This window comes from Companilactobacillus zhongbaensis (assembly GCF_003946515.1).
In the GTDB taxonomy this organism is placed as follows: Bacteria; Bacillota; Bacilli; order Lactobacillales; family Lactobacillaceae; genus Companilactobacillus; species Companilactobacillus zhongbaensis.
In genome coordinates this window covers 1-57,671 of sequence record NZ_RHOM01000006.1, presented here as the reverse complement: position 1 = coordinate 57,671, position 57,671 = coordinate 1, and the positions used below count along the sequence as shown (strand labels likewise).

The window sequence follows — 57,671 nt, the reverse complement described above, 5'->3', positions numbered from 1 at the left end:
ATACCAAACTTGGCCGTTAGCATCTGTAGTTGATTCGTATACAGTGTAACCAACTCCACCTTCAGCGGTTGTTCCTAAGAAGTAACCGTTGTTAGCTGAGCTATAAAGGTTTACTGAACCATCAGCAGTAACGTACATAGTCTTGTTAAGGCTGACTACTGGAGCAGTAAATGAAATTTCATTGTTACTTAGCCATTGGCCATCACCTACTTGGTAGTAAGTAACGTCGCCAACTTTAATAGCTTTAGTTGTTGCCCAAGCAGTATCTTTAGCAAGTGTGCTTGATGAAGCACCAACCTTACCGTCTGCTGAAGGTGTTGTGTAAATAGTAGCGCCTGAAGCACTCTTAACGTAAATAGTAGTTAATGGCAAATCAACAGTTGAAGTCGTTGCGGCTTGAACAGTGTTGTCAGAAGCGTTGATTGAAGCAGTAGCTGAAACTCCAACAAATGCAAGTGATGAAGCTGCGATCATAGTTGTAACGATTTTTTTGATTCTCATTATATATATATTCTCCTAGTTGTTCACGAATTTATCTTTAAAAAAAATAAGCGAAATTATCTAACGAGAAATACTATATAACGTATATCGGAAAAAATCTTGATTATAACTCAACTGTAAAGCCGATGTAATCTTATTGAAAAATTAATAACGCAAAATATACAAAATTATTTTATAAATATTTTTTAATTTCATCTAAAAGGGCATCAACGGTGTTGATAACACAACCGTTTAATTTGATCAAACCGATCGTATAGGTGTTAACGTATTGGAATGGATTTTCGCCGATAACCTTAACGGCATCAAGCTTTTCAGGGTTGTCAGCACCGTGTTGTCTCAAGTCAGTATAAAGTCCAACCACGGGGATCTCCTTACCAAAAGCCAGTCCGATTTCAGATGCGACACCGATATCGATGATTTCACCGTCTAAAACTGCGACGACTAAATCTGAAGATAATAATTCTTTGTTATCTTCTTCGGCGATTTTAACGGAATCAGCAAATTTTGTTTTGTCATTGATGTCGTCATTTTCTTGAGGAAGGTAAACTTCAATGTCTGAAGACATCTTTCTGATCTTGTCGACAACAAACGCATTGAACATACGGTCAGCTTCAGAAAAGAGACCATTAGCAAAATAAATTTTCATAGTAAAAAGCTCCTTTTTAAGTGTTGCTCTTATTTTAGCATTTAATTTGTAGTTAAAATTATGAATACGATACAATAAGAGAAATTGTGAAATCTATGGGGGATAGGGCGATGAAAAAAGCTTGGTACGTCGTGATTGCAGTTGTGGTCGTTGCAGTCTTAGGAATTATTTTTATTCCAAGAACTTTCCACAATAATAATATGATGTCAGACAATGGTCATATGGGAATGATGGACGGAGGAAATAGCTCCGATTCGAAGTCAGAAGGAAATTCTAGCCATATGATGTCGGAACCAGATGTGGAATTGAAAGATCCAGGTACGCCTTTGAAGCAACTGAATCTTCCACCGATCCTCAAACCCGATAAAAAGACCGATTCTGATGTTTATTACACGGTCACGGCCCAATCAGGGCAAACGAGTTTTAAAGACGGCACAACGACTAATACGCTAGGTTATAACGGAACTTACTTAGGACCAGTCATCCAACTGACTCGTGGTCAAAAAGTTCATATTAAAGAGGTCAATGACTTAGACGAAGAAACGACTTTCCACTGGCATGGAGCAATTATTTCGGGCAAAGCCGATGGCGGACCGCATGATCCGATCAAAGCCCACTCTAGTCGCAACATTTCTTTTACTGTTGACCAACCAGCAGCAACCTTGTGGTTCCATCCACATCCTAGTGGGAAAACAGCCGAACAAGTTTATGAAGGCTTAGCTGGCTTGATATATATTAATGATAAACAAAGCAAAAAAATCGCCTTACCTAAAAAATACGGGGTCGACGATTTTCCATTAGTAGTTCAGGACCGAACATTTGATAGTGATGATCAATTTAATTATCAACAAGATTACAACGCTGACGGTACCCAAGGACAAAACATCCTCGTCAACGGAACCTTGAATCCATATATCGACGTTTCGACTAGGTTTGTGAGATTACGTTTGTTAGATGGTTCCAACGCTCGTAATTTTACTTTTAAACTTTCAAACGGCCAGAAGATGTATCAAGTAGCCGGAGATGGCAGCTTTTTGGATAAACCAGTAGCACTGAACCAGCTCAAACTTTCAGCTGCTCAAAGAGCTGAAATCGTGATCGATACAAAGGACATTCCTGACGGAGATACCTTGAAATTAACTGCGGGTGGCCAAAACGTTTTGACGATGAAAATGGGTCAACGAAGTGAAAACTACTCGAAGTTGCTAAAGACTTTGAAGAAAATGTCAGCCGCAAAAATGCCAACTGGCGACGTTGCTAAACAAAAGTTAGTTCTAAGTGGGATGAGTAAGATGGTCCAGATCAATGGCAAGCAGTTTAATCCAGATCGAATCGATATTCATTCTAAAGTCGGCCAAAAACAAGTTTGGACGATTGAAAATAAAAAAGAAATGATGATGAACATGATCCATCCGTTCCACTTGCACGGAGTTCAATTTAGAGTTGTTTCTATTAATGGTAAGAAACCGCCGATGAACTTACGGGGGAATTTAGATACTATTCAGTTGAATCCTGGAGATGTTTATAAGATTGCTTTTACTTTTGAGAAGAAGGGACTTTATATGTATCACTGTCATATTTTGGAGCATGAAGAGAATGGTATGATGGGGCAGGTTTTAGTTGAATAAAAAAACCATACTGGATTGGCATTGTACTTTGGTGATTGCTTTTCTGGTATGGTTTTTTTGTTTTTGGAAATATTTTTTGTTGTTTTTTTATTTTGTGTGGAGTTACGCATTCTATTTTTATAGTGGAAATGGGTTTCAGGATACAGTAGGTTCTGACTTAACAACTGTCGATAGGTACTGTTATTGGGATATAGAACAGTGCTATCCAATTTTCCTGGCTAGACTTGCTGCAATTGGATAGTGCTTTCCATTTTAGTTAGCTAAACTTGCTGTGGTTTTGGGTAGTGCTTTTATGTTTTATCCTCAAGGATGCGAAAACGAGTTCCGAGACGCAGCGGCCTCCGGTTAACACAGGTGGTCGAGGCACGGCTTCGCCGCACCTTGTTCGACCACCCGCGTTAATCCTCAGCAGCTACCCGCGTCTCTCCACTCTCTGTTATTTCGTACTCTTCCTTCTAATCAACTTTGTATCCAACTCAATACGAGCAGGTGTGTGGTCTTTATTGGTTAGTTGGTCGATGAGTAGGTCTACTGCTGTTCCGCCCATCATTTTGGTTGATACTGCGACTGAGCTTAGTTCTGGATTTACGAAGCTGGCTAGGGAGGAGTTGTTGAAGCTGAAGATGCTTACTCGTTCCGGCACTTTTATCTTGGCTTCTTGTAAGGCTTGCAGTGCTCCTGCAGCCATGGGGTCGCTGGAAACGAAGAAGGCGTGGGGGAGGTTGTCTCCTCGTTGCTCGATGGCTTGCTTCATTTGATCGTAGCCGGAATCCTTGGTGAAGTCTCCCTTGAAACAATTAGCCACGTTGAATGTACCTTTTTTGGTCATGATATTTTTGAAAGCCGTAAATCTCGGGTCAGTGATAACGCGATTGTGGTCGGTGGTCTTTTCTTCGCCGTAGAGGATCCCAATGTCCTCGATGTGTTGCTTATTGAAAAAGTCGATCACGCGTTTAACGCCGAGTGAGAAGTCGGTCAAAACACAGTCGTAGCCGGATTCGAATTGGTTGTCATCGATGAAAACTATTTTGTTCGTGATATTAGTCAGCGACTTTACTTGTTGATCACTGAATTTACCAACAGCAATGATGCCGTTGATGTAGTTTTTGATGTCGGTGATGTTATTGTTAAAAATGCGAACGACATCAAATTTTTGTTGCTGGCTTCTTTGCTCGATGCCTTCTCTGATCATCATGTAGTACAAGTCGTCTTGTTCTTTTTCCTCAGAATACCATTGAACTAAGGCGAGACGTTTTTGAAAATTGTTGCTAACTTTTTTATTAGTTTTTTTGTAGTTTAATTGTTTAGCAATTAAGATGATCGTGTCACGGGTGTTTTTAGTCACTGATAAGCTCATGTCGTGATTCAAAACACGAGAGACTGTGGCGGTCGAAACGCCGGCTTTTTCAGCGATGTCTTTTAAAGTTGCTGCCATTAAGCTACTCCTCCTTTAATTTTTCTGCAAAACGGTCGAATGCTGCATCACCAGCGACATCACGTTTGAAGACTCCGGCATCTTCCAAGATCCGGGCAAAAACATTTCCCAGCTCGTGGCAGACTACTTCGTCTACGTTGGCAACGGTACAGTCATCGTTTTGTTTGATCTGGTCAGCCCAAGCGCGGTGATATTCAGCAATTTGATTAGGTTGATCTAAGACGTACTTTTCAACCTCTTTTAATTCTTGAGCAAGTCTACCAGGCAAAACAGCTCGTCCCATTACTTCGATCAAGCCGATACCTTCTTTTTTGATGTGTTGAACATCTTGATGTGGGTGGAAGATCCCATCAGGATATTTTGCTGATGTCTGATTGTCTCTTAAGACTAGTTCTAAGAAATATTGACCTTCATTTTGATAAGCGATAGGTGTGACGGTGTGGTGCTCATTGCCGTCAGTGTAGGCTCGAATGTCGACTGATTCATCGGTATAATTTTTCCAGAAATCTAATATCTTGCCAGCTACGGGAACGATTTTGTTCGGGTCATCGCTTTGGATCCGCAACGATGTCATTGGCCAATCGATCCGACCGACTTTTACCCCAGGGATGTTTAAGTCAATATCTTGCATGACTTTCGCATCCATCATTGGGAAGTGATGACGGCCACCTTGATAGTGCATGTGGGCGGTAATAGTGCCACCAATGATCGGCAAGCCGGCATTGCTACCGACAAAATATTCAGGGAAGTCTTCAACGATAGCCAATAAGTTAGCAAAGGTATGTTGATTCATTTCCATTGGTCTGTGGACATCAGGTGTAAAAATCACGTGTTCGTTAAAATATTGGAATGGTGAGAATTGGAAGCACCAAGTTTCACCACTTAGCTGCATGCGGATGATCCGTAAATTAGCCTTAGTAAAGAGGCCAACTTTTCCAGTATAGCCTTCATTTTCAATACAGAGAGGACACTTAGGATAGCCGTTGTTAAATTTTTTTTGCGTATGCATCAACATTTTTGGTTCGACTTCGGGTTTCAACATATTGATGTTGATCTCAAGGTCACCATACTTGGTCGGTGCATCAAAATTGATATTTTTAGCAATCGAACGAGTTTTAATGTAATTGTTTCGTTTGCACAATTGGAAAAAATAATTCGTAGCTTTACTAGGGCGACGTTGATATAAATTCCAAAAAATTTCGTTCACCGTCGAAGGTAGTGGAGTCGCTAGATCCATCAAGTAGTCACCAAGTTTTTCCCGAGAGTCTTCGTCACCAGAGATCTTGCCGTTTTCAATGGCAGTTTCGATCAAGCCATCCATCAAATTTAACAAGTCATTAGTGTGTGAATCAGAATCAGTCACGTCGCCGATCAAGCCTTTGATTCGATTATTCAAATAGATCCGGTCGATATCTTCGAAGCTAGTATTGTTGTCGATAATGTATTCAACAAACTTATCAATGTCATTCATGAACGCTTATCTCCATTTAGTAAATATTTAGTTAATTAAATGATAACGCTTTCGTTTTTCCTTCACAAGAAAATTACTAATAATATAGTAATTTCATTCATATTTATTGTTGGTAAATATTGATATTTAGTATGTTATTATTTAGACATTATTTATTTAATTTAAAGAATAGAGGACATCTATATGCCAACGGCAGTCGTTACAGATACAGCCGCATATTTAACACCTGAGCAAATCGAGGAGTATCACATCACTGTTTTGCCGATCACTGTTATTTTGGGGGACAAGCAATACAAGGAAACTGAAGAATTAGGCTTAAATACTTTTTATGATTATTTAAAAAACGAAAAAGAACTACCAACAACTTCACAAGTTTCAATGGGACAAATCAAAGAAGCCTACGACAACTTAGTAGACCAAGGCTACGACAACATCATCTCGATCCACTTATCAAGCGGGATCACATCGTTCATGGACAATTTAAGAATGTTTTGCAAAGAATACGACAAAGCCAAAGTTTATCCATTCGATTCCCTTGTAGCCAGCGCTGGGGAAGCCGACTTAGCGTTACTAGCAGGCTCAATGGTCCAAGCAGGAAAAAATCCTGAAGAAATCATAGAAAAAATGAAACAAATGCGCGCCTCCAGAGACGTATACTTTGCAGTAGATGACCTAAAACACCTAATGAGAACTGGCAGATTAAGCAACCGCTCAGCAGTAATAGGAAACCTACTAAACATCAAACCAATGCTAACCTTCGATCCAGAAGGAAAAATCATAGCAATAGGCAAAGAAAGAACCATGAAACGCTGCCTAAAAGCAGTAATAAACAAAATGGAACCAGAAATAAACCAATCAAAATACCCGATCCACGCCACAGTAATAGACGCCAACAATCAAGCAACATCAGACAACTGGACAAACGAACTACATGAAAAATTCCCAAAAATAAGAATAACCCAAAGCCACCTAGGCCCAGCAATCAGCGTCCACACAGGAGAAAAAACCATGGGAGTACTATGGGAAATAGATTGGCAGTACTTGAATAAGTAAAAAGCAATAACAAATAAAATAAATAATAGAGAAAAAAATGATAAGACCCCATAAACAGAAATCAATCAAATGTTTATGGGGTTTTTACGTGTGTAAAAAATAAAAAGTGAACTTAAGTTATAAGGCTTCTTGGGGTTTACCAACCAAGAATAAGACCGAGATAGACCGAAAAAACTAGGGCAGCAAAAAGCGCCAATTTAACCAGAAAAACTCGGTCACCATAAAAAAAGAGAGGGGTTATGTATTCAACCAAATCTAGGTGGAGGGGCGGGGCGCTATATGGGTTCAGCTGTGAAATTATTGTTATCGATTTATCGCTTACAATAAGACTCGTATTGGAGATGTCCGGGTGAACTTCCCGGATAGCTTCAATCGACGTCCACAGCGTTCCAATCCCATATAGCGCCCCGCCCCGGAACCGGCAATCAACGCACAACACAATCTACCACCACCAATTCCACCAACAAAACAAAAAAGGATCCCGCAAAAAAAGCGAGATCCAGTAAAATACAATTAACCACGAACACGTCCAGCCCGCTTAAATCCAATCCACTTAGCAAACTCGGCAATCAAGAACACTGCCACTCCGCCAACTAAAGCAACTAACCACTCGAACCACCCAATAGCAGCAGTATGGAAAACCGACTGCATAAATGGCACATAAGTAAGGATCAATTGCAGGATCATCATTAAAGCGATGAAAATGTAAGATTTTTTATTAACGAGCATTTCTTTCGACATAGCATAATTCTTAGTTCTGATATTGAACAAGTAGAAGATCTTACCAACGATCAAGACGTTGATCATCGTAGTACTTGTCACAGCTGCTGAAACTCCAGCACGGGTGAACCATTCATCAACGATCATACCGATGATAGCCATCAAGATCGAAATGTAGATGACTTGGTTGACGTCACTCTTGTTCATTAGACCACTTCCGGTCTTTCGTGGCGCCCGTTTCATGATACCTTTTTCAGCCGGCTCAAAAATCAGGGCAAATTGGATCGTTGTGGCTGAGACCATGTTGATCCAAAGTAATTGCGTTGGGTGAAGGGGAATGTCATCACGAGCCAAGATAGCAAAGGCGATGATCAAACCTTCAGCAAACGAAATTGGTAATAAGTAGAGAATACTTTTCTTAATGTTATCGAAGATCCGACGACCTTCTTTAATAGCTTTGGAAATTGTTGCAAAGTTATCGTCGGTCAAGATCATATCGGCCGAGTCCTTAGCAACGTCAGTACCCTTGATACCCATGGCAATACCGATATCGGCCCGTTTTAAAGCAGGGGCATCGTTGACACCGTCACCAGTCATGGCAGTAACTTTGTTGTCTTGCTGCAAGGCTTTGATGATCTCAATCTTGTTTCCTGGTGTAGTTCTAGCAAAAACTTGATTTCTGTTAGCAGCGAGAACTTTATCTTCGTCACTCAATTGATCCCATTCAGGACCAGTGATTGCGTGGATTTCATTAGCTAAACCTAGTTTTTCACCGATAGCAGTCGCAGTAGCTGCACTATCACCTGTGATCATTTTGACTTCAACACTGGCAGAGCGAATTTCTTTCAGTGCTTGAATAACTTCCTCACGAGGAGGGTCAATGATGGCCGCAAGTCCTAAGAAATGCAAACCAGTCTTGATCAAGTCGTGGGTAACGTCGTCAACGTTTCCATCAACCTCACGATAACCAACGGCAATGACACGTTTACCTTGGCGCGAGTAGTCTTCGACAGTTTGAGTCCATTTCGGAATATCGAAGCTTTCGTCGAGCGTTTTGAACATAGCAAATAATTTATCAGGTGAACCTTTAACGAATAAAGTTTGTTGATCATCTTTTTTAACTAATTGACCCATGTAACGATAATCGGAGTCAAAAGGTAAGATGTCGACTTTTTGATAATGGTCTTTGGTGCCAACGGGGTAGACCTTGTTGTAAAGCGATAAGAAAGCACCATCAGTTGGTTCACCGTTGATGTTCCATTTGTTGTCTTCGTGCGTTAAAACTGTATCGTTAGCGTAGTAACCAGCTTGAACGAAGAGATCTAGTTGTCGATCAAGGTCGACTTTTTGACCATCTTGGGTAATTTCGCCGACCGGTTCATAACCAGTTCCGCTAACTTGATAAGTTTTATCAGCGAAGATCAAGTCGGTCACGGTCATTTCGTTTTTAGTCAAAGTACCAGTTTTGTCGGTCGCAATGACGTCAACTGAACCTAGAGTTTCAACAGAAGGTAAAGTTTTGATGATCGTATTTTGGTTTTTAGCCATGTCAGAAACACCTTTGGCTAAAATTACTGAAGTCGTTGCGGGCAATCCTTCAGGGATAGTACCAACGACTACAGAGATCACGGCCATAGCTAAGACAGGCAGTGAATAAATATCAAACATAAATCCGATGATAAAGATCACAACGGCGGCAATCAAGATCACGTAAGAAACACCAGTACCTAATTTGTCGATGACTTGCATCAATGGTGTCTTACGAGTCTTAACGGCACTAACTTCGTCAGAGATCTTACCGATCTCAGTAGCGTTACCAGTAGCGACAACGATACCAATACCACTACCGTTAGTTACCGCGGTAGAAGCAAAGGCCATGTTCTTCTGGTCAGCTAAAGCAACGTTGTCTTCAGGAATAGCTTCTTCGATTTTTTCAACGGAGTCAGCTTCACCAGTTAAAGCAGATTCTTGGATACTCAAGTTATCCGCTACGACGATCCGCAAGTCAGCGGGGACGTTGTCACCAGCTTCTAGATAGACATAATCGCCAACGACGATTTTTTCAGCGGGGATGTCGATCCTTCGACCGTCACGATAGACCGTCGCATCGGTCGAAAGCATCTCTTTGATCTTTTCAACGGCATTTGAGGCACTTGTTTCTTGGAAATAGCCGATCAATGTATTGATGATCACTACGATGGCAATGATGACGGCATCAGAATACTCTTGCAAGGCCACAGTCAAGACGACGGCAGCTAGTAAGATGTAAATAACCATGTTGTTGAACTGACGCAAGAAAATCAGCCATTTCGGAGTTTGTTGCGACTCCAGTTTATTAGGACCGTCTTCACGCAGCTTTTTCTCAGCCGCATGAGCTGAAAGTCCTTGTTCAAAATCCTTAGTATTATTATTCCTCTGTATTTCAGACAGGTCCGTTTGATAGTTTAGGGGGTCCATTTTCATATCCTCTTTAATTTGAATTTGTTTGGAAAAAAAGAGAACTTTGGTAAACACGAATTACCGGAAATAACGGAATTTATCTATAGTGATAGATTCGACCAATAAAACGGATTTTGCATTTGAATAAACGCTTACCAAAGTTCTCCTAAACAGGATTCACTTTTAATATGAAAAAAGTTATTTGTGTCTTCAGTTGAGAAGGCTCCTCGTTTCTAAATTTAGTAATAATATCTTATCAAGATTATTATGTTTGGTCAAACTTATCTTCTCGAAAACTTAACGATCGTCTCCACGTGTGGTGTTTGTGGGAACATGTCGACTGGTTGTAAATAGTCAACTCGGTATTTACGAGTAAGTAAAGTTAGGTCTTTAGCCAAGGTTGATGGATTGCAAGAAATGTAAACGAGTTTTTCAGGGCGGTTATTCAAAATCGTTTGGATCAATTTATCATCTAAGCCAACTCTAGGTGGATCAACGATCAAAGCTGTCGGATCAATGTCTTGTTCCAATAGCTTTGGATAAACTTCATCGACTGATCCGACAAAGTATTCCGCGTTATCAACATCATTTAATTCGGCATTTTTCTTAGCATCCTCGATAGCTTCAGGGATGATCTCGATGCCGTAAACCTTTTTAACTTGGTCGGCAAGATTAATACCGATCGTTCCTACACCACAGTAGGCGTCGAGTAAAATATCATCTTTTGAAGGATTCAAGGCTTCAGTAGCCAAGTCGTACAACTTGTCAGTTTGTAACGAGTTCAGCTGCAAGAAAGCACGAGGCGACAAGTCGAAGATCGAGCCATTGATATCTTCCTTCAAATATTGATCGCCCCAAAGCAACTTAGTTTCATCGCCCCAGACTGGTCCTTGGTCTTTCAAGTTGATATTTTGCGAGATCGAACAAACTTCAGGTATCTCTTTGTTGATGGCTTCGATCACTTGACGCTCTTTCAAAAATTTAGGCGAACGAGTGACAAAGGTTACTTGTAATTGGTTGAACTCAACTGATTGACGAATGATGATCATGCTGAGAATACCAGATTTAGCTTGAGGATCATAAACTGGTAATCCCAAGTCTTCAATGATCTTGACGATTTTTCTCATGGCTGACATCGTCAGATCCATTTGCGTTGGCATCTCAGTCAGATCAACTAATTCCTGGGTGCCATTTTTGTACAAACCACATTTGATTTTGCCGTCAACCATTTGAATAGGAAATTGGGCTTTATTCCGATACTTCTCTTGTTGAGGCGAAGCAATCGTTGGTTTGATCGTATAATGTTCGTATGCATGAGGCTTATATTTTTCCAATGATTCACGCAAAATATCAGCTTTAAATTTCAACTGATCCTCATATTTAATGTGAGCAAACTCCAGACCACCCACTTCACTTGCTAAAGGAGTCACATCTTCGTTACGATAAGGACTGCGAGTTCTAATTTTGTGGATCTTTCCGTTAATAAAGCGGGGATGTAGGTCAACCACTTCACAAACGATGACATCTTCGGGTACAGCACTAGGGACAAAGACAATAACGTGCTTGAAAAAGCCGATTCCTTCGCCGTTGATGCCGATCCGTTTGATTGTCAGTGGAAAACGATCTCCTACTTTAAGTTCTTCTGTTATATTATTATTCATGAATTCTTCCTTTATTTAGGCTCTAAACTACATTTGAGTATAACACGCGAGGTAAGTCAATTGACAAAAGTTACAAAAATACAAGCTCAAAAAAGAAAAGGCCGTTACAACGTTTATTTAGACGGTGAATACGCCTTTCCAGTCGGTGAAAGTACCTTGATCGAATTTCGATTAATGAAAGATCTAGAATTGACTGATGCCCAAGTTACTTTGATCAAAAACAAAGAAAATACTAACAAAGCTTACGGTGATGCCGTCAATTATTTAAGCTACGAATTACGAACTGAAAAAGAGATCAAAGACTACTTATATAAAAAAGAGTACACAACTCCGACCATCATGGATGTCTTAGATCGATTGAAGGAGCTCAATTACGTCGATGATGCCACCTACGCCCAAAGTTTCATCAATACGCAATTAAGGCTTTCCGCCAACGGTCCGAAGATCATCGAACAAAAGATGTTCAAAAAAGGCGTTCCCGATTCGATCATCAAAGAGAAAATGTCTGAGATCGACCAAGACATTTTGCTAGAAAATGCGACCGATTTTGCCAAGAAGCAACTGCGCAAAACTAATCACGGATCATTTAAACAACAAATGATCAAGCTCAAACAAAGTTTGTACTCGAAAGGTTACAGCGGAGACATTACTAACCAAGCAATCGAGTCCTTAGACCTAGAAAAAGATGAGGATGAGGAATTAGACAATCTTCGTAAAATGATCAACAAAGTTTCTCATCGCTACGATAACACCTCGAAATTGATCAATTATTTGATGGGTAAAGGTTTTTCTTACTCAGAAATAAAACGAGCGCTTGAAGAAGATTGAGTATGATTATTCTTTTAATAGTTTCACGGCTCTGTTATAATTTTTTTGAACAAGATTTTGAAAGCTGGTTACGTTATGCAAATACCCAGAGAAGGGGATTACGTAGCAATCCAGAGTTATAAACATGATGGTCACTTGCATCGGACGTGGCGTGAAACAATGGTATTGAAGACCAGTGAAAATGAGATCATCGGCTGTAACGAGAATACTCTAGTTACCGAGTCTGACGGTCGTCGTTGGGTCACAAGAGAACCAGCGATAGTTTATTTTCATAAGCATTATTGGTTCAATATCATCGCAATGATTCGTGACACAGGCGTGTCTTATTATTGCAATTTGGCAACACCATTCGTTCTCGACAAAGAGGCCATCAAGTATATAGATTATGATTTAGATGTCAAAGTATTTCCTGATGGAGAAAAACGGCTACTCGATGTTGATGAGTATGCTGCCCACAGTAGAATGTGGAGATATCCACCTGAAATAGATAAGATTCTACATTATAATGTGGATGTTTTGATTGATTGGATAGACCAGGGAAAGGGACCATTTTCCCCGGAATATATAGATCTCTGGATGAAGAGATACAATGAGTTGTCTCACCATTAAATGGATTGCACGATCCTTTGACTGCCATGTTTTATTGGCAGTCATTTTTTTATTTTTTGAGGTTGTAGTTTGGTTGGTGGTTCACTGCCGGTTCGGTGGAGGGTTCCGGGAATTTCGCCGTGGAACGCTGCGGGCCAACTTTGAGCTATCCAAGGAAACCCGCCTTGGACATCTCAAAGCTTGACCTTTTCGTAAGCACGGCCCATGCCGTGCAAACAAAAATTTCGCGGCTGACGGCGAATTCCCTCCACCCTCCACCGAACCTAGGTTTGTCAAAAATCGATTTTGGGGTGGGAATTGTGGTCCCTAGGTTTGGTGTGATTTGATTGCTATTTTTCTTCCCCTTATCTGGTCCATTTATTTTTGATCATTTCATCGGTTCTTTTGTCATTCCATGTTTTTCTTGCTCTTTTCTCGCTCCTTCGTCGCTTGAAACTCGCAATTTTTGCGATAAGGGTCTGAGGGGGTATCTCAAAAATCAATTACTGTATGAGATAAATGATTTCTTCACTAACAAAGTAAAAACCGATGATTTTTCAAAAATAAATCAACAAGATAGAAATAAGATGTCAAAATCCTAGGAGAGGATAAAAATAAGTACATCAATATAAACCCAAACAACTACCACTATAAAGGTAAGTACCGTGCCCCCACACAAAAAAGATATTATTGTACCCCTAGGTCCTGGAGGGTGGAGGAAAATCGCTGTCAGCCATGAAATTTCACTTAGCGGTTCACCGCTTAGTGAAAGACCCAGCTTTGAAACAAGCGAGTGGTCTTCTCGATTGGTTCAAAGTGGGTCCATGGCGTTCCACAGCGCATTTTCCGGAACCCTCCAGGACCGGCAGTGAACCGCCACCAATCAAAACATACCTCAATAAAAAAGTAGCTCAGACGATATCTGAGCTACTTTTTTTATTTGTTAATTTTATTTGGATCCAATGAGATCCCAGCGAGAAAGTCTTTGATTCTTGGTGTTGGGTTTTCGAAGAAGTCGTTTGTGGCTCCGTCGTAGACTTTTTCACCATCTTCAATGAAGACTATTTTGTCTGATACTAGTCTGGCAAATTCCATGTTGTGGGTTACGATGATCATTGATTGTCCATCTTTTGCCATTTCTTCTAGGATCTTGAGTACTTGTGTTTCTAGCTCGGGATCTAGGGCACTGGTTGGTTCGTCTAGTAAGATGTAGTCTGGGTCCATTGCTAGAGCTCTACAGATGGAGATTCTTTGTTGTTGTCCTCCGGATAGTTGACTTGGATATCTGTCTTCGTATTCGGCTAGGCCAACTTTGTCTAAGAGATCTCTGGCTACTTTGTTGGCTTCATCTTGTGACATTTTCAAAACGTTGACTGGTGCTTCGGTAATGTTCTTTAGCACTGTCAAGTTTGGGAACAAGTTCCAGTTTTGGAAAACCATGCTCGTCTTTTGACGGATCCTCATGCTATCTTTTTTGGATAGTGATTCAGCGTAGTTGTAAGAAAAATCTGAGAAGTTTAAGACTCCTGATTCTGGTCTTACTAGTAAGTCGATCGAACGTAGTAAGGTCGATTTTCCTGATCCTGATGGCCCTAAGATCACTGAGGTTTTTCCTTCAGGGAAGTCAACGGAGATGTCTTTTAAGACTTCTTTACCGTCGTACTTCTTGATGATGTTTTTCATTGAGATCATTAAGCTTCACTTCCTTTAACGTATCTTGAAGTTCTCTTTTCGAGGTAGTGTTGTAACCAAGTTAAGAGACTGCAGATGATGGCGTAGAGTGCTGCTGCTAATGTGTACATTAGTAGTGGCTGGAAGTTCTTAGCGGTGATCTGTTGACTGACTTGAAACATTTCCAAAATGGTGATCGAACTGGCCAGGGAAGTGTCCTTTACCAAACTAATGAATGAGTTCGATAGTGGTGGTAAAGCAATTCTGACAGCTTGTGGCAAGATGATCTTCATTAATGTTTGTTTCGTTGAAAAACCTAAGGTAAAAGCTGCGTCCCATTGATCTTGTGGGACTGATAATAAAGCTGAACGGATCGTTTCTGAGGCATAAGCACCAGTGTTAAGTGAGAATCCGATCACTGCAGCGATAAATGGATCTAATTGCACACCGATATTTGGCAATCCAAAGAAAATGATGAACAGCTGAACTAGGAGTGGCGTTGAACGAAAGACCCAAACATAAAAATTGGCGATCGCTCTTAAAACTAACCATGGATACTTGATGGCTTTGTTTTCACTCGGTTCAATAAATTTGATTAAAGCTGTTAGGACTGCAAGTATCAATCCAAATATAAATGCGATTATCGCTAACGGAATGGTGTATTGCACCATTGCGACTAACATTTCTGGCAATGATGTAATAATTATATGCCACATAAAATCCGCCCCTCTCGAAAATTAAAAATGATTATTTACTAATGTCTTCACCGAAGTACTTGATCGATAGACGCTTGAGTGTGCCATCTTCTCTAAGTTCTTGTTCGGCTTTGTTGACCTTGTCGCGTAAAGCTGTGCTATCTTTGTTGAAAATTGGAGCAATCTTAGTATTTGGAATCTTGTTAGTTGGGATAACTTGATACTTCAATCCGCTGTTCTTGTTATCTTTTTGCCAAGTTAAGAAAGCTTCACGTGAATTGATAGTAGCTTTGACACGTCCTTGTTTGATCATAGACATTGTAGTAGCAAAATCAGATGATGGGACGATATTAGCTCCGAATTTCTTAGCTTTGTTGTAGTTGTCGGTACCAGTACCTTCAGCCACTTTGACACCCTTTAAATCGTCGACTGATTTGATAGAAGGATCGTCTTCTTTAGTAATTAAAACTGATTTTGATTGAACGTAAGGTTTAGCAAAGATGTAATGCTTTTCTCTGTCTTTAGTTTCACCAACGTTGTTGATCACGATATCGAAAGTCTTTGAATTTAGACCGGCGATCAATGAGTCCCATTTAGTTGGAACAAACTTAGCTTTAAGGTCCATCTTTTTAGCTAAAGCTTTAGCAAAATCAACTTCAAAACCAGTTAATTTACCATTTTCACGGTATGAATAAGGAGCATAAGTTCCTTCAAGTCCGATCGTAAGAGTCCCCGCGGTCTTAGTCTCGCTTGACTTGTTGGATGAGCAACCTGTAAGCACTAAGGCGATAGTTGCTACTAATGAAAGTAGTACTAGAATTCGTTTCTTCATATTCTGAATTTCCCCCAATAGAATTAATGTTTTTTATTCTCTCACAAATTGCTATTAATTAAAAAGATTTGAATTTAATTTCTAGAAATTAAATAAATCAGTTGATAAGTATCTTTCGCCGTTGTCAGGTGAGACTGTAACGACCTTTTTGCCTTTGCCTAACTTCTTGGCGATTTCAATAGCACCAAAGATATTAGCACCAGCAGAAATTCCTGGTAAAAAGCCTTCTTTACGGCTGACTTCTTGAGCCATGTTGATAGCTTGGTCAGAAGTAACTTCGACGATGTCTGAGTATGAGTCTTGATCTAAGGTATCTGGGATCATACCAGCACTGATTCCTTGGATCTTGTGCTTACCAGTTTTTCCTTCTTTAAGTAGAGGAGATTCGGCAGCTTCAAGAGCATAGATTTTAACGTCTGGGAATTTCTTAGTCAAAGCGTGGCTGACACCTGATAAAGTACCACCAGTACCAACACCGGCTACGAAAGCATCAACTGTTTCACCTGCAAAGGCATCGATGATTTCTTTACCAGTTGTTTTTTCATGGATCTCAGGGTTAGCTGGATTTGAGAATTGCATAGGTAGGAAGTAACCTTTTTCTTCAGATAATTCTTTAGCACGTTTGATGGCACCACCCATACCTTCGCTTCCTGGTGTAAGGACTAGTTCAGTACCATAACCTTGCATGATCTTACGACGTTCAACACTCATTGTGTCTGGCATCATGATGATCAAGTGATAGCCTTTGGCAGATGCTACAAGTGAAAGACCGATTCCTGTGTTACCTGAAGTAGGTTCAACGATAGTGTCACCAGGTTTTAACTTGCCGGCTTTTTCGGCAGATTCGATCATTGATAGGGCAATACGGTCTTTAATGGAACTTCCTGGGTTAAAGAACTCCAATTTTACATACACGTCAGCAGCGTCTTCTGGTACAACGTTGTTCAACTTAACGATAGGTGTGTTACCAATTAATTCTGTGATATTGTTTGCAATTTTTGTCATGATATTCCTCCAATGAATTCCTTAATATTCTTATTGTATAACATTCAGTAGATCTTTACGCCTGAGACCACCTCCATCAGCTACACGCTTGCTCCTTAGCAGCCATGACTTGTTCGACCCAGTTACCAAAGAACTTTTCTTGGATCTCTTTCCAAGCAAACATAGGCTGGTCGTTGATCGGTGAATAGTAGTTTTCTGGCTGGACCGGATCAAGCTCTGGATGGGCGTTGTATTCTCTCTCGTATTCCTTCTTCAAATCGTCTCGTTGATATTCCAGATGTGAAAATAGGAAAGCTTGAGGTTTGCCTTTTGCCTCGGCTAAAAATAGTAAGCCTTTGTCATTTAAAACGTTCAAGACTAGTTGAGAATTGTCATTGATCTGTTGTTGATTCATTTCCGCATATCTAGCATGTGGAGCAGGGAAATTGTCGCTAATGTTTTGCAAAAGTTTTGACGAGTGCAAGACGTTATTTTGGAAAACGCCAAAAGTTTTATGCGGTAGGATCTTTTTGTCGATGCCGTACAAATGATGTAAGGCTGCCATCGCACCCCAGCAGACGTACAGCTGGGGGATCCTCATTTCATTTAAAGTATTTAATAATTCGTTGATCTCATCTTCATAGGTGACTTCGGAAAAATCCAATTGTTCGATCGGACTGCCGGTGATAATAAAGCCATCTAAGTTGGGAAGGTCATTCAGATCCAAAGGTTTCATCGTATTGGTGATCGATGGATCTAGTTTCCGGTCAACATAACGAGTGGCTGAATAATAGTAAACTAATTCAACGTTGTTATGTGCCCGGGTCAGTGACTTATAAAAGTTTTGATTCGTTTCGAGTTTGTTATACATCAAATTCAAAACACCAATTTTTACAGTGTCCACGATGTTGCTCCTTTCCATTCCATAAAAAAAGGGAACTGACTAATTGTCAGCTCCCTTGAATAAAGTATTCGCTACTAGTTATCAATTGAGTGGAATTAGACATGCTGAAAAAGTATAATGATCTTTCATCATTACACAGCAACATGCATCCATTTTTGTGTTGTATGATTGCTTCATGTCAAATTCTCCTCTGATAGTTATGCATTTAGAATATGATTAGTATTTCATTAAGTCAAGTATTTAATCTTTTATTTTCTTTTTTTCGGTATAAATCGATAGTGAGTCGAATTCGAGGTATGAGGCTAAGGTCACGGATACCATCACGATCAAGACGAGCCAACCGATGGTCGATCCTAAGATTTGTGATAGGGGAAATACTTTAGCCACGAGATAAATACTACCGATGCTCAAGAAAAAGTCGATCAATAAGTTTAAACCGATGATGACTTTGTCGCGTTCCAGGATAAAAAAGTGAATGAAACGTTTGAGTGGTTTTCTAGTGGAATTACGATACATGATCAGAATCGGCCGTTGTGCGATCACCTTGATGGCGAAGATCCCTAAGGAACCGACGATCCCACCAACCACGATTCGCCAAGTCAAAGCGTGTAAGACTAGAGCATTGTAGGCCATGCCTGCGATCAGAAGGCTTACTATGTAAGGGATGAAGAAGAAAAATAAATAAATAACGATGATTTTTTTGTTAGACAATTTCAATTACTCCTTATATAGTATTAAATTTATTTTATCATTAATGGCAGTAATATTGTTGAATTGTTTTACACCTGCTATAATTGTTACATCATTTTTATTTAATATGAAAGAGAGTGAAAAAATTAATGAGTGATGACCCTGTCGCGTTAAGCGTACAATTATTGATTATTGTCGTATTAACGCTCCTAGATGCTATTTACGCTGCTGGCGAGATGGCAATCGTTTCGGTAAATAAGGCGGAAGTCGAGAAAAAGGCCGAACAAGGCGGTCGTAAGGACAACCGCATTTTACGCGAAATCAATCATCCTACTAATTTTTTATCAACGATCCAAGTAGCAGTGACCTTAGCTGGGTTTTTATCTTCAGCAATTGCTGCCACAAGTTTAAGTACAAAATTAGAAGGTGTGATCGGTAATTTTCCAGGAAGCATGGAACTTTCAATCGTTATTATTACGATCGTCCTATCTTTTCTGATTTTGATCTTTGGCGAACTATTTCCCAAACAGATCGCCGTTCACCGGTCATATCAAGTATTAAGATTTACCGAACCTATTATTAATGCTACTAGCAAGATCTTGAAACCATTCGTTTGGTTCATGACTGCTTGCTTGCACGGTTTGATGAAAATCACACCGATCGATTTTTCTCAAAAGAAAGACAAGGTATCTCGTAATGAGATGCTTTCAACGATTCAAAAGTCGCGTGAAAGCGGCACGATCAATGCTGACGAGTATCAAATGCTTCAAGGTATTATCAAGTTCAGTGATAAGACGGTCCGTGAAGTCATGGTCCCTAGAACTGACGCTTTCATGATCGATATTAACGACTCGTTAGATGATAATATCGATGCAATTTTAGCACAGCCTTATTCACGTGTCCCTGTTTACGGCGGTGATAAGGATACTATTATCGGAATCGTTCATATTAAGAACTTGTTGAAGCAAGCTCGTATTTCTGGTTTTGAGAATGTTAACTTGAAGAAGTTAATGATTGAACCACTATTCGTTCCTGAATCTACTAGTATCGATTCCTTACTATTGAAGATGCAGTCGACACAGACACAAATCGCCATGATCATGGATGATTACGGTGGTGTGGTTGGATTGGCTACGATCGAAGATATTTTGGAAGAGATAGTTGGTGAGATCGATGACGAATATGATCAAACTACTACTAATTATCACCGAATCTCTTCAACTAAATACTCTGTAGTTGGTAAGCTCTCAATCGAAGATTTCAACGATTTATTCGATGAAGATATTGACGAAGAGCAAGAAGACGCCGATACTATTGCAGGATATTTAATTATGAATTTAAATGAGATCCCTGATGTTAACCACCCTAAGAGCATTACTTTAAAGAGTGGCGTGAAGTTGACTTCAGGTAAGGTCGATGGCGCTAGGATCCAAAATGTGATCGTTAAGATCCCTAAAAATAAAGTAAAAGTCGTAACGACAAATATGTTTGAAAAGAAATACTAATGTATTTCTTTTTTTATGAGTTAGGAGCAAGTTATGGAACAAAACGAATTAGAAAATGAGGTAAGCAAGCGTCGCACGTTTGCCATTATCTCTCACCCGGATGCTGGTAAGACTACTATTACCGAACAAATGCTTTACTTCGGTGGTGTGATCCGTTCAGCAGGTACCGTTAAAGCTAAGAAGTCAGGTCAATTCGCCACATCTGACTGGATGGAGATCGAAAAGAAACGTGGTATCTCCGTTACTTCATCAGTTATGCAATTCCACTATCAAGGAAAAGACGTTAACATCTTGGATACTCCAGGACACGAAGATTTTTCTGAAGATACTTACCGAACTTTGATGGCCGTTGATGCTGCTGTCATGGTTATCGACTCAGCTAAAGGTATCGAGCCACAAACGAAAAAGCTTTTTAAAGTTGTTAAAAAACGTGGAATTCCTATCTTTACATTTATGAACAAGTTGGACCGTGATGGTCGTGATCCACTTGACTTGATCGCTGAACTAGAAGAACTACTCAATATCGAAGGCTGTGCTATGAACTGGCCTATCGGTATGGGTAAGGAATTAAAAGGTTTATATGACATCAAAAATAGTCGTCTCGAATTGTATCGTAAAGAGGGCGACGACAGATTTTTGCCATTGGGTGAAGATGGACAGCTCAAAGAACACAATCCGATCGAAGAGGATAGTGTTTATGAACAAGCTTTAGGCGAAGTTGATTTGATCAAAGAAGCTGGTAACAAGTTTGACCTAGATAAGATCATGAAAGGTGATCAAACTCCTGTCTTCTTCGGTTCTGCTTTGACTAACTTTGGTGTTCAAGTGTTCTTGGATACATTCTTAGACATGGCTCCAGCTCCTGCAGGACATCCGGTTAAGGATAGCGAAGAAGTAGTTAAGCCAGATGATCCAGAATTTTCAGCATTTGTCTTCAAGATCCAAGCTAACATGAATCCTAATCACCGTGACCGGATCGCGTTCGTCAGAATTTGTTCCGGCGAATTTGAAAAAGGCATGGACGTTACCTTGAGTAGAACAGGCAAGTCAATGCGTTTAAACAACGCCACCGAATTCATGTCTGATCAAAGAGAACAAGTCAAAACAGCCGTAGCGGGTGACATCGTCGGATTGTACGATACAGGAAACTTCCAAATCGGCGACACGATTTATACAGGTAAGAAAAACATTCAATTCGAAGACTTACCACAATTTACCCCTGAAATGTTCATGGAAGTTCAAGCTAAAAACGTCATGAAACAAAAGTCTTTCCACAAAGGAATGCAACAACTAGTCCAAGAAGGTGCCGTTCAGTTGTATCAAAAATACACTACTAACGACTACATCTTAGGAGCAGTTGGACAACTACAATTCGAAGTCTTCCAATTCAGAATGAAAAACGAATACAACTGTGACGTAGTAATGAATCCAATCGGCTCAAGAATAGCCCGCTGGATCGACCCAGAACAACTAGACCAAAACATGTCTTCAACCAGAAACATGCTAGTAAAAGACCTGGATGGAAATCCACTATTCCTATTCGAAAACAAATTCGCAGAGAACTGGTTCGCTAATAAGTATCCTGACGTTAAATTAACAGCAAAGCTCTAAAGAATCAGAGAGCGCAGCGAGGTTGGTCAGCTGCTGAGGATTAACGCGTGTAGTCGCACAAGGTACGGCGAATCCGTGCCTGCCGACAGTTTCTAAACCGGAGGTCGCTGTCGCCTGGAACTCGTTTTCGCATTCTTGAGGACAAAGAAAAACAGAACAATTAAAATCACTGCAAGCAGAGCTATCAAAAATTGATAGCTCTACTTTATTACTGAGACTTTAATACGACCACTTTTGTGAATAAAAAACGCTACTTTGTGGATTACGTTTCAGCATTATTGAGGATAAAAAGGTTGAAAGCACTGACCAGTGCTGCAATTTTATCCAAATTACCAAATAACCGTTATCCCACAAACAAAAGTTTAGTCACTAACCTAGGTTCTGTGGAGGGTGGAGGGAATTTGCCGTCAGCCGCGAAATTTTCGTTTGCACGGCATGGGCCGTGCTTACGAAAAGGTCAAGCTTTGAGATGTCCAAGGCGGTTTCCCTTGGATAGCTCAAAGTTGGCCCGCAGCGTTCCACGGCGCAATTCCCGGAACCCTCCACAGAACCGGCAGTGAACCACCAACCAACCAATCTAACAAAAATAATAAAGGTGCACTATGACGAAAAAACTAACAAGAAGAGAATTACTTTTCATCGGTTCGATGCTCTTCGGACTGTTCTTTGGTGCTGGAAACCTGATCTTTCCAGTCTTCTTAGGACAACAATCAGGAGGAAACGTTGGCCTTGCCATCATCGGTCTCTTAATCACCGGTATCGGATTACCGCTACTAGGTGTCGCGGGATTAGGGATGACTGAAAGCGCCAGCGTCTTTGATCTATCGAGTAAGATCCACAAAGGATATGCCTACGTCTTCACGATTTTACTTTATTTGATCATCGGTCCTTTTTTTGCCACACCACGTTTAGCAACGACATCATTTCAAATGGGGATCGTCCCGTTTGTCAGTTCCGATATGCAAAAAACCGTCTTGATGATTTTTTCAATTTTGTTTTTTGCTGCTTCATGGTGGTTTGCTCGAAGACCTAGCAAGATCATGACTTACGTTGGGAAATGGCTGACACCGATTTTCTTGATTTTATTAGGTATTTTGATAATTGTGGCTTTAGTGAAACCAATGGGATCATTGAACTACACTCCCCAAGGTTCGTATGCCAAAAGTCCGGTGCTAGCTGGATTTACCGAGGGATACAATACGATGGATGCTTTAGCTTCATTGGCATTCGGCGTAGTTGTTATCGATGGTATTAAGACTTTAGGTGTGACTGACCCACGAGAAATCGCCAAGGATACGATCAAAGCTGGTACGATCAGTGTTGTTTTGATGGGGATCATTTACGCCTTGCTAGCAATTTTAGGAACGATGAGTCTTGGCCAATTCCAGTTAGCTGCCAATGGTGGTGTCACTTTGGCTCAAACTTTCAACTATTACTTCGGAAGTTTCGGGAACGTCTTGCTTGCCTTGATCGTTATTATTGCCTGCTTGAAAACTTCGATCGGCTTGATAACTGCGTTTGGAGAAGCAATGCATGAAATGTTTCCTAAGATCTCATATCAAGTTTTGATCTTGATTGCTAGTGTCTTGCCTTGTGTTTTCGCTAATGTTGGTCTGACAAACTTGATCCAATATTCAACACCAGCTTTGATGTTCATTTATCCTTTGGCGATAACTTTGATCATCTTGGCAGTTTTGACGCCGATCATCGGTTCATCGCGGTACGTTTACGTGATCACGACCATCTTTACTTTTGTACCAGCTGTTTTGGCTGGACTTGAGTCGATGGATTTCATGTTCCACGGTCAAAGTTGGTTCGTGAACTTGATGAACTTCAATCGTATTTTACCGCTGTCAGACCTAGGTCTCGGTTGGGTCGTCCCAGCCTTGATCGGTTTGTTCATTGGATATTTTGTCGGATTATTCTTCAAAGAACGTACTGCAAAAAAATAAAATTAACTTACATCTTCCTTTTGTGGAAGGTGTATTTTTTTGCTTGAAATATTTATATTTTTATTTTGCTATTTATTAGTTGATTCTGCACTCATCGAACTTGATAATAAGTTCAACTGTTTCTAAAAAAGGGAGGGATTATTTTGGATATAGGACAACTTTCTAGTCAGATCATCTTACTATTCGGGTTGATGCTAGTCGGCTTTTTAATTGGGAAGCTGAATTTCTTGAGAGCTCAATCTTCGAGTGATCTGACTAATATTTTGATTTACATTATTTCTCCCTGTTTGATTATTGGGGCTTTCGAGCAGGAGTATTCGGCCGCTCGGATCAAGTTTTTCTTGTTGGCTTTTGTAGCCGTTGTGATCTTGTATTTTATTGAAATTATTATTTCACGACTTTTATTTGGACGGGTAGCTGATGAAAACGTTGCGCGGATTGCCATTTATGGCAGTGTTTATTCGAATGCTGGCTTCATGGGTATCCCGCTGATTTCAGCTTTATTTGGTTCTTCTGGAGTGTTTTTTGGCGTAGTTTCCTTAGCTTGTTTTAATATATTCAACTGGACTCACGGAATTAGTTTGTTTTCGCACCATGGTGAAAAAGATGAAACTATTAATTGGGGCAAGATTTTGCTCAATCCTAATATTATTGCGATTGTTTTAGGCTTATTGATGTTCCTCTTTTCACTGCGACTACCAGGCACAGTCGATCAAGTCGTCAAGTCGGTTGGATCAATGAACACGCCACTTTCGATGATCGTGATCGGTAATAGTTTGACGAAAATTAAATTTAGTCGGGAAATGTTGGAAAAAAATCTCTGGATCAGTATTTTTTTGCGTAATTTATTTTATCCACTAATTGCGATCGTGATTTTACGTCTGCTGGGTGTTTCTGGCGTAGCTTTTTATACAACGGTCATCATGGCAGCTTGTCCCGTTGCCGGATTGGTGGTCTTGTTTACCTTGCAAGCTGAAAAAAATCCCGCACCGGCAATTTCGATCATGAGTTTGTCGACGTTGTTCAGTTTGGTGACGATCCCGTTAATTTTTAGCTTGAGTAATCTGCATTTTTAGTCCACGATGGTTAAAAAGGAGTGATCACATGTTAATGGACGGACATACCCATACAGAACTTTGCCCTCACGGAAGTGGCGAACCTGTCGAAAAGATGATCCAACGAGCAATCGATCTCGGTATGGAAAAATATTGCATTACCGAACACGCACCTTTACCACCAAATTTTAAGGACAGTTATCAAGGCAGTGTTGATGGACTTTCGGAAGCGTCATTGGAAATGGATCAGTTGCCAGAGTATTTTGAATTAGCTGAAAAAATGCAGGCTAAGTTTAAAGACCAAGTCGAAATAACCGTGGGCTTTGAAGTTGACTATTTAGAAGGCTTTGAAGACTTCACTCGTGATTTTTTGAATAAATACGGTCCACGCACGCAAGAAAATATTTTATCGGTTCACTTCATGAAGGGAACGAATGACAAGTTTTGGTGTGTTGATAATGGTTTTGATGACTTTCAACAAGGATTTGCAGACTATTTAGATGATCCTCAAAAGATTTTTGCTCATTATTATCAAACCGTTCAAAAGTCGGTTGAAGCAGATCTCGGCAAATATTCACCGCAACGGATTGGCCACATGAGTTTAGTCCGGAAATATCAAGATCATTTCCACATTAGCGATGATCTTGATGAGGATAACCTGAATTTGGTGAACGATATCTTACAAAAAATTAAAAAACAAAACCGACAATTAGATTTAAATTTTGCCGGTCTTTATAAACCTTACTGCAATGATTTTTATCCAGGTAAGCAGATCCTACGAATGGCTGAAGGCCTTTATATTCCTTTGGTGTACGGCTCTGATGCGCACGACATTGACTCGGTCGGTCACGGGATTCATTTGATAAATTCTTTGACTAGCTATTGACATTCTTAAAATTCACGGCTATTATTACAGTTAAATTAAATAAATGATTAATTTTACTAATCAAATTCTAATAAAAGTCATGAATAGGAAAAGTAAACGCTAGTCCCTCCAAAAGAGAGTTTCAGTTGCTGGAAATGAAACGGAAACTATTGTTGAACACACACCTACGAATAACTTCAAAGCTGAATTTAGTAAGCTTTGACGAAATGGTTCGTTATCCCAGTTGACTCAGCCAACATGAGGTTTGATCCGCAAGGGTTAGACAAAGGTGAGGTGGAACCGCGTTATTTACGTCCTCTTAGCATTTATTTGCTAAGGGGCTTTTTTTGTGGTTTAGGTTTTGTTGATGTTCACTGCCGGTTCTGGGAGGGTTCCGGAAATTACGCCGTGGAACGCCATGGGCATCGATTGAAGCTATCCGAAGAAAACCACTTCGGACATCTCCAATACGAGCCTTTCACTAGGCAATAAATTGCCAAGTGAAATATCATGGCTGACGGCGAATTTCCTCCACCCTCCCAGAACCTAGGTTGGAATAAACCTCATCTTTTTGGTGGGGGGTACCGTACTTAGCTTTATGGAGATCGTATTTTTGGTTTTTATTGAGTCAGCCATTAATTTTCCTCAAATAGTTTTTCTTGAGGGATTTATCTATTTGATGAATGTTGGAACATTTCATCGGTTCATTTTGAGATTTGTTTTGTGAATCGGGTTTATGACTTTGATTTTTGATTGGTAGGAATTTGGAGGCGTTGATATGAATAATAATTTGTTGCCACTTGGGACTCGTGATGAGTTTGGGCGTAGAGCTGTGGTTAAGCAGCATGTTTCTTCTGTTATTGGGGATACTTTTTCTGATCGTGGTTTTGCTAAGATCTCAACGCCACTTTTGGAGAAGCAGTCGGTTTTTGAACCTTATAAACTTGGTAATTATCAGATGTATCGCTTGTTGGATCAGGAGGGTGATACTATTGTACTTCGGCCGGATATGACTTTACCTATTGCTCGATTTTTGAGCTCTACTAATATTTCTCTTCCCCAAAAATTTTGGTATGTCGGAGATATTTTTCGGATCAGTCGTCGGCTTTCTGGTTCTTACAATGAACTTACCCAAGCTGGTATCGAGTTGGTTGGTTATTCTTCGATCAAGGCTGAATTTGAATGTTTGGTTTTGATCAACTTACTTAGTCAAAAATTATTGGATGAGCCGGTTGAAATCGAGTTGGGGGTTGCTGATTTTGCTGAAGTTGTTTTGTCAGAGTTGACTGATGATGAAGAATTGAAGCAAAAAATTGCTCAGGCTTTGTACGATAAACAAGTTCCCCTATATGAAGAATTGATCAGCCAATTTAAAGATCGTTCCGGATATCAATTTTTGTTGAAGTGGCCCAGACTTTTTGGGAAACCAGATAAAATTTTTGATCAACTGGCTAATTTCAGTTTATCTAAGCCAATGCAAAATCGGATCGATGAGTTGAAAGAAGTTATCGCCTGGATGAAGCAGACTTTGCCAGAACAAGTAGTTTCCATCGACCTTAGTAGTAAAGCGCCTCAGCAATATTACACGGGCTTAACGTTTAAAGGTTTTTCTAAAGCTGGTTCAGGTTATTTGTTCAGTGGTGGCCGTTACGATAAATTGCTCGCTAACTTCCAAGATGTGAGTGAATCGGCCGTGGGGATGGGGATCGACATCGATCTCATTACCGACCTCTTAGTTGACCAACGTCAGCATAAACAAAAGAAGCTGATCTACTTTAAAGAAGATCAGTGGTGCGAAGCTGAAAAGTTACTAGAGGAAACAACAGATGGAATCCTCTCCTTATCTGATAACTTAGAAAACGCCAAATTAGAAGCAGAAAAATTAGATGCACAATTAATTGATATGACGGAAGGTGAATATATTGAATGAGAATCGTATAAAGATAGCCTTAACTAAAGGGCGCGTTGAAAAACAAGTTATTCCGCTCTTGGAAGAAGCAGGGATCAATTGTGATCAGATCCGCAACAAGCAACGGCGTTTGATCTTCAATTCAGAGTCCCAACCATATCAATTCATTCTCGCCAAAGGTCCAGATGTAACGACCTTCTTGGAACGAGGAGCTGCTGATATCGGGATCGTTGGGAGTGACATTTTAACTGAGCATCAAAACTCCCAATACGAACTACTCGATCTAAATATCGGTAAGTGCCAATTCGTCTTAGCATCGACTCAAGACTTTGATCCAGAAGCTCCAAAGCGGAAGATCATCGGCACGAAATATCCCTTGATCACGAAGCGCTACTTCGATTCATTGGGACAAGATGTTGAGATCATCAAGATCGAAGGTTCCGTTGAACTAGCACCGTTGACCGGTCTAGCCGATGCCATCGTCGATATTACTGAAACAGGAACGACCATTCGAGAAAATCACCTAAAGATCTTTGACTACTTAGACAAAGTTTCCACACGGATAGTCGTCAATCGGATGGCTTTGAAACAACATCCGGAAGAAATTTTTGATTTTGTAGATCGTTTAAAAACCGTCATCGAAAAAAATAAAGTGGGGCAAGCATAATGAAAATCGTTCAAAAAAGTTTAGCAGAATTAGAAAAAATGGTGCAGTTGAAGACGCGTCAATTGACTGACCCAAAAGTTGAGCAAGCCGTTAGTGACATTATTAATAACGTTATTGAAAATGGCGATGCTGCATTAAAAGAATATGGTAAGAAATTTGATAAAGTCGATGTTGACACATTCAAACTTGATCAAAAAGTAATCGATGAAGCATACGAAACACTCGACCCAGACGTCAAAGATGCTTTGTTATTAGCTAAGAAAAATATTTCAAGTTTCCACAAAAAGGAATTGGAAAAGGGCTTCATCGACAGTGAACAACCAGGGGTCTTGCGTGGACAAAAATTGTTGCCACTACAAAAAGTTGGACTCTACGTTCCCGGTGGTACAGCAGCTTATCCTTCAACTATCATGATGAGTGCCATGCCCGCTAAGATTGCCGGAGTAGAACAAGTCGTGATCGTGACACCTCCACAAAAAGACGGAATTTCAAAAGCTGTTTTAGCAGCTGCAAAAATTGCTGGCGTTGATGCCATTTATCAAGTCGGAGGAGCCCAAGCAATTGCTGCTTTAGCTTACGGAACAGAATCGATACCACGCGTTGATAAGATCGTCGGACCAGGTAACATTTTTGTTGCGACAGCTAAGAAACAAGTATTCGGTCAAGTAGCCATCGATATGGTCGCTGGACCTTCAGAAATTGGTGTTATCGCCGACGACTCAGCCGATCCTAGACAACTAGCTGCTGACTTATTGTCACAAGCAGAACACGACAAGTTGGCACGTCCAATTCTGGTAACCGACAGCCTCAAGTTGGCTAAAGCAGTCAGTGACAAAGTCGATTCACAATTAAAAGTCTTACCACGTGAAGAAATTGCCTCAGCCTCAGTTAATGAAAAAGGCTTCATCGCCGTAGTTGACAAGATCGATGACATGTTCACCTTGATGAATACCGTCGCACCAGAGCACTTGGAGATCCAACTGGAAGATCCAACACAATATCTCAACCAGATCAAAAATGCCGGTTCAGTCTTCTTAGGCAAATATGCCTCTGAACCACTCGGTGACTACGTCGCCGGTCCGAACCACATCTTGCCAACTGGGGGGACAGCTAGATTTTCATCACCACTCGGTGTTTATGATTTCGTCAAGCGGACATCATTTATCCAATATACTAAGCCAGCACTTGAAAAAGAAGCTAAGGCCATTACGACACTTGCTCGAGTAGAAGGACTAGAAGGTCACGCCAGAGCTATCGAATCAAGATTTGATAAATATTACGACTAAGGAGAACCTCATGAGAACAGCTACTATCGAAAGAAAAACGCAAGAAACACAAATCAAAATCACCTTAAATCTTGATGAACAGACAGGTATCAAGATCGACACAGGAATCGGCTTTTTGAACCATATGTTGACCTTGTTTGCTAAACACGGCCGTTTCGGTTTAGAAGTCGTTGCTCACGGAGACTTGGATGTTGACCCACACCACACAACGGAAGATACTGGGATCGTTCTCGGGGAATGCTTTAAAAAAGCTTTGGGTGATAAAGCTGGTATCGAGCGTTACGGAACTGAGTTCGTGCCCATGGATGAGACGCTAGGCCAAGTCAGTGTTGACCTTTCTGGCCGTTCTTACTTAGTTTTTGACGCCGAATTGTTGAACCCTAGACTCGGTGGTCTCGATACAGAAACGGTTGAAGACTTCTTCCAAGCTGTCGCTTTTGCGGCCGAGATGAACTTGCACGCTCGCATTCTTTACGGAAGAAATACTCACCACAAAGTCGAAAGTTTGTTTAAAGCTTTCGGAAGGGCAATGCGTGATGCCGTAACTATCAACCCTGATATCATCGGTGTCAATTCAACGAAAGGTGTGATCTAATGTTTGCAATCGTCGATTACGATACTGGTAATACATTAAATTTAAAAAAAGCACTGAACTATTTAAATATCGAAAATAAATTGACTGCTGACCCAGACGAGATCCTGAACGCAGATGCAGTGATCTTGCCGGGTGTTGGAGCTTTTGAAGCTGCAGTTGATGCTTTGAAAGAACGCAATTTGATCGAAGTCTTAAAAAAAGCTGCCCAAGAAAAACATCCTTTTTTAGGAATTTGTTTAGGGATGCAATTATTGTTCGAAGACAGCGAAGAATATGGTTTGAACAAGGGACTCGATTTGATCCCCGGTCACGTGAAGGCAATCCCCGAAAATGGTGAGCTGAAAGTCCCTCAAATGGGCTGGAATGAAAATCAAGTCGCTGCTGATAGCCCCTTTAAAGTAGCGAATGAAGAATACACTTATTTCGTGCACTCATACTATGCCAGTTGTGCTCCTAAATACGTGGTAGCGGACGTGGACTACGGCATTAAGATCCCAAGTATCGTCCAAAACGAAAACGTTGTCGGCATGCAATTTCACCCGGAAAAGAGTGGGCAAGTCGGCTTAAACTTATTAAATCAATTTCAAGAGATGGTGAAGACAAATGATTTTTCCCGCAATTGATCTACACGAAGGACAAAGTGTCAGATTGTATCAAGGCGACTACAATAAAGTGACTTTGATCAACAAAGACCCAGTTGCCCAAGCAAAAGATATTATTGGCCAAGGCGTCAAACAGTTGCACTTAGTCGACCTCGATGGCGCTAAAACTGGACGTCCCGAAAACTATACAGTCATTTCTGACATCCGGAAAAACTTCGACGGCTTTTTAGAACTCGGTGGCGGTATTCGTGATGAAAAAATCGCCCGGATGTATCTTGATCTAGGTATTGACCGTATCATCATTGGTTCAGCTGCCTTGGAAAGTCCCGATTTTGTCAAAAATCTATTGAAAAAATACGGTGGCGATCGCATCGTTATCGGAGTCGATGGCGCCAATGGAAAAGTCGCCGTTAACGGTTGGCTCGAACAGTCAAACGTTAAAATGTCGGACTTGATCAAGGAAATGATGGATAATGATGCTAAATCATTCATCGTAACTGACGTTGCTCGTGATGGAACAATGCAGGGACCAAATCTTGATCTACTAATGAAATTATCTCAAGAATTACCTAAAGCTAACTTAGTGGCCAGTGGCGGGATCAGAGATCTCAAAGACCTCCACAATTTGAAGGCTTTAGGCATCAAGGATGTGATCATCGGAAAAGCTCTTTACGAAAAGACAATCACATTAAAAGATATTGCGGAGGTGGAAGCAGGTGCTAGCTAAAAGAATAATTCCTTGTTTAGACGTGGCCGATGGACGTGTCAAAAAAGGTGTCAACTTCGTTAACTTAACTGACGTCGGAGACCCCGTGGAAATTGCTGCCGAGTACCAAAAACAAGGTGCAGATGAACTAGTTTTCTTAGACATATCAGCCACTAATGAAAAAAGAAAAACGATGATCGATGTCGTTGAACAAGTTTCCAAGCAAGTCTTCATGCCATTGACAATCGGTGGTGGAGTTACTTCAGTCGAAGACATTCAAAAACTCCTCAAAGCAGGAGCTGACAAGGTGGCGATTAATTCAGCCGCCGTTAACGATCCTGATTTGATCACAGAAGGTGCTAAGAAATTCGGTAACCAATGTATCGTCGTTGCTATCGATGTCAAGTATGACCCCGAGTCTAAACAGTATTTTGTATACACTCACGGTGGGCAACAAAAGACTGACATTGAGGCGATATCTTGGGCTAAAGAGGTCGTAAAAAAAGGTGCCGGTGAACTACTAGTCACGGGGATGGATCAAGATGGAACTAAAGATGGTTTCAACATCTCCTTGTATCAACAACTAGGTGAAGCAGTCAAAGTGCCGATTATTGCATCCGGTGGTGCGGGAAAATTGTCCGACTTCAGTGACGTCTTTTTACAAGCCAATGTCGATGGAGCACTAGCAGCTTCAGTTTTCCATTATGGAGAATTGACTATTGACGACGTTAAATCATATTTGAAGCAAAAAGGAGTGGTCGTACGATGATCGAACCAGATTTTTCCAAGGGTTTATTGACGACGGTCGTCCAAGATGCCAAAACTAAAGACGTCTTGATGGTCGCTTGGATGAACCAGGAAAGTTATCAAAAGACTTTGGAAAGTGGTCAAACGTGGTTTTGGTCACGTTCCAGACAAGAGTTGTGGCATAAAGGCGAAACTAGTGGCAACTTCCAAAATGTGGTCGATCTGACTTTAGACTGTGATGAGGATACTTTACTAGTCAAAGTCGATCCCGTCGGTCCAGCTTGCCACACCGGCCATCGTAGCTGCTTTTTCCAACCAGTTAGTCAATCAAAGGAGTAATAACATGCAAAATTTAGATGAATTATATGAAATGATCGTTGACCGGAAAAAGAATCCTAAAGAAGGGTCATACACTGATTACTTGTTCACCAAAGGCTTGGACAAGATCTTGAAAAAAGTCGGTGAAGAATCAACAGAAGTAGTCGTCGCAGCTAAGAACCCAGATAAACCAAGAGGTGATGGCGAATTAGTCTACGAATCTGCCGATCTGCTTTACCACCTCTGTGTCCTTTGGGTCGAACAAGGCGTAACTTTCGACCAGATCAAAACAGAACTAGCTAAACGGGAAGGCTTGATGAGCGAATACAAAGACCGTCCTGAAATCAAAGATCTCTAGGAGGCAGCATGAAAAAAGTAATCAAAGAACTAAAGCCATACGTCCCGGAAAAAACTTTAGATGAAATGAAATCTGAATTAGGTTTATCCAAACTAGTTCGTCTGTCCGCTAACGAAAATCCTTATGGAACTTCTAAAACGGTCAAAGATGCTGTCGTAAACTGGGCTTATTCTCAAAGCAATCGTTACCCTGATAGTGATGCCACCGAATTACGCCAACTAATTTGTCAAAAATTTGACTTAGATCCCAAACAAATCGTCTTCGGTGTGGGACTCGATGAAGTCATCGTCATGTTGTCACGAGTTTTCTTGGAACCAGGGGATGTTGAATTGATCTCCAGTCCGACTTTTTCAGAGTATGCGTTACACGCCGAGATCGAAGAAGCTAAAGTTGAAAAAGTTCCTGTCTTAGCAAATGGCGGCATCGATTTTTCCGGCATGCTCCAGGCGATAACTCCTAAGACGAAACTAGTTTGGATCTGTAACCCGAACAACCCAACAGCAACTTTTGAAACAGTTGATGACATCGAAAACTTCGTCAAACAAGTGCCAAAGGAGACTTTAGTCTTGATCGACGAAGCTTACATCGATTTTGTGACTGAAAAAAATCCTTCAGCCATGGATCTGACGAAAAAATATTCCAACATCGTTGTCATGCGGACATTCTCCAAAGCATACGGCTTAGCCAATTTCCGAGTAGGATATGCCGTTTTCTCCAAAGAAGTAGCTGAACAAGTCCAAAAGACGCGTTTGCCATACAACGTCAACTCCGTCGCTCAAGTAGCAGCGACTGCTGCCTTCAAGGACCAAGCTTTTGTAGCAGACGTTGTGGAGAAGAACGCAGTTGAACGGGAAAAGCTTCAAAAATTCTTCGATAAGGTCGGTTTCAAATATTATCAAAGCCAAGCCAACTTTATCTTCTTCCAATACGAAGATGCATCAGGTTTAGCGCAATACTTATTGGAAAATGGTTATTTGATCAGGACGGGATTACTGCCAAACTGGCTCCGGATCACGGTGGGCACGAGTGAGGATAATCAAACCATTATCAAATTGATCGAAAAATATTTAGGTTAAAGATGAGCAGCTGAGGCTGCTTTTTTTATGCAATAAAACGCTGTCGACAAGAGTATTCAAGTCGGCAGCGTGATTAAAAATTACTAATCTTTTTTCTTGCGCAGGATCCAAAATCCCCAGACTGCAGAAATTATCGCTAAGATCATCGAGATGATCCCGGAGACGATCAGGAGACTCTTGGGAACGAAAGTATTGCTGAAAAGTCTTGCTAAAACTAATAGAGCAAATGACAAGACCAAAAAAATTACTGGTAACATTTTCATTTTCTCACCTCCTATATTTTTCAATTTACGATGTACAAAAACACCCCAAATTGAGTATATAGTTTTATTGCGAAACAAATGTTTTTTTGTTTCAACAAATTAAAAATATTATAAATAAATTCCAAGGATTTTTTTGATGAAATCAAGCAACATCAGTCAATTATGAATACTTTGACGATTTTTGACCCTTTGACTTTCCTAATTTTTCCAAATGAATTACATTAATGGTATATATACAAATAAATTAATGGAGGGATAGTATGAGTTCAAAGTTTGATTTTGATGTATTTTACATTGGCGCGGGTCACGCGACTTTTGACGGAGCTGCACCTTTGGCAGAAACGGGCGTCAAAGTTGGTGTAGTCGAAAGTGGTTTAGTCGGCGGGACTTGTCCAAATCGTGGTTGTAACGCCAAAATTGCTTTAGACGAACCAGTCAAAATGGCCCGTGAAAACGAGCGTTTAGGCGACATTTTGGATGGTGACATCAAGGTAAATTGGACCAAGAATGTCGAGCACAAACAAGAAATCATCGATCCACTTCCTGAAGGATTGACCGCTCGGCTAGAAAATGCTGGTGCCACGGTATTTCATGGCCATGCACAATTTGTAGATGAGCATACTTTGATCATTGATAATAAACAGCAAGTCACAGCTGAAAAAATCGTTATTGCTATTGGTTTGAGGCCACATCGCTTGGAAATCGAAGGTAGCGATTTGGCACACGACAGTGAAGCATTCATGAACCTCAAGACCTTACCAAAAAACATCGTCATCGTCGGTTCTGGATACATTGGCATGGAATTTGCGACAATCGCCAATGCCAGTGGTGCCGATGTGACGGTAATGTTGCATTCGGACACTGTTCTCCGGAAATTTTATCAACCTTACGTCAAGCAAGTAGTCGACGATTTGAAAGAGCGCGGCGTGAAATTTATCGAAAATGCTCAAGTAGCTTCATTTACTAAAAAAGCCGACAAGTTGGAAGTAGCTTATGGAAACGATCAAACGCTGGAAACAGATTGGATTTTAGACGCTACCGGACGGATCCCTAATTTGGATGGCCTCGGACTAGAGAAAGTCGGTGTCAAATTCGACAAAACTGGGGTCTTCGTTAACGACCATCTCCAAACTAATGTTGATAACATTTACGCTGCCGGAGATGTCATTTCAAGTGACCAACCAAAGGTAACCCCAGCAGCATACTTCATGTCAAAATATTTAATGAAACTATTCTCAGGACAAACTACAGATCCAATCGATTTTCCTGTAATTCCATCGGTCGTTTTCACCTCACCAAGGATCGCAAAAGCTGGAGTTTCGATCGAAGAAGCTGAAGAAAAGGGCTATGAGATCAGTGAAAATGACTTGGCAAATTACTGGTATTACCAGGTAGATAAGGAGCCAATCGCATCTAGCAAACAAGTTCACGATAAACAAGGTCGCTTAGTCGGTGTGACCGAAATCAGTGACCAAGCTGAAGATGCTGTCAACGCCTTGTTACCAGCAATCGAGTTCAAAATGGATCGCAAGCAAGTCAGCCGTTTGATCGGGATCTTCCCATCCATCGGTTATGCAGCATGGCACAGAGCGTAAAATTTTTTAAAAAGAGGAGAAACACATGAAATTACAATTAGCAATCGATTTAGAAGATATCGATGGAGCAATCAAATTAATTGATAAAACTAAGGACTACGTCGACGTATTCGAATACGGCACACCACTAGTCATCAACTTTGGTCTAGAGGGACTAAAAAAGATCCGCGATAAGTTCCCTGATATCACATTGTTTGCTGACTTAAAGATCATGGATGTGGCCCCATATGAAGTTGCACAAGCCTACAAATACGGAGCAGATATGACTAGTATCTTAGGCCAAGCCGAAGATCAATCGATCAAAGACGCCGTCAAAGGAGCTCGTGAAGCCGGTAAGAAAATCTTAGTAGACATGATTGCCGTCAGAGACATCGAAAAGAGAACCAAAGAAGTAGATGAAATGGGAGCTGATTACGTCTGCACCCACACAGGTTACGACCTCCAAGATCTAGGCGAAACACCATTTGAAACCTTCCACAAGATGAAAGCTAACACTACAAAAACCAAAACAGCCGTGGCCGGTGGTATTAAGATCGACACAGCAGATAAGATCATCTCGGAAAACCCTGACTTATTGATCGTAGGTGGAGGAATCGCCACAGTAGACGATCCAACAGCCGCAGCCAAAACAATCAAAGACAAAATCATCAAAGCAGGAAAAGCCGATGAATAACTTCCAAACCATTGCAAAAGAACTGACCGAAGCCAGCGAAACATTCCCAGATAGTGAAAACTTCATGAACTTGATCGATAACGCAAACAAAATTTTTATATACGGCTTAGGAAGATCAGGTCTAGCCATCAAAATGTTCGCCATGAGACTCTCGCAAATGGACTATCAAGTAAACGTAGTAGGAGAGATAACCAATGATCCGATTGGCGAAAAAGACCTTCTGATCATAGCATCAGGCTCAGGGGAAACTAGCCAAGCAGTACTAATGGCCAGAAAAGCCAAACAATTCAAAGCCAAAGTAGCCCTAATAACCACCAAACCAGATTCAACAATAGCCAACCAAGCCGACGAAGTCCTACAACTAGCCGGCAAAGTAAAAGGCGAAATGCAAGAAACTCAAACCATCCAACCAATGGGAGCATTATTCGAGCAAGCATTATTAATCTACACAGACGGAATCATCTTAGACCTAATGAAAAAAGATGACCGCAGCGAAAAAGCAATGTTTGCCCATCATGCGAATTTAGAGTAAAAAATAGCCGTCGAAAAAATAAATTTCGACGGCTATTTTTGAATATCCTTTTTGAACTTGCTTTTGAATTTGATCTTGAACTTACCAACATAGATAGAAATTGAGATAGACCGCAAAATCTAGGACGAGCAAAGAGTGCCAACTTGTACTATAAAACTCGGTCCCCACCCCCAAAAAAGGGGATTGATGCACTATCTAGACGGAGGGGACCGGGGATACGGACCTCAGCCGCCAGATTTCACTTGGCAATTTATTGCCTAGTGAAAGGCTCGTATTGGAGATGTCCGGGTGAACTTCCCGGATAGCTTCAATCGATTGCTGGCAGCGTTCCAGCGTCTGTATCCCCGGGCCCCGGAGTCGGCAGTGAACCACCTCACCAAACTATCACCTCTATCCCACCAAACAAACATCAAAACACCAACCAAGCAAAACGCTTCTCGTCTGCCAAAAACTCTCACACCTCTAGCACACCTACACCAAAGTAAAACGCAACTGTCCGCAGTACTCTCTCACATCCATAACCGCTCAAAAAAAGACAGCCTCACCGTCTGCCTCATCTAACTACAAATTCAAATACTTACTCTCAATATAATTCCCATTATCCAACTGAGCCCAAACACTATCATTGTCCAGCTGCAACAGTTTTTTTACATAAACCGACTGGCCACCTTGATAACGAGTACTAATAATAGTCCCGTAGGGAGTCTCCCAAGTAGTAATATCCTGATTATCATAATACAAAATCTTAACCTCACGATTAACATCCATACTATTAATAACCGAATAAGTAAAACTAATATTATCAACCACTGCATTCAATGGGCTATCCAACAGCTTTTGCTCCTCAGAAAAATGATTGATCGTGAAAGTTTTAATATCTTCATTACCTGAGATCCAAATATCGCCTCCAAGGTTGTACCAAACGGTCTCATTGTAATGTTCCTGCACAGCTTTAAAAACTCGCCAAGTAGTGTCGTAAGGCAGTGGCTGTGACAACGGAGATGAACTAGCAGGTTGCTCGTAAACGGGCACATTGTTATTCGTTTGGATAAACAAGTTGTCTGCTACTTCATAGTCATCCATTTGCATCGTATCGTAAATGAATTCATATTCTTGTACTTTATCTGAAAAACGTCCCGTCACATCTTTAGGATAATCTACTAAAAAATTTCTAGCTTCTTCAAGCGGTTGTGCTTGATAGCTCTTATTGAGATCTCCCGTCAAATATTGTGGATCAGCAATCAGTTCCCCTTGAGTATTACGATGATAAACGATCACCGGTGCGGCGATCTGTGTGAAGTAGATCAAGTAAATACCTTCTGAATTAGGAATGAAAGTTTGTTGGAAATTTTGGATCGAAGATAAAACGTAACCTGGAATAGTCTTCCAAGGCATCTTCAAATTGTCCAAATAGTGACCAGTTAAAACTGTTGAATCAGCCAATTTATTTCCATTTGAGTCAATATAATGAACTTCGATCTCGATATCATCTCGAGAAATTTTTTTAACGTTACTTTTAACTAAGTTATTTTCCATAGATTTTTTCCTATTATGAGATTGGAACAATTTATGTGTATGTTTTCCCATAATAATCCCTTCTATAGCAATTAGATTAGGGTAAGTTTAACACATTGAAAAAGCCGAACTGGTAGTTTCAAAGGGAATATAATTAACATTAAGAAATCATAAAAAAAGCTGAAGAAATATTTAATTTCTTCAGCTTCTATTTTATTAAAAACGAGTTCTAGTAGATAGCGGCCTCCGGTTTAGAAACTATCAGCGAGCACTGCTTCGCAGCACTCTCGAGCTGATAGTCCTTAAATCCTCAGCAGCTGACCATCTCCTTGCGCTCTCTTTTTTTTGGAAACGAGTTCCAGGAGATAGCGGCCTCCGGTTTAGAAACTTTCAGCGAGCACTGCTCCGCAGCACTCCAGTGCTGATAGTCCCTAAATCCTCAGCAGCTGGGCATCTCCTTGCACTCTCTTAATTTTTACTCAGTTGGTTTTGTAGTAGTAGCAGGTTCTGTGGCTGCTTTACCGATGACGATTTCGCCTTTTGAAAGTTTAGCTTCTAGTTGAGTATCTTTAGGATTGTTCAAGTAGTAGTCGGCAACTTTATCTTCAATTTGCTCTTCGATAACTCTTCTGAGTGGACGAGCACCCATCTTAGGGTTGTAACCAAGATCAACTAGTTTTTCTTTAGCATCTTTAGTTACGTGAATTGAGAGGCCTTGATCAGCAATCATGGCATTAGTGTCTTCAAGCATCAAGTCAACGATCTTAACTAAGTTTGCCTTAGTTAATGGGTTGAACTCGACGATACCGTCGAATCTGTTCAAGAATTCAGGTTTGAAGTAGTCTGACAACTTATCCAAGATTGAATGAGTATTACCAGATGTTTCAGCACCAAATCCAACACTAGCTTCAGATGTATCACCTTGACCCGCATTAGAAGTCATGATAATGATAGTATCTTTAAAGCTGACGGTTCTTCCTTGTGAATCAGTCAAACGACCATCATCAAGGATCTGCAAGAACATGTGCATAACATCAGGGTGAGCTTTTTCAACCTCGTCTAGTAGGATCAAGCTGTATGGATTACGACGAACTTTTTCAGTCAATTGACCAGCTTCTTCGTAACCAACATACCCTGGAGGTGAACCGATCAATTTAGAAACTGAATACTTTTCCATGTACTCAGACATATCGAATCTGATCATTGAATCTTCTGTTCCGAAGAGTTCCTTAGCTAATTGCTTAGCCAATTCAGTCTTACCAACACCGGTAGGTCCTACGAATAGGAATGAACCGATTGGACGTCCAGATTTGTTGAAACCAACTCTATTACGACGAATGGCTCTAGCTACTTCGCCAACTGCTTGGTCTTGTCCGATCAAATGAGCTTTAAGATCGGGTTCAAGATTCTTCAATTGTGCTTGTTCGTTAGACTTCAATTCGCCGACAGGGATGTTAGTTTTTTCTTCAACGATCTTTTCAATATCTTTTTCAGTAACGGTTGAATTCGTTTCTGGTTCTTTCTTAGCGTTATCTTTCATATCTTGAAACTTAGTTACTTGATCACGGTAGTAAGCGGCTTTTTCATAATCTTCGTTACGAAGGGCAGCTTGCTTTTGAACTTCGGCATCAGAGATCTTGTTTTCAAGGTCTGACATGTCAACGTGATTGATTTGTAAGTTCTTCTTTGAACCAGCTTCATCGATCAAATCGATAGCCTTATCAGGAAGGAATCTATCTTGGATGTATCTAGCTGATAATTCAGCAGCACCACGAATAGCTTCTTCAGAGAATTTAACGTGATGATAATCTTCGTACTTAGGTTGTAAACCTTTTAAGATTTGGATTGTTTCATCGACTGAAGGCTCACTAACTTGAACTGGTTGTAAACGACGTTCAAGTGCTGAATCTTTTTCGATTGTCCGATACTCATTTAAGGTAGTTGCACCAACCAATTGAAGATCACCACGGGCTAGGGCAGGCTTCAAAACGTTTCCGGCATCCATTCCACCTTCAGCGTTACCAGCCCCCACGATCTCGTGAATTTCATCAATGAATAAGATGATGTTTTGATTCTTTTGCAATTCTTGGATCAATTGTTGCATACGTTGTTCGAATTGACCTCTAACGCCAGTTCCTTGAACTAGTGATACAACATCTAAACGGATAACATGTTTTTTAGTTAATTTTTCAGGGACATCGCCGTCGACGATCTTTTGTGCTAATCCTTCAACGACAGCTGTCTTACCAACACCAGCTTCACCGATCAATACTGGGTTGTTCTTAGTTCTTCTATTTAATATTTCGATTACACGGTTGATTTCTTTATCACGGCCGATGACTGGGTCGATCTGACCCTTTTTAGCTTGTTCAGTTAAATCGACACCGTATTGGTCAAGCACGCCATTTCCTTCGCGACGACCACCACGGTTGCCATCGCCACCTAAACCGGACTGTGTTTGGGGACCTTGTTGTTCAAAACCATTAGGTTGGCCTTGGCCACCATTCATCGCATTGAAGAGGTCTTCAAAACTAGAAAAGCCGTATGGATTTCCTGCCATATTATTATTACCCTCACTTGCTTGATTTCTTAATTTCTGATAGCAGTCTTGGCAAAGATTTACTTCGGTACGTTTGCCGTTGACGCTCGTATATAAGTGAATAGTTGCCTCATTCTTGTGGCAATTCTGACAGAGCATTCGCACCCCACCTTTCCTTATTTCAGAATACAACGATAGTATACGATTAGCACTCTGGCTATGCAAGTGCTAAGCCTTGGAATTTCAAAAAAATTTATTTCTACTATAATAATGTCTTTCAAAAAAAATAATAATCCGTTATTTTCATTACAAGCCTGAAAGCGTTGTACAGCCAATGATATTAGGCTCTAGCGCCGTTAAAACGATAGAAAATACTTGAGAACAATGGTATATAATGGTAAATTAAAGGATGAAGATTGTAGAATATCTACATAATTTTTAGAATATGAAGAGGTATTAACTATGGAAAACAAAGACTTTCACATTATCGCAGAAACAGGAATCCACGCACGTCCAGCAACAATGTTGGTTCAAACAGCCAGCAAATTCAGTTCAGACATCAACATTGAATTCAATGGTAAGTCTGTAAACCTTAAGTCAATCATGGGTGTTATGTCACTCGGTGTAGGCCAAGGATCAGATGTTACAATTACAGCTGATGGTGACGATGCTTCAGATGCTATCTCAGCTATTTCAGAAACAATGACAAAGGAAGGACTTGCTGAATAATGGTTCAAACTATCAAGGGAATTGCAGCCAGTGATGGAATTGCCACTGCGGAAGCTTACCTTTTAGTTCAACCAGATTTATCTTTCGACAAGAAATCTATCTCAGACGCTGATGCTGAAATCGGTCGTTTGAAAGATGCTATTGCAAAATCAGACGAAGAGCTTACTAAGATCCGAGATATTGCTAAAGAATCTCTTGGTGACGATGAAGCTCAAGTTTTTGATGCCCACAAGATGATTCTAGCTGATCCAGAATTTACTGGAGCCGTTGAGCAACAAATCAAAGATCAAAGCGTTAATGCTGAACAAGCACTTAGCGATGTTTCAAATAACTTTATCCAAATTTTTGAAGGTATGACTGATAATGCCTACATGCAAGAAAGAGCTGCCGATGTTCGTGATGTTACGAAACGTGTGATGGCTCATTTGTTGGGTGTAGAATTACCTAATCCTTCATTAATAGATCGCGAAGTTATTATCGTAGCACACGATTTAACTCCTAGTGATACCGCACAACTAAATAAGAAATACGTCAAAGGCTTTGTAACAGATGTTGGTGGTCGTACAGCTCACTCAGCTATCATGGCTCGTTCTCTTGAATTGCCGGCCGTAGTTGGTACTGACTCGATCACAAAAGATGCTAAAGATGGTGACAAGATCATCGTCGACGGTCTAAATGGTGCTGCTATTTTGGATCCTTCAGACGAAGATGTTAAACACTACCAGAAATTAGCTAGTGACTTCGCTGCCGAAAAGGCTGAATGGGAAAAACTCAAAGACGAAGCTACTGTTACTGCTGATGGCAAACACTTTGATGTTGCTGCTAATATCGGTACACCTGATGATTTACAAGGTGTTATTGAAAACGGTGCTGAAGGTATCGGTTTATACCGTACTGAATTCTTGTATATGCAATCTGATGAACTTCCAACTGAAGATGATCAGTTTGAAGCTTACAAGAAGGTCCTTGAAGGTATGAAAGGTAAGCCAGTCGTTGTCCGTACAATGGATATCGGTGGTGACAAACACTTACCATATCTTCCACTTCCAGAAGAAATGAACCCATTCTTAGGATATCGTGCCATCCGTATTAGTTTGGATCGCCAAGATATTTTCCGAACACAATTACGTGCCTTACTCCGTGCATCAGCATTCGGTAACTTACGTATCATGTTCCCAATGATCGGTACTCTTAATGAATTCCGTGACGCTAAGAAAGTGTTCGAAGAAGAAAAAGCCAAATTAGTAGCTGATGGGACAAAGGTTTCTGACGATATTCAATTGGGTATGATGATGGAAGTTCCTGCTGCTGCTGTCTTAGCTGATCAATTTGCTAAGGAAGTTGACTTCTTCAGTATTGGTACTAATGATTTGATTCAATATACTATGGCTGCTGATAGAGGTAATGATCGTGTATCTTACTTGTATCAACCATATAACCCATCTATTCTTAGATTGGTTAAGCATGTTATTGATTCTGCTCATAAGGAAGGTAAATGGGCTGGTATGTGTGGAGAAGCTGCTGGTGACAATGTTATGGTGCCTCTTCTTCTCGGCATGGGACTAGACGAGTATTCTATGAGCGCAACTTCTGTGCTACGTGTTCGTAGCTTGATGAAGAAGTTGAGTACTGCTGATCTTAAGGATTTGGCAGAACGTGCTGTTACTGAGTCGATTACTAACGAAGATAATAAGAAATTGGTTGAGGAATATCTCAAGTAGTTTTGATGTTTTGATTGCTCTGGGTCGGATGACCTGGAGCTTTTTTTTGTGCAGGTGTGCTTGAGGTGAGAGAGTTTTTGGCAGACTCGTTGCGTTTTGCTTGGTTGATGTTTTGATGTTTTGATGTTTGTTTGGTGGGATAGAAGTAGTAGTTTGGTGTGGTGGTTCACTGCCGACTCCGGGGCCCGGGGATACAGACGCTGGAACGCACCTGACGTCGATTTGAGCTTTCCGAAGGAGATCACTTCGCAAATCTCAAATACGAGTCTTATTGTAAGCGATAAATCGCTAACAATAATTTAGGTGCTGAGGTCTGTATCCCCGGGCCCCTCCGTCTAGATAGTGCAACAATCCCCCTTTTTGTGGGTGGGGACCGAGTTTTATAGTGCAAGTTGGCGGTATTTGCGCGTCCTATATCTTGTGGTCTATCTCAGTTCCTTTGATTGTTGGTAAGTTCAAAAAACATTCAATGTCTTTTTTAAGAACTAGTTCAAAGATAGTTTCTGGTGATTTCATCATTACTTGAATCTTTTAACTTATGGTACAAGATGTTGTGGTGCTTTTTAGATTGAATGCTTTTTTCTTTTTCTTCGGAGCTCGCGTGCTTTGCACTCTCGCACTACATCTTGTGGTTTTGGTTTTTGCTATGTCATTCTTATTCATTTTTATCTAAAGGCTGTGTTTTTCGCTTTTTTGGGGGTTATTTTGCGATTGTAGCTCTTTTTTTAATTATTGCCGACTGGGTTATTGCTATCTCTTTATGAGCTGTGATGAGCTTATTTTGCCATTTTTGGGTGTTTGGAAATGGTGGTTTTCCTTTTCTTTTTTGTTGAAAAAAGCCTTGAAAATTGTGGGTTTTTGGAGTAGTCGGATTTTGAAAAGATGTCCTCATGAGATTCATTGTTTTGGTCGAATTGCAAGGGTGTTTTTTGATAAAAATATTTTTTGGGGTTGATTTGGGTGATTTTTAAATTGGTACTTGACACCGTTTCACATAGATTTTATGCGGAGTGGGTCAGGTGATAAATTTTGTTTCACGCACTTTTGGAAAAAATAATTTTTTATACTAGATGTTGTTAAGTTCATTTAAAAGAGATACCATATGTTGTGTTAAATATTTTTTGAGGTGAGCTTGATGGACATCATTAAAACTAAAATTGAACTTAGTCAATCATTTATTGACCAAGTTAAAGAAGAAATTAAACCACACTGGGGCGAACTCGGGTGGGTTACATATAAAAGAACTTATGCACGTTACATTCCTAAACTTGGACGTACTGAAAACTGGGATGAAACTGTTAAGCGTGTGATCGAAGGTAATATTAACCTCGATCCTCGTTTGCATGCTAAGACCATTAGTACAGACGTTTACAACGAATTAGTTGAAGAAGCTCAGAACTTGTACAAGCTAGTTTACGGATTGGCAGCTACACCATCAGGAAGAAACCTCTGGATCTCTGGTACTGAATATCAAGATAGAAATGGTGATGCTCTTAACAATTGCTGGTTTATTGCTGTTAGACCACAAAAATATGGTGATAGCCATATCGTGCCTGAATACTTGGATCAAGATCAAAAGGCTGTTTCTATGCCTTATTCATTTATGTTCGATCAATTGATGAAGGGTGGCGGCGTTGGTTTTTCTGTTGTTCCAGACAACGTTAAACAAATCCCAGAAGTTGATGTTAAGACTGATTTGGTTGTTTTGATCGGTAAAGAAAGCGCTTCTTATGACGAATCTATCGCTGCTGGTGCTGTCGACCGTGACGACTGGATCGAAAAGAATGACCTTGAAGCAGGTAGATACTACAACCTTCCTGATTCACGTGAAGGTTGGGTCGTTGGTAACGCAACTATGATGGATAACCACTTCAGTGGTACTAATCCTGATCGTACTTCGCAAGTAGTTTTGGATATTACTGATATCCGTGCTAAGGGTGAAAAGATCAAAGGATTTGGTGGTACTGCTTCAGGTCCTGTTCCATTGATCGAAATGTTTGAAGACATCAATAACTTGTTGAATGACAAAGTTGGTCACAACATTACTTCAGTTGACGCTACTGATATGGGTAACATGATCGGTAAGACTGTTGTTGCTGGTAACGTTCGTCGTTCCGCTGAATTAGCTTTAGGTGGAGCAGAAGACGATGACTTTATTACTATGAAACAAGATAAAGATAAGCTTTATCATCACCGTTGGGCATCAAACAATAGTGTGGCTGTTGATACTATGTTCAATGATTACCAACCAATTGCTGACTCGATCAGACATAATGGTGAACCAGGTATCGTTAACCTTGATTTGTCGAAACATTATGGTCGTATTATTGACGGCTATAACGAAAATGCTGATCCTGAAGTTGAAGGTACTAATCCTTGTGGTGAGATCTCATTGAGTAACGGTGAACCTTGCAACTTATTCGAAATTTTCCCACAAGTTGCTACGGAACAAGACTGGAACTTGGATGAAGCCTTTGCTTTGGCTGCTAGATATACTAAACGTGTTACATTCAGTAATTACGACTGGGAAGTTTCACGTAATGCCATTGCTAAGAATAGAAGAATCGGTGTTTCCATGTCAGGTATCCAAGACTGGATCCTAACTAACTTTGGTCACCGTTTAGTAACTGGCTTTGAAGATGCAGTTGATCAAGAAACTGGTTCTGTATACAAGAAACCTATTTATGATCCAGAAATCGTTAAAGCTTTTGAAAAAATGTATCAAGATGTAGTGGATGCAGATAGAGATTATTCTGAAACTTTGAACTGCAATATGTCAGTTAAGCACACAACTGTTAAACCATCAGGTACAGTTGCTAAACTTGCTGGTGTTTCAGAAGGTATGCACTTCCACTATTCAGGTTACTTGATTCAAAGAATCAGATTCCAAGATTCTGATCCATTGCTTCCAGCTTTGAAGGCTTGTGGATACAAGATTGAACCTGATGTTTATACTAAGAACACTATGTGTGTTGAGTTCCCTGTTCAAGCTGAAAATGCTGACTCAGAAAACTTTGCTTCAGCTGGTAATGTTTCGATTGCTGAACAATTTGCTACACAAGCTTTCTTACAAACTTACTGGTCAGATAATGCCGTTAGTTGTACAGTTACTTTCCAACCTGAGGAAGGCGATCAGATCGCACCTTTGATGAGACAATATCGTAATATTACTAAGTCGACTTCATTGTTGCCTTATACTGGGGCTGATTTTGAACAAGCTCCTAAGGAACCTATTGATAAGGAAACTTATTTGAAACGCTTGAGTGAGATCCATGGTGATGTTGCTGAAGAGTTTGCTATTGAAAATAATAATCATGATCAGAAGGATTTGGATTTGGTTGATCAGTCTGATTGTGCTGGCGGTGCTTGTCCTATTCGCTAGATTTGATTTTGAGCATTCTTGGAGTTTGTTTTTCCAAGGATGCTTTTTTTCTTGAGGTGAGAGAGTTTTTGGCAGACGAGAAGCGTTTTTTTTGGTTGGATGTTGGTGATTTTTGGTGTGTTTGGGTTTGTGGTAGTAGTTTGGTGGGAGGTTCACTGCCGACTCCGGGGCCCGGGGATACAGCCGCTGGCTTCCTTAGTTGTTCGGTGGTGTAGCCACCACCAAGAACCAGTTGCGCAAGTGCGTTAGCACTTACGTTCCATTATTTCACCACTGAGGGCTGTATCCTCGGGCCCCTCCGTCTAGATAATGCAGCATCCCCCCTTTTTGTGGGTGGAGATCGAGTTTTATTGTGCAAGTTGGCTTTATTTGCTCGTCCTATATTTTGTGGTCTATCTCAGTTTTTATTGATTGTTAGTAAGTTCAAAAGCTTGTTCAAAAGCAAGTTCAAGGGCATTTTTAGTTTTTTTTGGCTCGCGTGCTCGGTGCTCGCACTCTCGCGGTGGTGTTGCTGGTTTTGTTTTGTTGCCAAACGTTGCCCGTTTTATAGCGGAAACGAGCTCCGAGGCACAGCGGCCTCCGGTTAACACATGTAGTCGCGGCGCTGCTTCGCAGCACCTTGTGCGACTACACGCGTTAATCCTCAGCAGCTGACCGTGCCTCTCCGCTCTCTTTTTTTCAAGCATTTTCCTTTACTATTCGTAGTTTACGGATGTAAACTGTAATTGAATAAAATATACAAGTGTAATTTAAGGAGGTGTTGATATGGCTAATATTGAGACTATGAGTGATGCTGAGTGGAGTGTTATGCGGATTTTTTGGACTTTGGGTTCTGGTACTAGTAAGGATGCTATTTTGTATTTGAAGCGTAAGACTGCTTGGAAGGAAGCTACTGTTAAGACTTTGATTACTCGCTTGCAGAAGAAGGATTTTTTGCGGGCTGATGAGTCTGCTCGTCCTTATGTTTATACGCCGATGATCGATGAGAGTGATGCTATTCATCAAAATGTTAATCGGCTTTTTAATAGTTTGTGCTGTATGAAGAAAGGAAAGGCTATTGAGGATCTGATCGGTAATTCGGAGATTTCTCAAGGTGATATTGATGATATGATTTCCTTGCTTCAAGAGAAGAAGAAGACTGCACCTGAGCGCGTTGAATGTGATTGTTTAGGGGAGGCTTAGTTTATGGATATGAACGGTATGTCTGGTGAAGATATGAAGATGCATGATATGGATCATGGCCATATGATGATGCATGGTGGTATGATGATGGATATGGGAGATTTACGTAAAAAGTTTTGGCTCTCATTGATTTTTGCTATTCCCGTCTTTATTTTGTCGCCGTTTATGGGATTGCATTTGCCATTTCAATTACAATTTCCGGGCTCTGACTGGATCGTTTTGATCTTGTCGTCTATTTTGTATTTTTATGGCGGAAAGCCATTTTTGACTGGGGCTTATGCTGAATTGAAGTCCAAGAAGCCTGCGATGATGATGCTGATCACGATGGGTATTTCGGTGGCTTATTTGTACAGTTTGTACGCCTTTGTTATGAATAATTTAGTTGGTTCTGACCAACATGTGATGGACTTTTTCTGGGAGCTTGCTTCCTTGATCGTCATTATGTTGTTAGGTCACTGGATGGAAATGAAGTCGACGATGCAAGCTGGTAGTGCTTTGGATAAGATTTCGTCGTTAGTTTCTGACCGTGTCCATCTCGTTAAGGGTGAAAAAGTTGTTGAACAAGACATCAACCAAGTTATTTCTGGTAGCGTGGTCGAAGTTAAGGCTGGAGAGTCGATCCCGCTTGATGGGGTAGTCGTTTCTGGTGAAAGCTACGTTAACGAATCGTTGGTCACTGGTGAATCAAAGGCGGTTAAAAAAGCCGTTTCTGATGAAGTAGTTGGTGGCTCGATCAACGGTGATGGTACGATCAGGATCCAAGTTGCTAAGACAGCCCACGAAGGTTATTTGTCGCAGATCAGCAAGCTCGTTTCCGATGCACAAATGAGTAAGTCTAAGACGCAAGTTTTAGCTGATAAAGTTTCTGGTTGGCTTTTTTACGCTGCTCTGATCGTCGGAATCATCGCTTTTGTCTACTGGTTGGTGTTTGGTTCGGTCAGTGATGCTTTGAACCGGTTGGTGACGGTTTTGGTTATCGCCTGTCCCCATGCTTTGGGGTTAGCAATTCCTTTGGTCATGTCACGTAGTACTTCGATCGCTGCAACTAACGGTTTGATCATTCGTGACAATCAAGCTATCGAAAATAGCCGTCATATCGATTATGTGGCCATGGACAAGACGGGAACTTTGACTGAAGGTGAATTTACGGTCAACGGTTTAAAAGCCTTAGACAGTAAATATACAGACGATCAAGTCTTGCAACTGATTGCTGGACTCGAGCAAGGATCTAGCCATCCGATTGCAAATAGTATCGTTTCTAAGGCAAAAAGCGAACAAGTCGAGCCGACTGCTTTTTCCGATGTTCAAGCCATCAAAGGTTACGGTATGAGTGGTGTGCTTGATAAGCAAAGTTATTTCTTGGTCAATATGAAATACTTAAATGAAAAATCGATCAAATTTGATGCTCAACAAGCACAAACTTATCTCGATAAAGGTAATACGATCAGTTATCTGGTTACTAATGATCAAGTCATTGGCTTGGTAGCTTTAGGTGATAAAGTTAAGAAAAATGCTGTTCAATTTATCAAAGAATTGAAGGCTCGCAATATTACGCCGATCATGTTGACGGGTGACAATAAGCATGCGGCCCAAATTTTTGCGGAGCAATTAGGCATCGAAGAATTTAAAGCTGAATTGTTGCCGGAAGACAAACATCAGGTGATCCGTAATTTGGAACTTGAGGGTCACAAGGTGATGATGGTCGGTGACGGGATCAATGATGCACCTAGTTTAGCTAGTGCTACTATCGGCGTCGCCATTGGTGCTGGGACCGATGTGGCTATCGATTCAGCTGACATCGTTCTTTATAACAGTGATCCAGCTGACATCACTAAATTTTTGCAGCTGGCTGAAAAGACTTACAAGAAACAGGTCGAAAACCTGTGGTGGGGAGCAGGTTACAACATCATTGCTCTGCCACTAGCTGCAGGAGTGCTTGCTCCGATCGGATTTGTTTTGAATCCAGCGTTAGGAGCTGTGATCATGTCGCTTTCAACCATCATCGTTGCGATAAATGCGATGACTTTACGAAAAATTTAACAGCAAAAACGCCGATCATGCGATCGACGTTTTTTTAGTGTTCGTATTTTTTTAAGAGTAATAAGGCAGATCCATAAAGGTGATGATGACTTCAGTTCCTTGTCCTACTACAGAATTGATAGTGATCTCGTGGCCTAAGCGATCGACCATTTTTTTGACGAGGTAGAGACCAATACCGGTCGCCTTGCTACCAGATGCTCGACCATTGCTGCCGGTGAATCCTTTGTTGAAGACTCGCGAAAGGTCTTCGGTTTTGATGCCGACCCCGTTGTCTTTAATGTGGAGCAAGACATTTTGTTTTTCCGAAGTCGTGAAAACTTTGACTTTTCCACCGGAATCGGTGTATTTCAAACTGTTGGCGATGATCTGATTCAAAATAAAACTTAACCACTTTGAATCGGTCAAAACTGGCTGATCAGTCACGTCTAACTCAATGCCGATCCGTTTGTTGATGAAACTACGTTTATTCGTGCGGATCGAATTTTTGACGATGTCGTTTAAGTTTTGTTCCTTGATCAAGTAGTCATTGGAAAAGTTGTTCAAGCGCGCAAAATAAAGTGCTTGGTCGACTAAGTAGTCGATCTGGTCCGTTTCCTCGCTTAAAAGCTGTGGATCTAATTCGTCATCGGAGGCTAACTTTAAAGCTGCCAGTGGTACTTTGATGTCGTGGACCCAAGACTCGGTGTATTCTCGTTGTTCTTGTTGATCTTGATATAGATCGGTCAATTCTTGACGATATTGGAGGACAACGTTGTTGATTTTTTCTTGAATAAATTTTTGTTCGTTATTTTTGGCGCCACTGAGTTCCTTGGAGAGGTCTTCTTGATAACTTTCGAGATTTTTATACCAACTTTTTTTGCGCAAGTACGAAATGCCAATGCAAAGTCCGGTAATGAGGATTGCCAAAAACCAACTGTACAGCAGGGTACCTTGATCAAACTGGACACTTGGGTCCAAGTACAAGATTGATTCGACAAAGGTGACACCTAAAATGATCGCTAATATTAAGATCCCGTGGTCACGCAAATATTTACCAAATGTCATAATTGCCTCCTAAGGGATGATGTATCCTTGACCGACTTTGGTCACGATGTAATTAGATAAGCCGTTTTTGTCGAACTTATTCCGCAAGCGATTGATATTGACTGTCAAAGTATTGTCGTCGACAAAGCGCTCGTCGTCCCACATGAAGTTAAGGAGCTGTTCTCGAGAAACGATTTTACCTTGATCTTTCAACAGTCGTTGCAATAGCTTGTATTCATTTTTCGACAGATCGATCTTGTTTTCGCCGATCTCAACGGTCCCGTCAGACAAGTTCAACTTCAAACCATTGTGTTCGATAATATTGCTAGTTGACTTGGTGAAGTCATAAGTCCGCCGTAACAAGGCATTGATCTTGGCAATCAAAATATCGATCGAAAAAGGTTTTTCCACGAAATCGTCGGCGCCCATGTTCATCGACATGATCTGGTCCATGTTGGAATTTCGTGAAGAAATAATTATGATCGGCGCTTTGGAGATCTTGCGGATCTCTTGATTCCAGTAGTAACCATCTCGGACCGGCAAATTAATGTCGAGCAAGACTAGGTCAGGTTGTTGTTCACTAAATTGTTCGATGATGGTCGAGAAATCACTGACCACGTATGGATCCATTTGCCATTTAGATAAATTTTCACTGATTAATTTTGAAATTGAAGCATCGTCTTCAATTATCATTATTTTAGCCATAATAAACCGCCCTCATGATAAAATGTATACGCTACTTAATAATAACAATAATTATTCGATCAATGGGGAGTTTCACTTGCAAATAATTGTAAAAAATATTGCTAAAGACTATGGAAAAAAGAAAAATGCGGTCCATGCCTTGAAGGATATCGACCTCCAAGTGGCTCAAGGGGAGTTTGTCGGGATCATGGGTCCTTCTGGTGCCGGGAAGTCGACTTTGTTGAATGCGATATCGACCAACGAACGTCCCGACCACGGACAGATCATTATTGACAGCATCGATATGACTCAACAGCACGATAAGACTTTGGCCCAATATCGTCGCCACAAAATGGGCTTTATTTATCAAAGTTTCGAACTATTAGATTCACTGAACGTGAAAGAAAATATCATCTTGCCACTAGTCTTGAACCACTCCTCCAAAAAAGTCATCGAAGAACGGTTCGATCATTTGAACCGTCTGCTAGATATCGGCGAATTGAGTCATCGTTCGATCGATGATCTTTCGTTAGGCCAAAGACAAATAATTTCGGCTGCCCGAGCCTTGATCAACAATCCCGAGATTTTATTCGCTGATGAACCGACCGGAAGCTTAGATTCTAAGTCGGCCACGATCTTGTTGAATTATATGCAGATCATTAATCAACGAGAAAAGACTACCATCTTGATGGCGACACATGATGCCTTTACGGCTAGTTATTGTAGTCGGGTAGTCTTTATCAAAGATGGCTCGGTTTTTTCTGAGATCGTTAATTCGGGCGATAGGAACGCATTCTTCGAGCAAGTGATCAACATGCAGCGAACAATCGGAGGTGGCAGCTATTTCAATATACCTTAAGATTATTCGCAAGAGTCTTTATAAATTACGAGACAGTTACATCATTTACGTCTTAGCTTCAGTTTTCGCCGTCGCAGTTTTAACGTTGTTAGCAATGTTAGTCGTTGATCCAACCTTGAAAACGTCGCATTACTGGAACATTTCCTTCCAACAAGTCATGTATGCAATGGTCTTCATATTTGCTTTTTTCACCTTTGTCTACATGGCCTACGTTGGCGGATTTTTCATTGAACAGCAAAAAAACGAATTTCGAACGTACTTCAAATTAGGGATGTCCAAATTCACGATCGCGTTGATCAGCTTTTTAGAAACGTTCGTCGTCCAACTAATATCATGGATCATCGGAATGCTAGTCGCGCTCATTTTGCAAAAATTTGTCGGGATGTTGCTAGTCTACTTGATGCGGATCGATTTGACGTTCAAGTTTTATTATTCTGCAAAAGTCGTCTGGATCATGCTTCAAGTCGGACTTTATTCAACTCTTATCTTGAGCTTGTTCAATGGGTTGCGGTCGTACTTTTTAGTTCGTGACAAGCATAAGAAGAAGCATCTGTACAATCACTGGCTCGTTCGTTCCCTATTAGGTGTCCTTGGTTTATTGCTATTTTTGACCGGGGTAATTCTTACATTGCAGTTGTTAACGATGGGGCGGAATTATGATACTTTGGATCAGTCGTTAGTGATGACATTAGTCATTGCTATTTTGTATTTATTCGGAAGTTATTTAGTCTTCAAGGGATTTTTGCCGTTAGTGTTGGAAATCTTAGACCGGTTAAAGATTTTTTCTTATCGAGGGACTAATTTATTCACTTTCAAATATTTGCACAAACGATTAGTAAAAAACACTTCGATCATTTGGTTTATTACTGAATTATCAGCTTTAGCCGTTGCTGTACTAGTATTTTGTTATGCCGGATATCAAGTGGTCTACCAAGACTATCAAAACTCATACTCGTTTGAGCTAGCAGCTAATAAAAGCCAGGCTCAAGAGGTCGAAAAGCAGCTGACTAAGCAAAAAACTCACGTTAAAGGGCGTTACCATACGCCAATCAAACGGACTGTTTCTGAGGTCTGGGACTACTCAGAAAACGCCTACGTGCCAAGATTAGTTTCCGTGATGTCAAATTCGGATTATCAAAAGTTACCTCAAAGATTAACGAAAAAAAATCCCCCGCTCAAGTCAGGAGATTTCTTAGAAGTCAAAAGTGAATTATCAGCTTTAACGCCAAATTATAATGATACGAGACATCCGATCCAGGTGAAAAATATGCCTAAGATCGCGACTCGTAAAGTTGGTTCGATGTTTCCTTACGGAAATCGAATGTACTCATGCTACATGTTGATCGTACCAGATGAGTATTATCACCAGATCGATAGTGAGGCTTCGGATACTTTTTACGGTTGGGACGTTTCAGGTGCAGACCATTTTTCTAATGCCGTTATCAAAAAATTGCAACAAAAGAAACATCGCTATTATTTGACGGTCAACATCGGATCAAGTCTGGATAAGTCGACCATCACCAAAACCAAAGCGACTAAGTTGGCGTATGGCGAATATTTGAAAACAAATCAATACGTACAAATGAGTTTCGTCCGGCAAGCAGTCACTAAAAATGTAGTCCGCCAGGCTACTGGCTTTTTCTTGTTTTTGATCACCATCTTCAGCATCTCATTATTGATCGCATTAGGAAGCTTGTTGACCTTGAAAGTATTGCTCCGCGATGACTTTGAATGGCGCCAATTGAAGACCTTGAAAAAAATCGGTGCTTCTGAAAAAGAGATCAAACAGATTGTTAAACGAGAGACTAGTTTGCTGTTTGGACTGCCGATGATATTTGCTTTGATCCAGTCGTTTTTGATTGTGGGAGTCTTAAACTTGTCGCTAAATACGCCCAAAGTGGGAGCCTTTGTCTTGATCGGACTGTCATACGTCGTGCTCTATGGTCTGACCGGAGTGTTGACCTACGTCTTATCGTGGCGTGGGGTAGCCGATAAGCTTTAAATTTCCTTTTGGTAAGCTTGACTGAAGAACTTCAATGGTTCATTAGAAACGGCTTGAATGCCATTTTTGATCAAGTCAGTGATCTGCTTTTTCCAGAATCCTAAGTCTTCTTCGTTTTGAAAACTATTGATCAATAAGTATTCTTTGAAGTCGGCTCGTTTTTGGAAAATAGCAGGTTCGTTATTTTTTTCTACAAATTCATCAAATTTGTAGTAGACTTTATCTTCAAAGATGGATATTTGTTCATTATTCAATTTTATGTACACTAGTAAATAGAGATCTTTCGACGAGTTTAAACCACCTTTTAGACTACGATAGTCACCAGAAGTGGTTAATTCTTTTATTAAAAGATGGTCTCCTTTACTATCAAATAAGGGTTTTAATAAGGTATCAGCAGAAGTTAGCTGAGTTTTTAAAAAATTATCTGTGCCTAGCTTTAATGATATGTCCATAATTATTGAGATCCTTTCTAAAAAATTTGGAGGGTTTATATGTTAATTACAGTACTTGGTTTTTATGGTGGATATCCTTATAAAGGACAAGGAACATCCGGATATTTGCTTCAAGATGGCGACCAAAACATTTTGATCGATTGTGGAAGTGGTGTATTGAATGAATTATCCAATTACATCGATCCACTTCAACTAGATGCAGTCGTACTGTCCCACTATCACCACGACCATACAGCAGATTTAGGCGTCTTGCAATATAATTGGCAACTAGATCCACAAAATCGCAAACACGATGTCTTGCCAATTTACGGTCATACACAAGACTTTGTTAATTTCGCTCAATTAACTATGGATGGTGTAAGCAAGGGTATTGCTTACAATGATTATGAATCAACTGAAATTGGATCATTGAAGTTCGAATTTTTAAGAACGATCCACCCCGTGCCAGCTTATGCTATAAAGATCACGAAAGGTGATGAATCGATCGTCTACACTTCAGATACAGCATACTTTGATGGCTTAGTTGATTTCGCAAAGGGAACTGATCTTTTGATCACAGATACTAATTTCCCTGAAGATAAGACCGGTAAGATTTGGCATATGACTACTAAGGAAACTGGTGAGTTAGCCAAAGCTGCCCAAGTAAAAAGATTAATGATCAGCCACTTGCCACAAAAGGTTGATGTGGAACAAATGTTGAAAGAAACTCAGCAATATGCTGAAAATATTCCAACGATCCATGCATTTACCGGGTTAGAGGTAGAGATCTAGACCACAAGACTTAGTGACTTAGATTTGATGTATCATTAATTTTATCCTATCGATTGAATAATTTTATGATTATTTCAACTTGTGAATTTTTGCTTTTTTGCTTAAAAAATCAAAGTTCATGCTTTCACAACTAGTGCTCGACAGAACAGATATTCGCTATTTATTTTCAAATAGTGTAGATTTTATAATTTTAATGAGCTACAATATATTGTGTTGAGGAATCACCTTGGCACACTTTAGTGAAAAAGGAGAGATTATTATGGTAACAATCTATACATCTCCAAGTTGCACTTCATGCCGTAAAGCAAAAGCTTGGCTTGAAAAGCACGACATTCCGTACAAGGAAAGAAATATTTATTCCGAACCACTAAATAAAGAAGAAATTAAACAAGTATTACAAATGACTGAAGACGGAACAGAAGAAATTATTTCTACACGTTCGAAGGCATTCCAAAACTTAGATATGAACCTGGAAGATCTTACGATCGACCAACTTTTAGATTTAGTACAAAAGAATCCAGGACTATTAAAACGTCCTATCATCATGGATGACAAACGTCTCCAAGTAGGTTTTAACGAAGACGAAATCAGAAGATTCTTGCCAAGAAGCGTACGGACAATGGAGCTCCAAAAGGCTCAATTGATGGCAGGATTATAATTTCCAAATACTATGAAAATGAAGGGTCTAATCATGAATTAGATCCTTCATTTTGTTTTATCCAAACTTCTTTGCTTTACAAGAAACTCAAGACTGTTAAAATGTAGATACAAGAATTGAGGTGACTATGATGGAAATGGATCATATTAATGAAAATACGATCAGAGTCATTCTTAGTACGCAGGATTTGCAGGAACGTGGGGTAACTGTTTTAGATTTGTTAGGAAACAAGAAACAAATTGAAGCATTCTTCTACAGCATTTTAGACGAGGTTGATAAGAACCATACATTTTCAAACAATGAACCAGTTACTTTCCAAATCATGCCTAACAAGGCCGGCTTGGAATTGCTAATTAGCAAGTCAAATGACGAGGATTTCACAGGTTCATTGCCATTAGATAATGATTCGCTTGAAGACAACGATCAAGTTCAATCGGTCAATGTCAATGCGAACGAACTCGGCCACGAGGAATATGATGCCGATACAGCTCCATATCTAAATGACCCAGATACACCTACGAAAACTGTGATTGTTGAGTTTAAGACTTTCGAAGATTACATCCAATTAGCAAGACTGCTCAGACTTGAGAGCGGCATTTCTAATTTATGGGAATATAAGGGGTCATACTACTTACAATTAGTACTGTTTACTGATGAGATGCATGATATGACTTATAATGATATTTTGGCTTTGTTGAGCGAGTACAGTTACCGGACTAAGGTTACTGCGGCTGTTTTGTCTGAGTATGGTAAGGAACTTATGAGCAAGACTGCGCTTGAGCTTACTAGATATTATTTTAAAGATTAAATTTTTTGGATTGGCTTGGAGATTGATTTCTCTGAGCTTTTTTTGTGTTTAATTTTTGATGGGGTAGTAGGTTGGTGTGGTGGTTCACTGCCGGTTCTGTGGAGGGTTCCGGGAATTGCGCCGTGGAACGCTGCGGACCCACTTTGAGCTATCCAAGGAAGACCGCCTTGGACATCTCAAAGCTGGGTCTTTTCGTAAGCACGGCCCATGCCGTGCAAACGAAAATTTCGCGGCTGACGGCGAAT

General features: G+C 40.5%; 50 protein-coding genes and 1 other annotated feature (1 of these 51 running past the window's edge). Of the genes, 32 read left to right on the top strand and 18 right to left on the bottom strand.

All coding sequences use genetic code 11. The annotated features are described in order from the left end of the window. Positions 1-501: the 5' portion of an SLAP domain-containing protein gene (locus EKM69_RS12630; protein WP_125708440.1), read on the bottom strand. It extends 324 nt beyond the left edge of the window; the window shows 501 of its 825 coding nt (coding positions 1-501); the start codon lies at positions 499-501; its stop codon lies beyond the left edge, outside the window. A 172-nt stretch (positions 502-673) separates the two neighbouring features. Continuing rightward, on the bottom strand, positions 674-1,147 hold the full coding sequence (locus EKM69_RS04190) for a nucleoside 2-deoxyribosyltransferase (protein ID WP_125708438.1): 474 nt from the start codon (positions 1,145-1,147) through the stop codon (positions 674-676). Between the two features lie 110 nt (positions 1,148-1,257). Between EKM69_RS04190 and EKM69_RS04185 the strand changes: the two genes are divergently transcribed. Next, positions 1,258-2,775 (top strand): multicopper oxidase family protein, encoded by a 1,518-nt coding sequence (locus tag EKM69_RS04185; protein ID WP_125708436.1) that lies wholly within the window; start codon positions 1,258-1,260, stop codon positions 2,773-2,775. Positions 2,776-3,211: 436 nt separating this feature from the next. On the opposite strand, the gene EKM69_RS04180 is transcribed toward EKM69_RS04185, so the two are convergent. Both EKM69_RS04180 and EKM69_RS04175 read right to left on the bottom strand, forming a co-directional pair. Then, positions 3,212-4,210, bottom strand: a complete 999-nt coding sequence (locus EKM69_RS04180; RefSeq protein WP_125708434.1) for a LacI family DNA-binding transcriptional regulator — start codon at positions 4,208-4,210, stop codon at positions 3,212-3,214. Between the two features lie 4 nt (positions 4,211-4,214). Continuing rightward, positions 4,215-5,681: a UDP-glucose--hexose-1-phosphate uridylyltransferase gene (locus EKM69_RS04175; protein ID WP_125708432.1), complete on the bottom strand. Its 1,467-nt coding sequence runs from the start codon at positions 5,679-5,681 to the stop codon at positions 4,215-4,217. 183 nt (positions 5,682-5,864) lie between these two features. On the opposite strand from EKM69_RS04175, the gene EKM69_RS04170 reads away from it, so the two are divergent. Further along, positions 5,865-6,734, top strand: coding sequence for a DegV family protein (locus EKM69_RS04170; protein WP_125708430.1), 870 nt, complete (start codon positions 5,865-5,867; stop codon positions 6,732-6,734). 513 nt (positions 6,735-7,247) lie between these two features. Here the strand turns inward: EKM69_RS04170 and EKM69_RS04165 are convergent. Together EKM69_RS04165 and rlmD are read right to left on the bottom strand one after the other, a co-directional pair. Beyond that, positions 7,248-9,911, bottom strand: a complete 2,664-nt coding sequence (locus EKM69_RS04165; protein ID WP_125708428.1) for an HAD-IC family P-type ATPase — start codon at positions 9,909-9,911, stop codon at positions 7,248-7,250. Between the two features lie 263 nt (positions 9,912-10,174). Beyond that, positions 10,175-11,554, bottom strand: coding sequence for a 23S rRNA (uracil(1939)-C(5))-methyltransferase RlmD (rlmD, locus tag EKM69_RS04160; RefSeq protein WP_125708425.1), 1,380 nt, complete (start codon positions 11,552-11,554; stop codon positions 10,175-10,177). A 60-nt stretch (positions 11,555-11,614) separates the two neighbouring features. Between rlmD and recX the strand changes: the two genes are divergently transcribed. Together recX and ntdP are read left to right on the top strand one after the other, a co-directional pair. Next, the gene (gene recX, locus EKM69_RS04155; RefSeq protein ID WP_125708423.1) at positions 11,615-12,382 is read left to right on the top strand and encodes a recombination regulator RecX; all 768 of its coding nucleotides are present in this window, start codon (positions 11,615-11,617) and stop codon (positions 12,380-12,382) included. Between the two features lie 75 nt (positions 12,383-12,457). Further along, positions 12,458-12,991, top strand: coding sequence for a nucleoside tri-diphosphate phosphatase (ntdP, locus tag EKM69_RS04150; protein ID WP_125708421.1), 534 nt, complete (start codon positions 12,458-12,460; stop codon positions 12,989-12,991). Between the two features lie 915 nt (positions 12,992-13,906). Here the strand turns inward: ntdP and EKM69_RS04145 are convergent. The 6 genes from EKM69_RS04145 to EKM69_RS04120 all read right to left on the bottom strand — a co-directional run bounded on the left by EKM69_RS04145 (position 13,907) and on the right by EKM69_RS04120 (position 18,767). Then, on the bottom strand, positions 13,907-14,662 hold the full coding sequence (locus tag EKM69_RS04145) for an amino acid ABC transporter ATP-binding protein (RefSeq protein WP_125708419.1): 756 nt from the start codon (positions 14,660-14,662) through the stop codon (positions 13,907-13,909). Next, positions 14,662-15,357 (bottom strand): amino acid ABC transporter permease, encoded by a 696-nt coding sequence (locus tag EKM69_RS04140; RefSeq protein WP_125708417.1) that lies wholly within the window; start codon positions 15,355-15,357, stop codon positions 14,662-14,664. Before EKM69_RS04140 ends, EKM69_RS04145 begins: the two co-directional genes overlap by 1 nt. 31 nt (positions 15,358-15,388) lie before the next feature. Further along, positions 15,389-16,168, bottom strand: a complete 780-nt coding sequence (locus tag EKM69_RS04135) for a transporter substrate-binding domain-containing protein (RefSeq protein ID WP_125708416.1) — start codon at positions 16,166-16,168, stop codon at positions 15,389-15,391. A gap of 81 nt (positions 16,169-16,249) precedes the next feature. After that, positions 16,250-17,173 (bottom strand): cysteine synthase A, encoded by a 924-nt coding sequence (gene cysK / locus EKM69_RS04130; protein ID WP_125708415.1) that lies wholly within the window; start codon positions 17,171-17,173, stop codon positions 16,250-16,252. Between the two features lie 76 nt (positions 17,174-17,249). Further along, complete coding sequence (locus EKM69_RS04125; protein ID WP_125708414.1) at positions 17,250-18,056, bottom strand: homoserine O-acetyltransferase/O-succinyltransferase family protein; 807 nt, start codon at positions 18,054-18,056, stop codon at positions 17,250-17,252. 240 nt (positions 18,057-18,296) lie between these two features. Continuing rightward, positions 18,297-18,767: a hypothetical protein gene (locus tag EKM69_RS04120; RefSeq protein ID WP_125708413.1), complete on the bottom strand. Its 471-nt coding sequence runs from the start codon at positions 18,765-18,767 to the stop codon at positions 18,297-18,299. Positions 18,768-18,895: 128 nt separating this feature from the next. Between EKM69_RS04120 and EKM69_RS04115 the strand changes: the two genes are divergently transcribed. The 15 genes from EKM69_RS04115 to hisC all read left to right on the top strand — a co-directional run bounded on the left by EKM69_RS04115 (position 18,896) and on the right by hisC (position 33,998). Further along, positions 18,896-20,251 (top strand): hemolysin family protein, encoded by a 1,356-nt coding sequence (locus EKM69_RS04115; RefSeq protein ID WP_125708412.1) that lies wholly within the window; start codon positions 18,896-18,898, stop codon positions 20,249-20,251. A gap of 33 nt (positions 20,252-20,284) precedes the next feature. Beyond that, positions 20,285-21,862 (top strand): peptide chain release factor 3, encoded by a 1,578-nt coding sequence (locus EKM69_RS04110; RefSeq protein ID WP_125708411.1) that lies wholly within the window; start codon positions 20,285-20,287, stop codon positions 21,860-21,862. Positions 21,863-22,464: 602 nt separating this feature from the next. After that, positions 22,465-23,814 (top strand): branched-chain amino acid transport system II carrier protein, encoded by a 1,350-nt coding sequence (gene brnQ / locus EKM69_RS04105; RefSeq protein ID WP_125708410.1) that lies wholly within the window; start codon positions 22,465-22,467, stop codon positions 23,812-23,814. A gap of 143 nt (positions 23,815-23,957) precedes the next feature. After that, on the top strand, positions 23,958-24,890 hold the full coding sequence (locus tag EKM69_RS04100; RefSeq protein WP_125708409.1) for an AEC family transporter: 933 nt from the start codon (positions 23,958-23,960) through the stop codon (positions 24,888-24,890). 28 nt (positions 24,891-24,918) lie between these two features. Further along, positions 24,919-25,755, top strand: coding sequence for a histidinol-phosphatase HisJ (gene hisJ / locus EKM69_RS04095; protein ID WP_125708407.1), 837 nt, complete (start codon positions 24,919-24,921; stop codon positions 25,753-25,755). Between the two features lie 70 nt (positions 25,756-25,825). Then, positions 25,826-26,056: a binding site (T-box leader), on the top strand. Between the two features lie 456 nt (positions 26,057-26,512). Then, on the top strand, positions 26,513-27,664 hold the full coding sequence (locus EKM69_RS04090) for an ATP phosphoribosyltransferase regulatory subunit (RefSeq protein ID WP_125708405.1): 1,152 nt from the start codon (positions 26,513-26,515) through the stop codon (positions 27,662-27,664). After that, on the top strand, positions 27,657-28,310 hold the full coding sequence (gene hisG, locus EKM69_RS04085; protein WP_125708403.1) for an ATP phosphoribosyltransferase: 654 nt from the start codon (positions 27,657-27,659) through the stop codon (positions 28,308-28,310). The genes EKM69_RS04090 and hisG overlap by 8 nt, the downstream gene beginning before the upstream one ends. After that, on the top strand, positions 28,310-29,596 hold the full coding sequence (gene hisD / locus EKM69_RS04080) for a histidinol dehydrogenase (RefSeq protein ID WP_125708401.1): 1,287 nt from the start codon (positions 28,310-28,312) through the stop codon (positions 29,594-29,596). Before hisG ends, hisD begins: the two co-directional genes overlap by 1 nt. Before the next feature lie 10 nt (positions 29,597-29,606). Next, the gene (gene hisB / locus EKM69_RS04075) at positions 29,607-30,191 is read left to right on the top strand and encodes an imidazoleglycerol-phosphate dehydratase HisB (protein ID WP_125708399.1); all 585 of its coding nucleotides are present in this window, start codon (positions 29,607-29,609) and stop codon (positions 30,189-30,191) included. Beyond that, on the top strand, positions 30,191-30,814 hold the full coding sequence (gene hisH / locus EKM69_RS04070) for an imidazole glycerol phosphate synthase subunit HisH (RefSeq protein ID WP_125708397.1): 624 nt from the start codon (positions 30,191-30,193) through the stop codon (positions 30,812-30,814). Before hisB ends, hisH begins: the two co-directional genes overlap by 1 nt. After that, complete coding sequence (hisA, locus tag EKM69_RS04065; RefSeq protein ID WP_125708395.1) at positions 30,795-31,520, top strand: 1-(5-phosphoribosyl)-5-[(5-phosphoribosylamino)methylideneamino]imidazole-4-carboxamide isomerase; 726 nt, start codon at positions 30,795-30,797, stop codon at positions 31,518-31,520. The genes hisH and hisA overlap by 20 nt, the downstream gene beginning before the upstream one ends. Continuing rightward, entirely contained in the window at positions 31,510-32,268 is a 759-nt protein-coding gene (gene hisF, locus EKM69_RS04060) for an imidazole glycerol phosphate synthase subunit HisF (protein WP_125708393.1), read from the top strand. Before hisA ends, hisF begins: the two co-directional genes overlap by 11 nt. Further along, on the top strand, positions 32,268-32,585 hold the full coding sequence (gene hisI / locus EKM69_RS04055; protein WP_125708553.1) for a phosphoribosyl-AMP cyclohydrolase: 318 nt from the start codon (positions 32,268-32,270) through the stop codon (positions 32,583-32,585). Before hisF ends, hisI begins: the two co-directional genes overlap by 1 nt. A gap of 4 nt (positions 32,586-32,589) precedes the next feature. Beyond that, positions 32,590-32,922: a phosphoribosyl-ATP diphosphatase gene (hisE, locus tag EKM69_RS04050; protein WP_125708391.1), complete on the top strand. Its 333-nt coding sequence runs from the start codon at positions 32,590-32,592 to the stop codon at positions 32,920-32,922. 8 nt (positions 32,923-32,930) lie between these two features. Beyond that, on the top strand, positions 32,931-33,998 hold the full coding sequence (gene hisC / locus EKM69_RS04045) for a histidinol-phosphate transaminase (protein WP_125708389.1): 1,068 nt from the start codon (positions 32,931-32,933) through the stop codon (positions 33,996-33,998). 83 nt (positions 33,999-34,081) lie between these two features. On the opposite strand, the gene EKM69_RS04040 is transcribed toward hisC, so the two are convergent. After that, the gene (locus tag EKM69_RS04040) at positions 34,082-34,261 is read right to left on the bottom strand and encodes a hypothetical protein (protein WP_125708387.1); all 180 of its coding nucleotides are present in this window, start codon (positions 34,259-34,261) and stop codon (positions 34,082-34,084) included. 260 nt (positions 34,262-34,521) lie between these two features. On the opposite strand from EKM69_RS04040, the gene EKM69_RS04035 reads away from it, so the two are divergent. From EKM69_RS04035 to hxlB, 3 genes are read left to right on the top strand one after another with little or no spacing between them, the layout of a single operon-like run. After that, complete coding sequence (locus EKM69_RS04035) at positions 34,522-35,856, top strand: dihydrolipoyl dehydrogenase family protein (protein WP_125708385.1); 1,335 nt, start codon at positions 34,522-34,524, stop codon at positions 35,854-35,856. A gap of 25 nt (positions 35,857-35,881) precedes the next feature. Then, complete coding sequence (gene hxlA, locus EKM69_RS04030) at positions 35,882-36,529, top strand: 3-hexulose-6-phosphate synthase (RefSeq protein WP_125708383.1); 648 nt, start codon at positions 35,882-35,884, stop codon at positions 36,527-36,529. Next, positions 36,522-37,061 carry a 6-phospho-3-hexuloisomerase gene (gene hxlB / locus EKM69_RS04025; protein ID WP_125708381.1) on the top strand — a complete coding sequence of 180 codons (540 nt, stop codon included), beginning with the start codon at positions 36,522-36,524 and terminating at the stop codon, positions 37,059-37,061. The genes hxlA and hxlB overlap by 8 nt, the downstream gene beginning before the upstream one ends. A 561-nt stretch (positions 37,062-37,622) precedes the next feature. On the opposite strand, the gene EKM69_RS04020 is transcribed toward hxlB, so the two are convergent. Together EKM69_RS04020 and EKM69_RS04015 are read right to left on the bottom strand one after the other, a co-directional pair. Next, positions 37,623-38,597 carry a MucBP domain-containing protein gene (locus EKM69_RS04020; protein ID WP_125708379.1) on the bottom strand — a complete coding sequence of 325 codons (975 nt, stop codon included), beginning with the start codon at positions 38,595-38,597 and terminating at the stop codon, positions 37,623-37,625. A gap of 454 nt (positions 38,598-39,051) precedes the next feature. After that, the gene (locus EKM69_RS04015; RefSeq protein WP_125708377.1) at positions 39,052-41,274 is read right to left on the bottom strand and encodes an ATP-dependent Clp protease ATP-binding subunit; all 2,223 of its coding nucleotides are present in this window, start codon (positions 41,272-41,274) and stop codon (positions 39,052-39,054) included. Positions 41,275-41,577: 303 nt separating this feature from the next. Here EKM69_RS04015 and EKM69_RS04010 point away from each other — a divergent pair, with 303 nt between their 5' ends. The 5 genes from EKM69_RS04010 to EKM69_RS03985 all read left to right on the top strand — a co-directional run bounded on the left by EKM69_RS04010 (position 41,578) and on the right by EKM69_RS03985 (position 50,169). Beyond that, positions 41,578-41,844, top strand: a complete 267-nt coding sequence (locus tag EKM69_RS04010) for a phosphocarrier protein HPr (RefSeq protein WP_125708375.1) — start codon at positions 41,578-41,580, stop codon at positions 41,842-41,844. Then, the gene (gene ptsP, locus EKM69_RS04005) at positions 41,844-43,565 is read left to right on the top strand and encodes a phosphoenolpyruvate--protein phosphotransferase (protein WP_125708373.1); all 1,722 of its coding nucleotides are present in this window, start codon (positions 41,844-41,846) and stop codon (positions 43,563-43,565) included. The genes EKM69_RS04010 and ptsP overlap by 1 nt, the downstream gene beginning before the upstream one ends. Positions 43,566-44,700: 1,135 nt before the next feature. Then, a complete protein-coding gene (gene nrdJ / locus EKM69_RS03995) occupies positions 44,701-46,947 on the top strand; it encodes a ribonucleoside-triphosphate reductase, adenosylcobalamin-dependent (RefSeq protein ID WP_125708369.1) in 2,247 nt (748 codons plus the stop codon). Positions 46,948-47,712: 765 nt separating this feature from the next. Next, positions 47,713-48,129, top strand: a complete 417-nt coding sequence (locus EKM69_RS03990) for a CopY/TcrY family copper transport repressor (RefSeq protein ID WP_125708367.1) — start codon at positions 47,713-47,715, stop codon at positions 48,127-48,129. Between the two features lie 3 nt (positions 48,130-48,132). Continuing rightward, complete coding sequence (locus tag EKM69_RS03985) at positions 48,133-50,169, top strand: heavy metal translocating P-type ATPase (RefSeq protein ID WP_225423831.1); 2,037 nt, start codon at positions 48,133-48,135, stop codon at positions 50,167-50,169. A 51-nt stretch (positions 50,170-50,220) separates the two neighbouring features. Here the strand turns inward: EKM69_RS03985 and EKM69_RS03980 are convergent, their stop codons facing one another. Together EKM69_RS03980 and EKM69_RS03975 are read right to left on the bottom strand one after the other, a co-directional pair. Next, positions 50,221-51,213, bottom strand: coding sequence for a sensor histidine kinase (locus EKM69_RS03980; RefSeq protein WP_125708365.1), 993 nt, complete (start codon positions 51,211-51,213; stop codon positions 50,221-50,223). Between the two features lie 9 nt (positions 51,214-51,222). Continuing rightward, complete coding sequence (locus tag EKM69_RS03975) at positions 51,223-51,897, bottom strand: response regulator transcription factor (protein ID WP_125708363.1); 675 nt, start codon at positions 51,895-51,897, stop codon at positions 51,223-51,225. A gap of 22 nt (positions 51,898-51,919) precedes the next feature. Here EKM69_RS03975 and EKM69_RS03970 point away from each other — a divergent pair, with 22 nt between their 5' ends. Together EKM69_RS03970 and EKM69_RS03965 are read left to right on the top strand one after the other, a co-directional pair. Further along, positions 51,920-52,735, top strand: a complete 816-nt coding sequence (locus tag EKM69_RS03970) for an ABC transporter ATP-binding protein (RefSeq protein WP_125708361.1) — start codon at positions 51,920-51,922, stop codon at positions 52,733-52,735. Continuing rightward, complete coding sequence (locus EKM69_RS03965) at positions 52,710-54,737, top strand: ABC transporter permease family protein (RefSeq protein WP_125708359.1); 2,028 nt, start codon at positions 52,710-52,712, stop codon at positions 54,735-54,737. Before EKM69_RS03970 ends, EKM69_RS03965 begins: the two co-directional genes overlap by 26 nt. On the opposite strand, the gene EKM69_RS03960 is transcribed toward EKM69_RS03965, so the two are convergent. Then, a complete protein-coding gene (locus tag EKM69_RS03960; RefSeq protein WP_125708356.1) occupies positions 54,734-55,189 on the bottom strand; it encodes a hypothetical protein in 456 nt (151 codons plus the stop codon). The two genes, EKM69_RS03965 and EKM69_RS03960, sit on opposite strands and share 4 nt — an antisense overlap. 39 nt (positions 55,190-55,228) lie before the next feature. On the opposite strand from EKM69_RS03960, the gene EKM69_RS03955 reads away from it, so the two are divergent. From EKM69_RS03955 to EKM69_RS03945, 3 genes are all read left to right on the top strand, one after another. Continuing rightward, positions 55,229-55,960 (top strand): MBL fold metallo-hydrolase, encoded by a 732-nt coding sequence (locus EKM69_RS03955; protein ID WP_125708354.1) that lies wholly within the window; start codon positions 55,229-55,231, stop codon positions 55,958-55,960. A 259-nt stretch (positions 55,961-56,219) separates the two neighbouring features. After that, on the top strand, positions 56,220-56,618 hold the full coding sequence (gene spxA / locus EKM69_RS03950; RefSeq protein WP_125708352.1) for a transcriptional regulator SpxA: 399 nt from the start codon (positions 56,220-56,222) through the stop codon (positions 56,616-56,618). A 130-nt stretch (positions 56,619-56,748) separates the two neighbouring features. Then, positions 56,749-57,426, top strand: coding sequence for an adaptor protein MecA (locus EKM69_RS03945; RefSeq protein WP_125708549.1), 678 nt, complete (start codon positions 56,749-56,751; stop codon positions 57,424-57,426). Positions 57,427-57,671: the final 245 nt, after the last annotated feature.

Bases quoted from the DNA above. Each gene is read 5' to 3' on its own strand.
- rlmD (WP_125708425.1), bottom strand. From the start codon at position 11,554: ATGAATAATAATATAACAGAAGAACTTAAAGTAGGAGATCGTTTTCCA.
- EKM69_RS04110 (WP_125708411.1), top strand. From the start codon at position 20,285: ATGGAACAAAACGAATTAGAAAATGAGGTAAGCAAGCGTCGCACGTTT.
- EKM69_RS03970 (WP_125708361.1), top strand. From the start codon at position 51,920: ATGTATACGCTACTTAATAATAACAATAATTATTCGATCAATGGGGAG.
- EKM69_RS03945 (WP_125708549.1), top strand. From the start codon at position 56,749: ATGGAAATGGATCATATTAATGAAAATACGATCAGAGTCATTCTTAGT.
- EKM69_RS04040 (WP_125708387.1), bottom strand. From the start codon at position 34,261: ATGAAAATGTTACCAGTAATTTTTTTGGTCTTGTCATTTGCTCTATTA.
- EKM69_RS04135 (WP_125708416.1), bottom strand. From the start codon at position 16,168: ATGAAGAAACGAATTCTAGTACTACTTTCATTAGTAGCAACTATCGCC.
- EKM69_RS04145 (WP_125708419.1), bottom strand. From the start codon at position 14,662: ATGATCTCAATGAAAAACATCATCAAGAAGTACGACGGTAAAGAAGTC.
- hisD (WP_125708401.1), top strand. From the start codon at position 28,310: ATGAAAATCGTTCAAAAAAGTTTAGCAGAATTAGAAAAAATGGTGCAG.
- hisA (WP_125708395.1), top strand. From the start codon at position 30,795: ATGATTTTTCCCGCAATTGATCTACACGAAGGACAAAGTGTCAGATTG.
- EKM69_RS04115 (WP_125708412.1), top strand. From the start codon at position 18,896: ATGAGTGATGACCCTGTCGCGTTAAGCGTACAATTATTGATTATTGTC.
- spxA (WP_125708352.1), top strand. From the start codon at position 56,220: ATGGTAACAATCTATACATCTCCAAGTTGCACTTCATGCCGTAAAGCA.
- EKM69_RS04015 (WP_125708377.1), bottom strand. From the start codon at position 41,274: ATGCTCTGTCAGAATTGCCACAAGAATGAGGCAACTATTCACTTATAT.
- hisC (WP_125708389.1), top strand. From the start codon at position 32,931: ATGAAAAAAGTAATCAAAGAACTAAAGCCATACGTCCCGGAAAAAACT.
- cysK (WP_125708415.1), bottom strand. From the start codon at position 17,173: ATGACAAAAATTGCAAACAATATCACAGAATTAATTGGTAACACACCT.
- EKM69_RS03955 (WP_125708354.1), top strand. From the start codon at position 55,229: ATGTTAATTACAGTACTTGGTTTTTATGGTGGATATCCTTATAAAGGA.
- hisJ (WP_125708407.1), top strand. From the start codon at position 24,919: ATGTTAATGGACGGACATACCCATACAGAACTTTGCCCTCACGGAAGT.
- EKM69_RS04020 (WP_125708379.1), bottom strand. From the start codon at position 38,597: ATGGAAAATAACTTAGTTAAAAGTAACGTTAAAAAAATTTCTCGAGAT.
- EKM69_RS03980 (WP_125708365.1), bottom strand. From the start codon at position 51,213: ATGACATTTGGTAAATATTTGCGTGACCACGGGATCTTAATATTAGCG.
- nrdJ (WP_125708369.1), top strand. From the start codon at position 44,701: ATGGACATCATTAAAACTAAAATTGAACTTAGTCAATCATTTATTGAC.
- EKM69_RS03960 (WP_125708356.1), bottom strand. From the start codon at position 55,189: ATGGACATATCATTAAAGCTAGGCACAGATAATTTTTTAAAAACTCAG.
- ptsP (WP_125708373.1), top strand. From the start codon at position 41,844: ATGGTTCAAACTATCAAGGGAATTGCAGCCAGTGATGGAATTGCCACT.
- hisH (WP_125708397.1), top strand. From the start codon at position 30,191: ATGTTTGCAATCGTCGATTACGATACTGGTAATACATTAAATTTAAAA.
- EKM69_RS04140 (WP_125708417.1), bottom strand. From the start codon at position 15,357: ATGTGGCATATAATTATTACATCATTGCCAGAAATGTTAGTCGCAATG.
- EKM69_RS03985 (WP_225423831.1), top strand. From the start codon at position 48,133: ATGGATATGAACGGTATGTCTGGTGAAGATATGAAGATGCATGATATG.
- EKM69_RS04170 (WP_125708430.1), top strand. From the start codon at position 5,865: ATGCCAACGGCAGTCGTTACAGATACAGCCGCATATTTAACACCTGAG.
- EKM69_RS03990 (WP_125708367.1), top strand. From the start codon at position 47,713: ATGGCTAATATTGAGACTATGAGTGATGCTGAGTGGAGTGTTATGCGG.
- EKM69_RS04010 (WP_125708375.1), top strand. From the start codon at position 41,578: ATGGAAAACAAAGACTTTCACATTATCGCAGAAACAGGAATCCACGCA.
- EKM69_RS04180 (WP_125708434.1), bottom strand. From the start codon at position 4,210: ATGGCAGCAACTTTAAAAGACATCGCTGAAAAAGCCGGCGTTTCGACC.
- EKM69_RS04035 (WP_125708385.1), top strand. From the start codon at position 34,522: ATGAGTTCAAAGTTTGATTTTGATGTATTTTACATTGGCGCGGGTCAC.
- hxlB (WP_125708381.1), top strand. From the start codon at position 36,522: ATGAATAACTTCCAAACCATTGCAAAAGAACTGACCGAAGCCAGCGAA.
- ntdP (WP_125708421.1), top strand. From the start codon at position 12,458: ATGCAAATACCCAGAGAAGGGGATTACGTAGCAATCCAGAGTTATAAA.
- EKM69_RS04090 (WP_125708405.1), top strand. From the start codon at position 26,513: ATGAATAATAATTTGTTGCCACTTGGGACTCGTGATGAGTTTGGGCGT.
- EKM69_RS04165 (WP_125708428.1), bottom strand. From the start codon at position 9,911: ATGGACCCCCTAAACTATCAAACGGACCTGTCTGAAATACAGAGGAAT.
- hisB (WP_125708399.1), top strand. From the start codon at position 29,607: ATGAGAACAGCTACTATCGAAAGAAAAACGCAAGAAACACAAATCAAA.
- hxlA (WP_125708383.1), top strand. From the start codon at position 35,882: ATGAAATTACAATTAGCAATCGATTTAGAAGATATCGATGGAGCAATC.
- EKM69_RS04185 (WP_125708436.1), top strand. From the start codon at position 1,258: ATGAAAAAAGCTTGGTACGTCGTGATTGCAGTTGTGGTCGTTGCAGTC.
- EKM69_RS03975 (WP_125708363.1), bottom strand. From the start codon at position 51,897: ATGGCTAAAATAATGATAATTGAAGACGATGCTTCAATTTCAAAATTA.
- hisE (WP_125708391.1), top strand. From the start codon at position 32,590: ATGCAAAATTTAGATGAATTATATGAAATGATCGTTGACCGGAAAAAG.
- EKM69_RS04175 (WP_125708432.1), bottom strand. From the start codon at position 5,681: ATGAATGACATTGATAAGTTTGTTGAATACATTATCGACAACAATACT.
- brnQ (WP_125708410.1), top strand. From the start codon at position 22,465: ATGACGAAAAAACTAACAAGAAGAGAATTACTTTTCATCGGTTCGATG.
- EKM69_RS04190 (WP_125708438.1), bottom strand. From the start codon at position 1,147: ATGAAAATTTATTTTGCTAATGGTCTCTTTTCTGAAGCTGACCGTATG.